Raw genomic sequence first — 57671 nt, forward strand, 5'->3', positions numbered from 1 at the left:
GAAGCATACACAACGATGAGGGAATTATACATCACAGAGGCGTGTATCCTGGCGGGTGTGAACGTGTTCGATCATGACAAACGAGAGGCTTTAAAAAACCTGGCATACGCACAACGCGGCGAAGCGAAACGAGCAAGTGACGAAAATGAGTCATTTTCTGCTATCATCTCCGAACTTTCGCAAGAGCAACGAGCTGACATATCGGCATTTCAAAACCAGTTTAACGCAGATATTGACGCTGTTAGCCAATATCGAAACCAATTGAATCACGGTTTTTTTCAGAAAAATCTCCCTAAGACCCGAGAGACAAAGTTTCGCGATCGACTTTTAGAATTCGTAAGGCATCTTGAGGATTTTAAGAAACCCCGGGAGGGCGGTCATATATGAAGAGGCCGCCGAATATTCAGCTTCCTCTGGTGCAGAAAGAACTGGATTACCTGACGAGCGCTCACATCCGTACTCTCACACCAGTGATTGGTGCGGGCGTGCACTCCCAAAAAGCGGACAGAAGCCATCCGGTGCGCGGGGAGACAGTGCGCGGACATCTGCGGTTCTGGTGGCGCACGGTGTCTCAATCTGGGCCATTAGATCAGTGGATCGATAAATTGCGGGCAGAGGAGGCGCGCAAACGCTCGCTTCCCAAATTGCCGTCCATGGAAGAACTCGATCCGATCGAACGATTGCGCATTCGCGAAGCCACGATTTGGGGGAGTTCAAGCAGGGCCGGATTGCTGGCTGTGCAAGTGCAAAACCGCGAGTGGGAGCATCGTGATGTGCGGCGCAGATCAGCAGGGAACGTCGTTGAGGCCTTGGCGTCGCTGATGGGCGTCTCCGTTAAAGGAGGTGCATCATCGCTCGGTTACGCAGCTTTTTCCCTGCAAGTGAGTCAAAACGATACCCCTGGTGCCTGCTCCGAAGTCGGAATGGGCTCTTTTAACGTGAAGATTGTCTGGAATCCGTGGGCACGGCACTTGTGCGACACGGTCAAAGACCAGGTGGGGCGCGAAGTTCTAGAAGCGCTCTGGAGATGGATTCATTTTGGAGGACTTGGCATGCGTTGGCGGAGAGGTTTTGGGGCGCTGATTTCCGATGATGTCCCGGGTGTTCCGCGTCATTTGGACGAGCTTCGAGATCACCTGCGTTCGCATCCATCCGCAGGTCAGCCTGCCGTATGCGCCGTACTGGTTAAACCGTCGAACCCACATCGGCGGAGAAACACGTCGGAAACGGCTGTGTGGGACGGGTGGGAGGACTGTTTACAGCCGCTGCGGCAATATCGACAACCCAGACAGCCGAAGAATGGGCCAACGCGTAGCTTCACGAAGACGCCGTGGCCCGAGGCCAGCGTCATCCGGGCCATTCATCGCGGCCGAGGCAACCCGAAGAACGGAGCATTACGGTTTCCGCGTGCCGTGCTTGGTCTTCCAGTTATATTCCAATTCAAGGGTGAGTCGACACCGAACGCCGAACTGAGGCTGGACAAAAGTGGGAATCCTTTGTTGGGTCGACTTCCCAGTCCTTTCATCTTGAGACCGGTCCGCATCGGCGACGCCGTCTACCCGATGTGTGTTTGGCTCGAGTCCCCGCTGCCATCGCACCAGGAGCATGGATTTGTTCGAATGTCTTTAAAAGTAGGTTCGATGGCTCCGATCACCGTGCCTGCGACAGCCGCGCTCTCAGCGATGGAAGACCGTTTCAAGGCCCTAGAGGGGGGCGAGGTGCGGTTCGAGAAGACGAGCGACGCCTTGGCCGATTTTCTTCGCCATCTGCGCAAGCAAGGTTTTGAGGTTCTCTATCGTTCCGACGCTACTTGAAGGACGTGGTGTACTTGCAGAAGTATCTGCTTTCCATCGCCCTGGGACCGGTACAGGATTTCGTTCAAGCGGCGCGTCGAACACGGGATCTCTGGTTCGGGTCTTATTTGCTATCCGACGTGTCCAAGTGCGTCGCAGCAAGCCTCGTGGAAGACGGTGCCACGCTGATCTTCCCGCATAAGGAGAGCTTGAGCGGCTCTCAGGCTGTCGCGAATAAAATCCTGGCCGTGTTCGAAGGAGAGTCCGTGGTTCGTGTCCTGGACCGGGCTCATCACGCCGCTACCACGTGGTTACGTGAAACGGCACAAACAGCAGTTCAAGCCTTGCAAAGGGAGCTTTCATCCCGCCGCGATGTGTTCGACGAAGCGCTCTTTTTCCGTCAGGTCGATGACTTTCTCGAATTCTACGCGGCGTGGGTGCCGATGACGGATACATACGATCGCGACCGGCGGCGCGTTGAAGGCATTCTGGCGGCCCGCAAGATGCTTCGGAACTTTGACCCCAACGAAGGGGCGCGAGTGCCGAAATCGAGCTTGGACGGCGTTCGAGAATCGGTCCTGCGCATCTCCACGAACGACGCCTTAATCGAACGTGCACTACGGAGAATGGGCATCCGACCCGGGGAAGCCCTCGACGCGATGGGGCTCATCAAGCGTCTGAGTGGTCAACGGCCATACCCATCGGTCGTGCGCGTCGCTGTAGACAGCTGGATTCAGGCGGGCATGTCCGACGAGCGCTTTCGAGTGCAACTCGGGCGGGTCTCCGAGACATTGGAACGCGTCCTCATAGAGGCACCTGAATTGGACGTGGTGTCATCCGCGAGGGGCCGCGACGGATCCGAGGTCTATGTGCCGGATCATTACGAAAACTTCCCATACGATGGGAAGGCCCTCTTGGAAGGCTTTTTTGAGCAAGAAGAGTTCCGGCAGTTACAGGAGCAGTATCCCGGTCTGGCGGATGAGTTAAAGCGCGTGGTGACTCGGTTGCGAGAGATTCGGGGATGTTCGCCTCAGCCCTATCTCGCCGTGTTGATGGCCGATGGAGATCGGATGGGCGTTCAAATCGACCGAATGACAACTCCCGACGACCATTCGAACTTCAGCTATCGCGTGTCGGAGTTCGCGCGGCGGGCGCAGGACGTGATCGTCCAACACCGTGGGGTTCCGGTCTACGCGGGAGGCGACGACGTGTTCGCGTTTCTGCCCATCGAAACTTGCCTGCGGGCTGCAGACGCACTGCGGAAGCTTTTCGAAGAGAAGGTGGCATCCGCCGTCGCGAGTGACAAGCCTTCTTTGTCTGTTGGGATCGCCATTGGATATTGCCGAGAAGACCTGGGTTATCTTCGCCAACTCGCGCAACAGGCGGAGCATGAGGCCAAGGAGCCGGACCGAAATGGGCTCTGCGTGCTCGTGCAAACGCGTTCGGGCGGCGATCCGATTCGGGTTCGGTGCCGGTGGGACGAAGACCCTGTGCCGCGCATGGAGCGGCTGGCCGCGTGGCATCAGAGGTCGGAGATTGCGCACACCACAGGATATGTCCTTGAGCAGATTGGTCGCCTGTACGGCGGCGCCGCGGACGAGGACATCGTGGCGGGTGAACTGCGGCGAGCACTGTCTCGCCGGACGGTGGCGGGTGAGCGCCGGTTTGCCGACGACGTCATGGACGACATCACCTCACTGTTTCGATCGCGTTTCCTCGCGCGGCAGGCTCTGCAGGATGGAGCGGCAACCGCCGCGCTTCAGGATTGCGCTTCGTGGTTGAAATTTGGTCACTGGTTGGCAAGTCACGCGGAACCTGAGGCGTGGCAGAACGTTGAGATCCGCGCCGGCGAGGAGGTGGACACGTGAGGGCGGGTTGGATCATGTTTGAGCCCTTCGACCGTTTGGTGGTCAGGGACGGACGGCCTTTCGGTGGCGAGAACCGTACGCTTCGCACGCTGTCATGGCCCCTCCCTCCGACGACGGCGGGGGCCGTGCGCACACTGGTGGGTTCTTTGATGTCCAAGGGCGGGCCCGCTTTTACGGACGACCACATTGAGCTCTTGAAACAGATCTCCGTGCAGGGCCCCATGCTTGCAGTCATGCGAGAATCAGGGTTCCCGAACCTCTTCGTTCCCGCCCCGCGGGACGTGTGGATGGCGCGGACGGGCGATGGCATCAAAGTGGGCGCTGTGATTCCCAAGCGAATGGGCTCCGACGCGGGGACGGATCTGAGTCACCTGAGCGCTTTCGCCTGTCCGCCTGGTGCGGATAAGCCCATCTCGCCCCCCGCTTTTTGGTCGCTCGAAGCGTATGTCCGATGGATGACGTTCGATCACGTCCAATCCAATGGGTTCGAGGCATCCACCGCAGATCCAGCATCAGCTCTGGCTTCATACCTTGGCTTCGAAACGGCGGGGCAAGCGAGTGGCGAGCGCTCTCTTCATTTCCGATCCGGCCCAGCGGTGGAGTGGCGCACGCACGTGCAGATGGAAGGCGGACAGCGAAAGACGGGAGGACTGTTCTCTACCTCCGGCCTCCGCTTCCAACATGATGAGCGGATCGCCTGCTGGGTTGAATTGCCGGACGAGGTCGGGGACGTCTTTCAGAGTCGCTCGGATGTTCCAGGCCATCTCGGTGGGGAACGTGGATTGGCGCGCGTGACGTGGCGAGAAGCGAGACAACCTGTGCCGGGCGAATGGCGCAGCAGCTCGGCGCTCGCCGAGCCTTACCGCAGCGGCGACTTGCTTCGCCTGGTGTTCTTGACGCCGTGTCCGTTTGCACGAGGATGGTTGCCCAAGTGGCTCGATGACCGCCTGGAGGGGGAACTGCCGGGCACTCATCTGCGTGTCAGGCTCGAAACGGCCGTGGTGCCTCGATTTGTTCCCGTCTCGGGTTGGAGTCTCGCGGAACCGCGTGGTCCGAAACCCATGCGAAAGTGTGTTCCCGCGGGTAGCGTATATTTCTTTACCGTCTTGAACGAGGACGCCTATCGGCCGATCCGGCCTCTGGATTTATGGTGGTCTTCCGTGGCGGATGATCCGCAGGACGCTCGCGATGGATTCGGCGTTGTCGCCGCAGGACGCTGGGCGTGGGGGGAGGATGTACTGTGACCGTCATTCAGTCGTACTGGGTTTATGCGTATTCGCCCATCCATGTGGGGGCGGGACAAGGCACGGGATTTGTGGACCTACCTGTCGTGCGGGAAAAGGTGACAGGATGGCCGTACCTGCCGGGCACCTCCATCAAAGGTGTCCTTCGCGATGAATGGGAGCGAAAGTGTCGACAAAAGGGTACGCCGGAGCAAGACGGTTTGAGAGAGGTCCAGCGGGTGTTCGGCACGCAGGAGCGGGCGGGCATCGCGACGTTCACGGATGCCCGCCTGGTGTGCCTGCCGGTCGCGAGCATGATTGGAACCTATGCGTATGTGACTTGCCCCCTCATCCTGCAGCGCCTGGCGCGGGACATGGCGCTGACAGGTGTTGAAATTCCCGCGTTGTCACGCGCGGTCGAAACCGATCGGGCGTTGGTTTCAAACAGCTCAAAGCTCGCATTCACGTTTCCGTCGAATCCGGAACCTTCCCTGTACCTTCTGGACTTTTGCCTGAAGTCGGAGAACTGCGACGTTACAACGTCCATCGGCCGACGCATTGCGGAAATCCTATTTGACGACGAGGACTGGCGTCAGACCTTCGTGGATCGCTTCGTCGTCGTCCATGATCAACTGTTTCAATTCTTTTCTGAGCATGGAACGCAGGTGGACGCACACATTCGAATGGGCGACAATGGCACCGTTGCCCAAGGGGCGCTTTGGTACGAGGAGTCCCTGCCGCCGGAGTCCGTGCTCGTTGGACTCGTGTCGGTGGATGACCCGAGGCGCGAGGAAGGGAGCGATTTGGCGAGTCCGTTTCGCGGGCGGGTGGTTACGCAAATAGGTGGCAACGCGACGACGGGCTGCGGGCAGTCCCTACTCATCTTTGGGCCTGAGAGGGCGGTGGACTGAAATGCACAGCGTGCTTGACTCCGATTTGCAACCGCGCGCGGTTCAATGGTTGCAACGTGCTAAGAACCTCGTTCGTGAAGCGGCCGACACTCGTGTGCGTTCCGAATATGCGTCATTGGCGCGTGGATTGCCAGCTTTGCTGCATCAATCCGGTCTCTTTCAGACCATCGCCTACTTGGAAAGTCGATCTCGCCGGGCCTCCAACAATCCCACGGCTCACGGACTCATGCTCGCTCATCTGGCCTCTCTTTTGTCTCCCTTCACTGGAATGAAGGAGCTGAAGACGGATGAGCTTACACAGATGAAACTGCACGAGTATCTCGTCGTATCGCGCCTCTCGCTGGAGGCGGCCTCCTGGTTGAAGCGAATGGTCGAAATCCAGTTTGGCGACGAGGAGGAGCCGCATGCGTGATCGTGACATTCGAGGCCCTCTGGCGCAAGAGAGCATGTGGGAGACGGTAGGGGCCAAGTTGGAGAATCCGGGCCTCGTCTTTCAGCGATTCGGATTCGCCGGCGTGCATGAACCTCAAGGTGATGCCGGGAGTTTGCTGGCCTCGGCATATGAACGAATTCACAAGGCGTTCTACGCTGCACAACAGGGCGATCTCTATCTGCGGGTGTATCAACGGGCCGCGTCGATGCCCAGCATGGGACGTACTCGCCATGTGAGTGGCGAGATCGAGTTTGAAGAACGCGTGGCAGTGGGCCTCGGCCGCGAGTCGGTGTACGAGGTTGGGCTGATGTTCCATCCCGTGTACGGGGTTCCTTATATCCCGGGCAGCACATTGAAGGGGCTTTTGTCTCATTTTGTGCACGACGTCGTCGGTCAACAGGGGCGTCATCCGGAATTTCAGCGAGGCGGGGAAGGCCATCGCTTTCTCTTTGGCACCATTGAACGAGACGACGAGGAACGGAACCGGGGCGCGTTGATCTTCTACGATGCGCTCATCAAGCCCGAGGCGCTCAAATCCCTGCGACTCGAGGTCATGACCATTCATTATCCATCCTATTACCGTGGACTGGACACGCCGCACGGAATGGACGACCCCATCCCAGTCCATTTTCTGAGCCTCGACCGCCCGACGTTTCTCCTCAGGCTCGGAATGGACTGTGAGGAGGAAAAAGCTGAGGAATGGCTCGCCTGGTCGTGGGACCGGCTGTTGGACGCCCTTTCCCTGTGGGGCGTCGGCGGGAAAAAGTCGAGCGGTTACGGGCGGGCGAAGCGAAGACAAGCGGAGTCGGTCGGGAGCGAAACAGAAGAGGCCCTGCCGAGTCGGGGATCTGTTCTGCTCGTGAGGCGGATTCAACCTCCCGATGGGAAACAAGGGATCTGGTTTGAGACAGTGAATCCGCCTCGTTTGTATGGCAACGCAAGCAGTGTGCCTCCGCACCTGGCGCCAGAAATCGGGGGAACGATGGAGTTGATGATCAAGGAATTTTACCCACATATTGATGCGGAAAGGGTTCTATGGGATAAGCCTCCTGCCGCTCGGACTCCGTCGAAAGGAGCAGATCGATCCAAGGGACGACCAGGACCTCGGCGGTAGACCTCATCGAATTCGGAGGGCTTTGAGGTGACGCACATGACATCCATCGGCGCGAAAGGTGAAGCTCCCCACATCCTGCTCGCCCCCGATTCCTTCAAGGGCTCGCTCACCGCGCGCGAGGTGGCTGAGGCGATGGCCGAGGGCGTGAGCCGGGCGTATCCATCCGCCCAGTTGACGCTTGTCCCCATCGCCGACGGCGGCGAGGGTACACTCGATGCGATCGCGACCTCTACCAACGCGCGTTGGTTATCGGCGGTCGTCACGACCGCGAGCGGCCAACCTAAGCAAGGCCGTTTCCTTGCCCTCCCCGATGGCACCGCCGTCGTCGAGTGCGCGGAGGCCGTCGGCCTGCCGGAGGCCCTCCGTTCGGGCGTCGACGTCTGGCACCGCAAGACCGCTGGCGTCGGCGAGATGATCCGGCACGCGCTCGAGACGGGGCATCGCCGCATCGCGGTGGCGCTCGGGGGATCCGCCACGAACGGCGCGGGCGTCGGCATGCTCGCGGCGCTCGGCGTGCGATTCCTCGATGATGCGGACCAGGACGTGCCCCCGGTGCCGGCGGAGTTTCACCGCGTGGTGCGCGTCGACGTGTCTGGCCTCGATGAGCGCCTCCGCGGCGCCGAGATGCTCGCCGTGTGCGACGTGGACAACCCGCTCGCGGGCGAAAACGGGGCCACCACCGTCTTCGGGCCGCAGAAGGGCGTCTCGACCCACGACGTGAGCCACTTGGACGCTGCCCTGACGCACATCGCGGCATTGTGCGAGGCGGCCTTTGGCCGCAAAGCGGCAGACCTGCCCGGCGCAGGCGCCGCAGGCGGCCTTGGCTTCGCGCTCTACCTTCTAGGCGCCACGCGCGTGTCCGGCATTGATTTCGTGCTCGACGCCGTCGGGTTCGATCACGCCCTCGAACGTGCCGCGCTCGTCCTGACGGGCGAGGGACGCACGGATGCTCAGTCGGCCCGCGGCAAGGCGGTGGCTGGCGTCGCCCGGCGCGCAAAGGCCCGCGGCGTGCCGGTGTTCTGTATCTCCGGGGCCATCGGCCCGGGCGCCGAGCAGATGTACGAGCACGGCGTATCCGCCATGTTCTCCATCGCGCCAGGGCCCATCTCGCTGGACGAGGCCGTGGCGAACGCCACGTCGCTTCTCGCATCGGCAACGGAGAACGCCGTTCGCGCGTGGCTCGCTGGCCGCGCTGGAAAGCCGTAGGTCCGCGCGAGCCGGAAGGGGGCGAATCCTCCGTCGCCGACCGTAAGCGGTGCGCCTCGCGCCGCGGGTCTCGCGCGTGTCTGTGTTGCCAACCGGCCTGCACCATGGCCGCTTTGGCACCTGCCGTGATTCGAACCGCATCTGCCGCGTTCATGCTACAATGGCTTTGTGGGCGATCTCGCCCTCATTCTTTCACATCTTCTAACACACAAGTATACAAGAGCTGGCACAGGCTCGTGGCGGTTGCGCGCCGTGCGCACCGCTTGGCGCGCTAGTCGAGCCTGTCGGCGAGGAGGGGCGAGATGGCGGAGCGAGAACCGAGCGACTTACGCGTCTTGACATTTGGAGAACCGCTGGTGGTCTGCGTACCGAATGGCGCCGGGAGACTGCACCAGGTGCGCCGCTTTCACACGGGTTGTGCCGGCGCGGAGCTGAACACCGCGGTCGGCCTCGCGCGATTGGAGGTCCCCGTCGCGTATCTGGCGAAGGTGGGCGATGATCCGTTTGGCGAACAGATCCGCCGTGCGCTGCGCGAGGAGGGCGTCGATGACCGACTCGTCACGGCCTCCCATCGGTGCCCAACGGGGATCTACTTCAAGCAGTGGGCAGGGCTCGACGGGCGGACCGAGGTGTTCTACTATCGCAGCCAGTCCGCCATGGCCGAGGAAGGGTTCGCGACGTATCCAGCCGAGGAATGGCTCGCATCGGGCGACATCAGTTGGGTGCACGGGACGGGCATCACCTGGATAATTGGCGAAGCGGCCCGCGCGGCGAGCGACGCGCTCGTGGAGGCGGCGGGGCGATGTGGTGCAACGTTTTCGTTTGACATCAACGTGCGCCTCAAGCTCGCGCCCGAAGACGCGTGGCGGGCACTGCTGGCGGAGGTCGCGCCGAAGGTCACGTGGCTCTTTTTAGGCGACACGGAGGCGGAGATGCTGCTTGGCACGGCACGCGCTCAGGAGGTCTGGGCGTCCATCCGGGACCTGGGCTTTGCTGGTGAAGGCGTGATCGTCAAGCGGGGCGCGGAAGGGGCGGAGTGGCTGTCGGAGGGCGGCGTACTCCACGTGCCGGCGTGGCCCGTCTCGAACGTGGTGGACACGGTCGGCGCGGGGGATGGTTTCAACGCGGGATTCATTGCGGGGCGGATGAAGGGCTGGACCACCGAGGAGGCGCTTCGGCTGGCGGCGCTCGTCGGCGCGTGCGCCGTGACCGCCGAAGGGGATTATGACGGCTACCCGACGTGGCGCGAGGCCATGTCGTATCTCGAGGGCCAGGGAGGCGTGGAGCGATGAACGTGGTATCGATGCTCGAAGAGGAGAAAATTGTGGCGGTCCTGCGGCGTCTGCCGTCAGACACGTTTCTCGACGTGGTGCGTGCGCTCGTCGACGGCGGGGTGCGGGCCATCGAGGTGACCATGGACGCGCCGGACGGCGCGGACCTCATCCGGCGGACACGCGAGGCATTAGGCGATCGCGTCCTGCTTGGCGCAGGCACCGTGTTCACGCGCGAGCAGATGCAGGCGGCAAAGGAGGCGGGCGCGTCCTTCTTCGTGTCCCCGCACCTCGATCCCGACCTGATGAAAGCCGCTAAGGAATGGGGCGTCCCAATGGTGCCAGGCGTGCTCACGCCGACGGAGGTCGCCGCGGCGCTTCGGCACGGCGCGCAGGCGGTGAAGATCTTCCCTGGCAGCCTCGTCGGCCCGGGCTATCTGCGCGATCTCCGCGGTCCGTTCAAGGATCTTAAGGCCATGGTGACGGGCGGCGTGGGCGAGGACAACGCGCGCGCCTTCCTCGACGCGGGCGCGGTGGCCGTGGGCGTCGGCAGCTCGCTCTTCCCGAAGGCGGATCTCGAGGCCCGCGACTACGCGTCCATCTCGAAGCGGGCGGAGCGCCTGGTCCGCCTCGTGCGCGGCTGAGGGGAGGATCAGCGGATGCAACTTTCCTTTCGCTGGTACGGACCGGACGATCCCGTCACGCTCGAAAAGATCCGGCAGATTCCAGGGTGCGTCGGCATCGTCTCCGCCCTCTACCACGTGCCGCCAGGCGAAGTGTGGCCCGAAGACGAGATCCGCGAGCTCGTGCGTCGGGTGGAGTCACACGGCTTTCGCCTGACCGTCATCGAGAGCGTGCCGGTGCACGAGGACATCAAGCTCGGGCGCCCGGCGCGCGACAGGTACATCGAGGCGTATCAACAGACGCTCAGGCGGCTCGCGAAGGCCGGGATCGACACGGTCTGCTACAACTTCATGCCGCTCTTCGACTGGATGCGCACCTCGCTCGCCTATCCGCTGCCGGACGGATCGAACTCGCTCGCGTATTTCCACGACGAGGTGGACGAAGCGGCGCTCCTCTCCGGGCGGGTGAAGCTGCCGGTCTGGAACATCGACGAGGACGGCGAGAAACTGCGCCGGCTGCGGGACGAGTACAGGGAGCGGGGCGACGAGGGACTCTGGGACAGCCTCGCCTATTTCCTGCGCGCCGTCGCGCCCGTCGCGGAAGAGGTAGGCATTCGCCTGGCCATTCATCCGGACGATCCGCCCTGGCCCGTCATCGGCATCCCTCGCATCATCGGCCGGCACGCGTCGTTTGTGCGCATGTTCGAGATGTGCGATTCGCCCGCAAACGGCGTGTGCTTCTGCTCGGGTTCGCTTGGCGCGAGCGCCGAGAACGATCTGCCCGCCATCCTGCGCGATCTCGGCGAGCGAAATCGGCTTCACTTCGTCCACCTGCGAAACGTACAGCGTGTCGGCGAGAAATCATTTTACGAGTCCGGCCACCTGTCACGGGACGGATCGGTCGACATGGCGGAACTCGTGGCCATCCTCGCGCGGCTCGACTACCAGGGCCCGGCGAGGCCGGATCACGGCCGGATGATCTGGGGCGAGACGGGCATCCCCGGCTACGGCTTGTACGATCGCGCGCTCGGCCTCACGTATCTGAACGGCCTCTGGGAGGCGTCCCGGGCGTTCGTCGAGAACAGGGTCTGACGCGGCTATCTGCGCCGCCCCGCTTTACACCGCCGGTATAATGGAAGGCGGGTGTTGATCTGGGCACGAGGTGCTCAAGGATTCGGAGGGGCGCATGGACAAGGCATGGCTCGACGGCCTGGCGGAGGTCGTGCAGGAGGCAGGCCGCCTGGTGGAGGACATCGCCAGGCAGGGCTTTGACACGCAATTCAAGCATCCGGAAGAGAGGCGGGATCCGGTCACCACGGCCGATCTCGCCTGTGACGCGTTTCTGAAAGAGCGGCTCCTCGCGCTGCTTCCCGAGGCCGGTTGGCTGTCCGAGGAGACGAAGGATCGGCCGGATCGCCTGGAGAAAAGCTGGGTGTGGATTGTCGATCCCATCGACGGCACGCGGGAGTTCGTCCGCCGCATTCCCGAGTACGCCGTCTCGGTGGCGCTCGCGCGGGACGGCGAGCCGGTGGCGGGTGCGGTGGTGAATCCCGCGACGGGGGATCTGTTTCTCGGCGCGGTGGGCCTCGGCGCATGGCGGAATGGAACGCCCATGGCCTGTTCCCGCATCCGCGGGGAGCGCCTCACCATTCTCGGCAGCCGGTCGGAGATGAATCGCGGCGAGTTCGAGCCGTTTGCCGGCGTTCTCGACGTCCGGGCGGTGGGCTCCATCGCGTACAAGCTCGCGCTTGTCGCGGCGGGCGAGGCGGATGGCACGTTCAGCCTCGGCCCGAAACACGAGTGGGATATCGCGGCAGGCGTCGCGCTCGTCCTGGCGGCAGGCGGCCGGGTGCACGACGGCGCCGGGCGACCGTTTCGCTTCAACCAGCCGCACACGCTCACCCGCGGCATCGTGGCGGCCACGCGCGAGGCGTACGGCGATCTCGCCCTGCTACTTGAGCGGCACGCACCACGGCGCGCCTAGCCGTGAAGGTGCAGGCGCGCGGCGAGGATGCCGAGGTCTTCGTGCAGCGCGGTGCAGGTCTCGTCGAGGCCCGCCTGCGATGGCAGCCACGCGTAAGCGAGGGGCGTGGGGACGGAGCTCGCGACATAGCCGACCGGGTACGCCTCGACCGCCATGCCGACGCGCCGAAAGTCCATGACGGCGCGCGCCATCTGCACCGCCGATGCGACGAGAATGGGGCGCAAGCGGTGGAGCCTGCGCAGGATGACGGCCGTGTGTTCGGCGTTCTCCTCGGTCGTCCGGCTCGTGGCGTCCACGTACAGGTCGCGCTGTGGCACGCCGAGTGCGGCGAGATCGCGCGGCGATGAGCGCAAACGCGTAGGATTTCCCGTTTGCGCGGATGAGGGGCCCGCCGGAGAGGACGATGGGCAGGTGCAGCTCGCGGTACAGGGCCGCCGCGGCGAGGACGCGCTCGCCCGAGTCGCCGTACAGGGTGCCGGTGTCAAGGGCGGGATCGGCGAAATCCGGCGTGGCCGCGGAAAAGCCCGCGCCGAGCACCACGATGGTGTCACCCGTGGGGCGCGCGGGCGGCGCGTAAGCGCGTTCGAGAGGGATGAGCAGCCAATTGCCGACGGCTTGGGTGCACGCGGCGGCGAAGGCCAGCGATACCGCGGCGAACGCGATGGCGAAGCCGCGGCGATGGCGGGCGAGTAGAATGGCCAAGACAAGCGTGAGGGTGGCAAAGAGGCCCGGCGGCAAGGCGAGGCTCTCCGCCAGTTTGACGGCCCACAGCATGGGAGGTATCAGTCCTCGTCGTCCTCAAACAGCTTCAGGTATTCGCCGTATCCCTCTTTTTCGAGGTCCTGTTTCGGAATGAAGCGGAGCGCCGCCGAGTTGATACAGTAGCGCAGACCGCCCTTGTCGATGGGGCCGTCGGGAAACACGTGCCCCAGGTGCGCGTCCGCTTCGCGGCTGCGGACCTCCGTGCGGATCATGCCGTGGCTGAAATCGGGTTGTTCCACCACCACGTCTTGTGCAATCGGTTTCGTAAAGCTGGGCCAGCCGCAGCCGGAGTCGAACTTGTCGCGCGACGAGAAGAGCGGCTTACCGGACACGACGTCGACGTAGAGACCTTCCTCGTGGTGGTTCCAGTACTCGTTGCGGAACGGCGGCTCCGTCGCGTTCTCCTGGGTCACGGCGTACTGGAGCGGCGTCAGGCGCTTGCGCAGCTCCTCTTTGGTCCACTTGCGCTGGGATTCGCTCATGGCCGTCCCTCCCGGAAATCGAGCGAGGCGATCGCGCCTTTGCCGATCCGACGCGATCGCCAAAGGTTCAATGATGGCCGTGGGACTCGTCTTTGCCGAGCTCTTCGAGCATCGCGGAGACGATGCGGAGATTCTTCTGTACCACCGGTTCCTTGAGCAGCTTCAGCAGGCTGAACACGCTGTAGGTGGTGGTGTCGTGCTCCGCGCGCTCCTTGGCCACCTTGTACGCGTCGAGCACCTTCTTCGCAGGGCCCACGGCCGGCTCGACCATCTGTTTGGCGAGCTTGCCGAATCCCTCAAGCGAGTCGCCGTCCGTGACGATGTCCTCCACGGCTTGGGACACGCGGCTGACGAGGTAGACCAACTTCGCGAGCTGGGGCAAGTGCTCGACGACGGTGGCGAGGCTTTCGAGCGTGCGCTCGTCGGCTGTCAGCGCCTCCACCAGCTTGGCGATCTGCGGCAAGCGTTCGAGCACGTTGTTCAACGACCGTTGAACGGACGGATCCAGCAGAATGTCCGACACATCCAGCGTCTCTTGCATCTGTTGCGTCTCACTCACGACGGATGAGCCTCCTTGCGCCTTGCACCGTAGAACTGCGTGCTTGGTTGTGATTGTCTGGGACTCTCGATTCCACTGCTCAGTATAGTGGACGCGAGGCCCGATGTCTAATAGAGGATGAAACGAAGAACATGAGGTCCGCATAGGCACATGGCCTCGCAATGGGAGTGAATGGATTCGTGTCTATAGGAGGTCGCGGAAGCCGAGAGCCTGAAGCGTGGCTGCTCGGCGCAGGGTTTGCGGAGCACGATACCCCATTCGTTCAGACGGTGCATCAGGGGCTCGACTGCTATCTCTTTCGCCTGCAGCTCGACGGCCACGCCGTCGTGACGACATCCGGCGCGTCCATGGTGGTCAGCGCAGGAGATCTGCTCCTCTTTCCGGCAGGGGAACCGTATGAACTGCGCATCGAGCCGGATGAGGGGGATCGGCCGGGCGAGCACCTGTCGACCGATCTATACCTGTTCTGCAATGGCCCGTGGGTCGACCGATGGTGGAACGAGCGGGCGCGAAAACGTCACCTTCGCCTGGCTCTGCACGAAAACTGCGTGTATCTTTGGCGCCAGCTCATCGAAGAATACCGCCGGCCGGGCAAGCCGGACGAGGAACTCTGCGACTACTTGCTCCGAGCGCTGTGCCTCACGTTCGACAAATACGGCTACGATCCGAAGCGCGCCACGCCCGTCCCCATCGCGGCGGAGCGCATTCGAGCCTACATCGAGCGGCACGCGGCGGAAGACCTGTCGCTCTCGAACATCGCCGACGCGGTCGGGCTCTCCATCTCGCGCGTCGTGCACATTTTCAAAGAGGCGTACGGCCAGACCGTCGTCCAATATTTGCAGAATGTTCGACTGCAGATGGCGTGCGACCGCATGCGCTTCAGCAACCTGAACCTGGAAGAGATCGCCGACCGATGCGGCTTTCACTCGTACTCCTATTTCTACCGCGTCTTTCGCCAGAAATACGGCATCTCGCCGCGGGAATTTCGGCAGCGAGCGACGTGATGGAACATGAGTCCCGCCGTTTGAAATGGCAACGACGTGTTGGTTCTGGTCTTCACGAGCGGTGTTTGCCAATCAGCCACATTCGGAAAAAGATGACCAGATTCGTCATCCCGTTTCGCGGCCGACTGTGATTCAATGTCTGGCGTGCGACTGATCCGGCTCCGGCCGCGAAAAGGGGAGAGACCTGACTTGGCTGGCGTGTACCGACGATTATCTCGCTTTTATCGGCCGTACCTGTCGCTCCTTTGGGTGAGCCTCGGCTTCCTCGTCTTGACGGCCCTCTTGCAACTCGCGTATCCGTATCTCCTAAAGGCCATTGTGAATCGCGTGATCCTCGGGCATCGTGAGGAGCTGTTGCTCCCGCTTGCCGGGGCTATCCTCCTCGCGTCCCTCGCCAAGGGCATCTGCAACTTCACGCAGGCGTACCTGGCGCAGGTGTTCGGCGCGCGCACGGCTTTCGATCTGCGCAACGAGCTGTACCGAAAACTCAACCACCTGCCGTTTCGATTTTACGACGAGATCCACACAGGCGACCTGATGTCTCGCCTCACGGCCGATCTCGACGCCTTCCGCATGTTTTTTGCGTTTGGCATCAACAACCTCCTGAACTTATTCTTTACGATCGTGTTCAGCATCGGCATGATGCTCACGCTCGATGTTCGGCTGGCTCTTCTTCTTTCCATCGTCATTCCCGTGCTCGCAGCGACGGCCATCCGCTTCGACAAGAAGATTGGCCCCGTCTTTATGGCCATCCGCCAAACGCTGGGTCGGCTCAATTCAGGCGTCCAGGAGAGCCTCATGGGCGTTCGCACCGTGAAGTCGTTCGCGCGCGAGGCGCACGAGATCGACAAATTCCGGGATCGCAATCAGGCGTATTATGACGCCAACATCCGCGCGACCAGGCTGTGGCGCACCTTCTTTCCCGCCATCGAACTGACGGGGAATCTCGGCGTGGTGCTCATTCTCCTCGTCGGCGGGTGGCTCGTGATGTCGGGCCACATGAATCTCGGCGATCTCGTCGCCTTTCTCTCGCTCATCTGGTACATGATCTGGCCCATGTCGCAGCTCGGCTTCTTCCTGAACAACTGGACCCAAGCCACCGCCGCCGGCGCCCGCCTCCTCGAGATTCTCGAGCAGGAGGACGATCTCGACGCTTCTCTTGAGGAAGTGGACCGCCCGATGGACGGACTCGTCGAGTTTCGCGGCGTGAGCGTCAAACTGGGTGGCGAATACGTGCTGCGCGATGTCACGTTCACCGCGCGGCCCGGCCAGACCCTCGCGATTGTCGGACTCACGGGAAGCGGCAAGTCCACGCTCGTCTCGCTGATTCCTCGCTTCCGGGACGTCGACGAAGGCGCGGTCCTCGTCGACGGCGTCGACGTGCGCCATTGGAAGCGGGAGTCCCTGCGGCGACAGATGGGCTTCGTCTTTCAGGAGGCGTTCCTCTTCTCCACGACGCTTTTTGCCAACATCGCCTACGGCCGCCCCGACGCGGACGTGGACCGGGTGCAAGAGGCAAGCGAAGTGGCGGACGCGGCCGAGTTCATCGAACGGCTTCCTGACCGGTATCTCACGCTCGTGGGCGAGCGGGGGCTCGGCCTGTCCGGCGGCCAGCGCCAGCGCGCTTCCATCGCCCGCGCGCTCGTGCCCGAGCCTCGTATCCTCATCTTGGACGACGCCACGAGCGCCGTCGACATGGAGACGGAGGAAGTGATTCAGAAGCGTCTCGCCGCACGAATGGGGCGCGCCACGACGTTTCTCATCGCCCAGCGACTGAACGCCGTGAAAGACGCAGACGAGATCCTCGTGCTCGACGGCGGCCGGATCGTCGAGCGGGGCCGACACCAGGAACTGCTCGATCTCGGCGGCCTGTACCGCCAGATCTACGACATGCAGTTCAGGGATCTCGAGGCTTTGCGCCAGTTCGCGAGTGCTTGCAAGGCGGAAGGAGAGCGTTGAGATGGCAAGAGTGCGGGAAGTCCAGGGTAACGCCGAGGCGCTCCTTCGCGCGCCGTTTATCTACCGAGACGACGAGGCGCTCGAGAAAAAGCTGCAGCTGTCGCTCATTCTGCGGCTCGCCTCCTACATGCGGCCCTATCCGAAGCTGATTGGGTTCGCGCTCCTCGCGACGGGCGGCAATCTCGTCGTGACGCTGCTCGCGCCGTATCTGGTGGGGCGAGCGGTCGACGCGCTCGTCGGCAATCGCCAGTCCCACCTGCTGTTCGAGTACGCGGCGGCGCTCGTCGCGCTCTATCTCCTCAACTTCGCCGCGTCATTCTGCCGGATCGATCTCACCAACCGACTCGGGCAACGCGTCATTCAGCGCCTGCGCGATGAGCTGTTCGTCCACGTGCAGGGGCTCTCGTCCGACTTTTTCGACGCGCGCCCCGCGGGCTCCATCCTGGTCCGCATCCTGAACGACGTGAACTCGCTCCAGGATCTGTTCACGAACGGCGTCATCAATTCGATCACGAACGTGTTCACGTTGATAGGCATCATCGCCATCATGTTCTCGCTCAATTGGCGGCTCGCGACGGTCGCGCTGGTCGTCGTGCCGTTCATGTTCGTCCTGTCGCTGCGCTTGACCGTGCAAATTCGACGCGCCTGGCAACAGGTCCGGCTGCGCCTGAGCCGCCTGAACGCGCACCTGGCGGAAGCCATTCAGGGCATGCGGGTCACGGAGGCGTACGTCCGCGCAGATGAAAATCAGACCTTCTTCGAGCAAATGAACCGCGATTACATGCGGACTTTTCTGAGAGCGCAGCGGTTCAGCATCCCGTTTGGCCCGCTGGTGGACCTCACCGGCGCCCTCGGATCGGCGCTTCTGTTCTGGTACGGCGTTCATCTCGTGCACACGGGCGTGGTTACCGTCGGGCTTCTCGTCGCGTTCGCGAACTACTTGGGCAGCTTTTGGACGCCCATCAGTCAGCTCGGGCAGCTGTACAACCAGGTGCTCGTCGCAATGGCGTCGTCGGAGCGCATTTTTCAATACCTCGACACCCGGCCGACGGTGACGGACCGCGGCGTCGTGCGCGAGTTACCGCCTGTCCGGGGGCACGTGGAATTCTGTCACGTCACCTTCGCCTACCAGCCCGCGCGCCCAGCCATTGAGGACGTCTCGTTCGTGGCGCGTCCGGGGGAGACCATCGCGCTCGTGGGCCACACCGGCGCTGGGAAATCTACGGTCGTCAATCTGCTCGCCCGCTTCTACGATCCGACCTCGGGCGAGATCCGCATCGACGGACATGATCTCCGCTCCGTTTCACTCGACAGCCTTCGTCGGCAGATGGGCATGGTGCTACAGGAGACGTTCCTCTTCTCGGGCACGCTCATGGACAACATCCGCTACGGCCGGCCGAATGCGACGGACGAGGAGTGCATCGCGGCGGCCAAGGCCGTGTACGCGGATGAGTTCATCCGCCGCCTCCCGGACGGTTACTTCACCGAGGTGCAGGAGCGCGGGACCCGGTTGTCCCAGGGGCAGCGCCAGCTCATCTCGTTTGCGCGCGCCATCCTCGCCGATCCCAGGATCCTCATTCTCGACGAGGCCACGGCGAGCATTGACACATACACGGAGCACCTCATTCAGCGGGCGCTCAAAGTTCTCCTGCAAGGGCGTACTTCGTTCGTCGTCGCGCACCGGCTGTCCACCATTCGCGAGGCGGATCAGATTCTCGTGTTTGACGGCGGTCGCATCGTCGAGCGCGGCCGGCACGACGATCTCATGCGCCGCCGCGGCGACTACTACAAGCTCGTGCAGGCGCAGTATCGAAGCATGATGGAAGGGTGACGTCGGGCTGCACGGAGCGTAGAAGGTCAATTGGGACTGACAGATTCTACGCCATGAATGGAGATTTTCACAATGATGAAGTTGGAAAGCTCCTACGCATACTTGATGAAGTCGTTTTCCTGCGCGGAACTTTCGCATGTTCCGCGCACATTTTTTCTTTATGTGGTTCATCCGTTGCTGTATCCTTGAATCAAGGATGCAAGGAGGTCGTCTAAACATGACGAGATCGGCGTATGCTGTCAGTGTGCAAGGAAGGGGGCGCACGGCAGTGGAAAAGTACGTGCGGATCACAGGTAAGCGGCAAGTGACGATTCCGAAGGACTTTTTTGAGCAACTCGACATGGGGACCATTCTGCGTGCCTACATCGAGGATGGTAGGTTGGTTTTGGAACCGGTGCGAGCCGAAGACCCGATCGACTTTTCGCAGGAAATCATCAACGATCTGGCTGATGAGGGTCTGACCGGCGAGGAACTCAAAAGAGAGTTTGCGCGCCGTCGCGAGGGAATGCTTGCTGCCATCAAGGAACTCGTTGCAGAAGCCCGGAGGGAGGCGCGGGATGGCTCGGAGCCAGACGGAGACGCCTTCATGGAAGAGTTGATCAACCGCGATGAGTGAATACCGGTACAAGTTATCGTCCAGAGCGAAGCAAGTGTTGAAGAAAATCAATGATAAGAAGCTTCTTCGCAAGTACCGGCAGACGATGCGGAACATCTGCGAATCTCCTTACCAGGGAGGCCATAAAGTCGGGGATTTGAGCGGGCTTTTTACGGTCGGGTTTCGGTACGTGGACGGCGAACATCGAATTGCTTACACGGTCGTTGAAGACGAGGGCACAGAGCCTTTTGTTCTTATTTTGCTCGTTGGGACGAGCCAAACTTTCTACGAGGAATTGAAGCGGATATGGACGGGGCAGTAGTCGTGGCCGGGGGCATGGCGGTTTCCAGCTTTTGTAGTGCTCTGCTCGAATCGAGTTTGACAGCACCATGGGTATGGAAGCGGATTGTAGGGGCATGTTTGTACCACATGCACTTCAGCCCCGCGTGGCTGCGAGGCGAATGAGAGACCGATTCGCCTTGTGGCATGTTGTATGGTCTACACAGCCAATGTCATGTGCTGGCACCGGCGCTTGTGCACCACCGCATGACGGTCTAACACAGTGGGGGCCCCTACGTGAACTTGACACGCACAGCCGTACAGCCTTGCTTTTCTTTGACTGATTGAACATTGTATACTGTCGTTGGCCCGGCGAGACAGGCCGGGCTTTATGCATTCATGACGGACTCATCCATCCGCTTCGAGACAGATTGCGGGGGGCGAATGATGCAGAATCAGGCACAGGCCAGCGAGCGCTTGTCTCCCTTTTTGACCCTGTCGCGCGAGGAGTGGAGCCGACTGCGCGACTCCACGCCGCTCCTTCTCTCCGAGGGCGATCTCGCCCAGCTTCACGGCTTGAACGAGCGCGTGTCACTGGAGGAGGTCGAGGAGGTCTATCTGCCCCTCTCCAGGCTCCTCAACCTGTATGTGGCCGCGACCCAGAGCCTGTACGAGGCCACGCATGCGTTTTTGGGCCATCAGTCGCGCAAGGTGCCCTATATCATCGGCATCGCGGGCAGCGTCGCCGTCGGCAAGAGCACGACTGCACGCATCATCCAGGCGCTTTTGTCGCGCTGGCCCAACCATCCGACGGTCGATCTCGTCACCACCGACGGCTTTCTCTATCCGAACGCCGAACTCGAGCGTCGAGGCTTGATGCAAAGAAAGGGCTTTCCAGAGAGCTACGACACGCGGCGCTTGATTCGATTTCTGGCGGACATCAAATCCGGAAAACCGCGCGCCGAGGCGCCCGTTTACTCGCACATTGAATATGACATTGTGCGCGGAGAGCGCATCGTGGTGGAGCAGCCCGACATCCTGATTCTCGAGGGGTTGAACGTGCTTCAGACGCGCACGTCTTCGAGCGGGCGCCCGATGACCATTTTTGTCTCCGACTTCTTTGACTTCTCCATCTACGTGGATGCCCCTGAAGATCTCATCCGCGGCTGGTATGTCGATCGGTTTTTGAAGCTTCGCGAGACCGCATTCCGAGATCCGAAGTCCTACTTCCGGCGTTACGCGGATTTGTCCGATGATGAAGCCGTGGCAACGGCGCTGCGCATCTGGGAGGAGATCAACGCGAAGAACTTGCGCGAGAACATTGCGCCGACGAAGTCCCGGGCGGATCTCATTCTGGGGAAGGGCGCGCAACACCGCGTACAGGAGGTCCATCTGCGCAAGATATGAACGGGCCGGGACGCATTGCGCCTGCGCTGCAAACGCGCTACACTGAAAGCGATGGGACGGTATGAGGATCCTACGGGACGGAAAATGTCCCTTTCGTTCCGAGGGATCTTCCCCGACGATAGGCGTTGTGGCGACACGACCGACCAGTGACGATGAGGAGAAGTGGCATGGAGTGGACGGTGTGGGCCGCGGTTGAACGGGTCGCGCCTGAGTTGGTGAGGGCCATGGAACACCGCGTGCGGGTGATGCAGCGCATTGACGCGCACGCGCCCATCGGCCGACGAGCCCTCGCGCAAGCCATGGGTCAGTCGGAGCGGACGCTTCGCACCGAACTGGAGTATCTCAAGCAACTCGGACTGGTGGCGGCGTCCTCGTCCGGCGTGTCCCTGACGCCGGAGGGCAAAGCACTTTTGGGTGAGCTCGAGCCGCTCGTAGCCGAAATCGCGGGGCGTTCCGATTTGGCTTGGCGGGTCTCGTCGTTCCTGCGCATTCCCCGCGTCATCGTGGTGGAAGGCGATGCGGACGAGGACACCTGGGTGACGGATCGCATCGGCCAGGCTGGCAGCGATGTACTCTCCGATGTCCTGCAAGACGGGGACATCATCGCCGTGACGGGCGGTACCACGGTCGCCGCCGTCGCAAAGTCGATGAGCGCAAAGCCTCTTCGGCAGCGGATCACGGTGGTGCCCGCCAGAGGCACGGTCGGCGAGATCGTCGCGTACCAGGCCAACACCATTGCGTCCGAGCTCGCGGCGAAACTCGGCGGATCGTCCGTTCTCCTGCAGATCTCCGACAGCCTGTCGCAGAAGGCGCTCGAACAGCTTTTGGACGATCCGTACATTCAGGAGCGCCTGCCCATCATTCGCCAGGCGACCGTGGTGGTGCACGGCGTCGGGGACGCTCTGGCGATGGCGCGGCGTCGCCACGCGACGGAGGAGGAGATCCGACTTCTTCAGGCGCGCGAGGCGAAAGCAGAGGCCTTCGGGCACTACTTCAATGCGCAGGGTGAAGTCGTCTACGCGATGCGGACCATCGGGCTCCGGCTCGATGACGTGGCGCGCGCGAGGGTCGTGATCGCGGTGGCCGGCGGACAGAGAAAAGCCCAGGCCATCGCCAGTGTGGCAAACGCCTATCGAATTGACGTGTTGGTGACGGATGAAGGCGCAGCGCGCCGCATCTTGCAGCTCGAAACTCCAGCAGGCAAGGAGAGGGTCGAACATGGCAGTGAAGGTTGGCATTAACGGCTTCGGCCGCATTGGCCGCAACGTGTTTCGTGCGGCGCTTCATAATCCGAACATCGATATCGTGGCGGTGAACGACCTCACCAACGCGGAGACGCTCGCCGCACTCCTCAAGTACGACTCCGTGCATGGCATCCTGCCCGAGGAAGTGCGGGCAGAAGGCAACGATCTCGTCGTCGCGGACAAGACGGTGAAGGTGTTCGCGGAGCGGGATCCGGGCGCGATTCCGTGGGCCGAGATCGGCGTGGACATTGTGATTGAGTCGACGGGGCTGTTCACGGACCGCGAGAAGGCCGAGGTGCACATCACGAAGGGCGGCGCGAAGAAGGTCATCATTTCGGCGCCCGCTAAGAACGAGGACATCACCATCGTGATGGGCGTCAACCACGAGATGTACGATCCAGCCAAGCATCACGTGGTCTCGAACGCGTCCTGCACCACCAACTGCCTTGCGCCAGTCGCGAAGGTGATTGACGACGAGTTCGGCATCGTGAAGGGCCTCATGACGACGGTGCACTCGTACACGAACGACCAGCGCATCCTTGACCTGCCGCACAGCGATCTGCGTCGTGCCCGCGCCGCCGCGCTCAGCATCATCCCGACCACGACCGGCGCCGCGAAGGCCGTCGGCCTGGTGCTGCCCCACCTGAAGGGCCGCCTGAACGGCATGGCGATGCGCGTGCCGACGCCAAACGTCTCACTGGTCGACTTCGTCGCGCAGACGAAGAAGCCTGTGACCGTCGAAGAGGTGAACGCCGCGCTGAAGCGCGCCGCGGAGGGCCCGCTCAAGGGCATCCTCGCGTACAACGAGCTTCCGCTCGTCTCGAAGGATTACAACGGCGACGCGCATTCCTCCACGGTCGATGGCCTGTCCACGATGATCATCGACGACATGGTGAAGGTCATCGCGTGGTACGACAACGAATGGGGTTACTCGAACCGCGTGGTCGATCTCGCCGGCTATATCGCGTCGAAGATGTGACGTTTACGAAGCAGGAGCCCGCGCCCACCGTGCCCGATGGCATCGGCGGCGCGGGTTTTTTGCTTACATTTGGCCTTTGGGACGGATCTCAGGCGGGAGGAATTCCGACGCGCCTGACCGAACTGGATAAGGAGATGAAGGTGGTCGAGATGGGAGGCGCAGAGGATGGAGCGCGCGGTGAGCCTCGAAGACCGCCTGTGGATGGTCGGCAAGATGTTCGCGATGGTCGAGCGGTACTTCGCTCACTGGGAGGATTCCTACATCCAGCCCGATGCGTGGGACAATCGCTATTCGACCTATCTTCAGGAGGCCACACGGTTTCCCACACGTCGAGACTTTGAGCGAATGATGCAGCGGCTGGTCGCGCAGCTGGGCAATCGCCACACGTGGTTCCGAGACACCTTGACGGTCCGTGAGGGCTTGGGTCTGCGCCTGCGCAGACTTCGGGAAAGTTGGTATGTTGTCGAAAGCGCACACGAAGCAGTACGGCCGGGGGCGGCCGTCGTGACGTTGAACGAGCGGACGCCAGCAGAGTGGATGGATGAGGCGAGTCCTTATATGCGGAGCCAGGACGAGCGCTTGCGCGAAGAGGAGTGGCAACGGGTCATTCCGACCTTGGTGGACGGGAATTCGTGGGCCCTCGAATTGGACGACGGCCTGCGCCGGTGCGCCGTCATGATCCCTCGAATGTTCCCTGATTCGCGCAAGGAGATGCCGGAAGGGCGGTGGCTCGTGCCGGATCGCGTCGCATACCTTCGCGTGCCAAGCTTTGCAGATCCCGCATACGAAGAGGCTGCCGTGGCGTGGGTGACGCGCGTGTCGAACGCAGACGCCCTCGTGGTGGACGTCCGGGGCAATACGGGAGGTGCGACGCCCACAAAGCTCCTTCGGGTCTTGATGGAGAGGTCATGGCCGTGGTGGACGGAGTTTGCCGCTGATGTGGGCTTTCTGTGGCGGCGTTCCACAGGTGCGGGTGAGTTCTCCATTCGGCCGGACGGCAGCGGTGCCGTGTGGCGACCGCCGTATGGGCAACCGGAGGAACCTGTGTTCCGAGGGCGATTGGCAGTCTTGGTGGATCGCGCGACCGCGTCTGCGGCCGAGGACTTCGTGATGCCGCTCCTCGTGACGAAACGCGCCATCGTGATGGGGGAAACGACGTCCGGGTCGACTGGGCAACCGGTTATCTGTCAGCGCGCCGGCTTCAGCATGGGCGTCGGCGCCATTCGCGCATCGCTTCCCGACGGACGTGCGTTCGAAAACGTTGGTCTCCGGCCCCGTGTGTCTGTGGATATCTCGCCCGAGGACCTGTCTTCGGGGCGCGATCCGGCATTGGAGCTGGCCCTCGAACTTCTTGCGAGCGACGATTGACGATCTGGTGAGGAGGACGACGTTGAGGTTCGTATCGTGGAACGTGAATGGGCTTCGCGCCTGCGTGAACAAGGGCGCATTTCTTCCGTATTTCGAGTCCGTCGATGCCGACGTGTTTTGCGTTCAGGAGACGAAACTGCAGGCGGGACAGATTCAGCTTCCCATCGGAGAGGCATATCAGCAATTTTGGAACTATGCAGAGCGAAAAGGCTACTCCGGCACGGCCGTGTTCACGCGCATACCGCCGCTCGACGTTCGCTACGGGTTTGGCGACGGGATCGATCCAGAAGGCCGGATCATCACGCTCGAATTTCCCTCGTTTTACGTGGTGACCGTGTACACGCCGAACGCGAAGCGGGATCTGTCGCGCCTGCCATATCGCCTGGAATGGGAGGACGCGTTTCGCGCCTATCTCTGTGCGCTGGATCGAGAGAAACCCGTGATCGCGTGCGGGGATCTCAACGTGGCGCATCAGGAGATCGACATCAAAAACGCGAAATCGAATCGCGGAAACTCGGGGTTCACGGACGAGGAGCGGGGGAAGATGACCGAACTTCTCGGCGCGGGCTTTGTAGACACCTTTCGCGCGCTGCACCCGGACGTGACGGACAAGTACACGTGGTGGTCCAACATGCCACGCGTCAGGGAGCGGAACATCGGATGGCGGATCGACTATTTCCTCGTCAGTGACCGCCTGCGGGAACGCATCCTCGGCGCTCGCATCGACGATCACGTCCTCGGGAGCGATCACTGTCCGGTGGTGTTGGAGGTGGAGCTGTGACCTCGCCGTGTCGTTGCGTCGCGACGGGGAGGTGAGGGGACATTCCCTCACCTCACAATCGTCTGCTCCCGGCTCGGTCCGACGCTCACGTACCGGATGGGAACGCCGACCTGTTCCTCAATCAAGCTCACATATCGCCGCGCGGCTTCGGGAAGATCGTCAAACGCCCTGCAGTCACCGATATCCTCGCGCCAACCGGGAACCGATTCGTATATCGGCTTGACCTGTTCCATCTCGTAGGCAGCCGGAGGCCATTCGAGGCGTTGGCCGCCCAACTCATACGCGACGGCGACGCGGATCTCGTCAAGGCCGGAGAGGACGTCCAGCTTCATGAGCGCAAGTTCCGTGTACCCATTGATCCACGCGCCATAGCGCAGAGCCGGGAGATCGAGCCAGCCACAGCCGCGCGGCCGCCCCGTGGTGGCGCCGTATTCGTGGCCGCGATCGCGCAGGAAGGCGCCAAAGTCGTCGTGCAATTCCGTCGGGAACGGACCTTCGCCGACGGCCGTGGTGTACGCCTTCGTGATGCCCGTGATGCGCTCAAGCTTGGTGGGGGGCACGCCGGCGCCGCTGCACACGGCCCCCGCGATGGGATTCGAGGACGTCACGAATGGGTACACGCCCCAGTCGAGATCGCGCATGATGCCGAGCTGTCCCTCGAAAAGCACGTGCTTGTTCGATTGCGCGGCCTCATAGAAGAGCGGCGTCGTATCCGTGATGTACGGGAGAAGCGCATCGCGCGACGCGGCGATGGGTTGCCACACGTCTTCCCACGTCCCGTAGCGCTCGAGGCCTGGCAGACGCCGGCACTTTGCCTCAAAGGCTGAGCGCACGCGCTCCTTCAGGCGGTCGAGATGGCGCATTTCGCCCATTTGAATGCCGAATCGCCCCACTTTGTCCTGGTACGCGGGGCCGATTCCCTGCAACGTCGTGCCGACTTTTCTCGATCTCGCCTCTTCTTCCCACATGTCCTGCCAAATGTGATATGGCAGCACCATGTGCGCTCGGTCCGAGATGACAAGTCGTCTCGTGTCGATCCCGGCTTCCGCGAGTGCCGCGAGTTCCTCGACCAGTTTCGGCGGATTCACCACCACCCCTGCGCCGAGCACGCACAGCGTGTGCGCGTGAAAGATGCCCGACGGAACCAGGTGGAGCGCAAACTTGCCGAACGAATTCACGATGGTGTGGCCTGCGTTGCCGCCTCCCTGGTAGCGGACGACGATGTCCGCTTCCTCGGCCAGGTAATCGACCATTTTTCCCTTGCCTTCGTCGCCGTATTGGGCGCCCACAACTGCATGAAACATCGCGCGTTCCCTCCTCCAACACAACATCAGTGTACGACGCGCCTTTCTATGTGTAAAATGAATGATACGTATTCTTTTCATTCTCAACTCGTATGGAGTGGTGGAGATGTTCGAGGCTCTGCGAGCGTTGGTCACGGTTGTGTCGCTCGGCAGCGTGTCCGAGGCGGCCCGTGCGCTCCATGTGACGCAGCCGACGGTGACGCGCCAGATTCAGCAACTGGAGCGCCACTTCGGACAGGCCCTTTTCGACAGGAGCGGCAAGCGACTTGCGCTGACGCCCGCAGGCGAGCGCGTACACGCGTACGCGCTTGAGGTGCTGCGCAAGCAGGAGGAGTTGGCGGAGTCGCTGCTCGAGATGTCGAATCCCGAGGCGGGTCTGGTGCGCATCGGGGCGGGGCTTTCTCCCACGCTGTATCGCTTGCCGACCATGGTCGCTCGGTACGCTTCCATGCACCCGCGCGTGAGGTTCCAGGTGGTGACGGGATCGTCCAAGGTGACGCTCGAGCGCCTTGGCGCGCGAGCCGTCGATCTCGCCATTGTGACGACGCCTCCCGAAGACGAGGCGGGCCTGGAACAAATCGCGCTGTGGCGCGACGAACTCGTCGCGGTCGCCCCGTCGTATCACGCGCTCGCGGGCAAGCGCGCGACGATGGCGGAGTTGGCGCAGCACCCGCTGGTGGTGATGCACGGTGAGTCGGGACTGCGGCGGCAGATCGACGAGCTGCTGCACCGCGCAGGGGTGGAGCGGCCAGCCCCGCCGGTGATGGAGACGGACAGCCTGGAGGCCATGAACCGGTTCGTGCAGGCGGGCCTCGGCCTCGCGGTCGTGCCCTGGCCAGCGGTCGAGGACGATGTGACCCAAGGGCGGTTGAAACTCGTCCATATCGTGGGCTGCGATCTCGGCCAGCGCACCGTGACGCTCATCTGGCGCAGGGAGTCGCACATTCCTGCGGCTGCGCGGGCGTTCATCGATTGGCTGGCTTCCTTGAAAGCGGCGGCGTCGAGCGAATTGCGGTAAGATGAGGGCGGTGATCGAGCGATGCGGGTCCTGATTGTCGAGGACGAACCGGGGCTGGTGGAATTCCTCCGCTTGGAGTTGGAACTGTCCGGGGTCGAGGTGGACGTGGCGATGGACGCCGAAACCGCCATCGAGCGGGCGAGGTCCCAGGAGTACGATTTATTGCTCGTCGACATCGTCCTGCCGGGCATGAGCGGGGTGGATCTCTGTCGCGAGGTTCGCACGTTTTCAAGCGTTCCCATCATCATGATCACGGCGCGCGGGGCTGTGACGGATCGCGTGGGTGGTCTTGATGCGGGTGCGGATGACTACCTGGTCAAACCGTTTGCCATCGAAGAGCTTTGGGCCCGCATGCGAGCGGTCAGGCGACGATACGAAGCGAGCGGCGCTCCGTTTCGCTTTGGCGAGGCGACGGTCCACCTGGACGCTCACCGCGTGGTGTATCGCGGGCGGGAGGTGGATCTCACCGCGCGGGAATATGACCTGTTGCTGTACCTGCTTCGCAATGTGAACCGCACCTGTTCGCGGCAGGAGCTGCTGGAGCGCGTTTGGGGATTTCAGGCACCGGGTGATACCAACGTGGTGGACGTGTACATCGGCTATCTGCGTCAGAAGTTGGATCCTGAGCGGCGATACATCAGGACCGTGCGCGGGCAGGGATACCGGCTCGAGGTCGAGGATTCATGAGATGGCTGAACCGTTCCCGGCGTCGAAGCATCGAAGGCACGCTTCTCATTTGGAGCACCGCGTGGTGCGCCGTGGTTCTGCTCGTCTTCACAACGCTGTTCATGGTCTCGTACCAGGCCACGAGCCTGATTGGCCAAAAGCGCGTCATGGAGCTCGAGATGGCCACCCTGCTTGGCCAGGGCGCGGATCGGCTGGCGGAAGAGGCGGTGACCACCACCTGGGATCGGTATGCCGCTGCCACCGATTCGGTCATTCGTCTCACCGACGCAGAGGGCAATGTGTTGTTTCAGATCATGGGACCAGTGTTCACCGGGACCGTGGTCGACGAGATCGCGTCGCGCGTGCCCATGCCAGCGCAGGGACAGGACTTCACGAAGCCGCACTGGAGTTATCCGTACGCGTGGCGGGACGAAAACGGATATCACCGGGTGCTGGCGCTCACCGAAGGCGTGCGCTTCGAAAACGGGAGCTTTGGGCAACTCTCCATTTTTACCCTGCTGGATCCACTGCGCCAGGCGGCGCTGCATATGCTCACGGTATTCTTCGTGTTGGACGCGGCCGTGATCGCGCTGTTTGGCGTGGGGATGCGCCTTCTCATCGAGCGAGGATTTCGCCCCCTCGCGCGCCTGATGGCGGGCATTCAGCAGGTGGAGTGGCGCAGGGCGGGGAGACTGTCGTTTTCCGACTTGCCGCCGGAACTCATGTCGCTTCAGGAGTCGGTCAACCAGATGTTGGATCGGATCGACGTGGCGATGGACGAACAGCGCCGCTTCGTGGCGGACGCGTCGCATGAGCTGCGCACCCCGCTCGCCATCATTGCGGGCCACGCCAATCTCCTCAGGCGATGGGGGCGGGATAACCCGCGCGTCTGGGAGCCTGCGGTCCGCAACATCGTGCTCGAGGTCGGGCGCCTGCAGCGGCTGGTGGATGAGCTTCTGGCGCTCTCGAACCTGGACCAGGTGGACGAGCTCCCCGTGGGTGGCGGGATGGGGCAGGCCGAGATGGACGAGATGTTCGCTCGCCTGCGTGACGACGCGCTCATGCTGCGGCCGGACCTGGAGATGGAGGTGAGCGTTCATCTGACGAGCGGGGGACGCGTGGCGATTCAGCCGGATCGGCTGCGCCAAGTTTTGGTGGGGCTCGTGGACAACGCGATGCGCCACACGCCTCAGGGCGGCTGGATTCGGCTCATGGCGCGGGAGGAGTCCACCACGGCGCGCATCACGATTTCCGACAACGGAGACGGGATACCAGAGGACGTGTTGCCTCACATATTTGAACGTTTCTACCGGGGAGAGGCCGCCCGCCGCGAAGGGCAGGGCGCTGGGCTTGGGCTCGCCATCTCCAAGCAGGTTGTGGAGCGCTATGGGGGACAGATTTACGTGCGCAGCGCCGTCGGCAAGGGCACGACGGTCGTGATGGTGTTGCCGCTCGTTGGGCGACGGCGCATTTCGGAGGGATGAGGACGATGATCGCATGGGATCCGCTATGGCCGCGGGAAGTGGAGGTGTTGGTGGAAGAGGTGCTCGCCTCTCCGCTCGACAATATTCTGCACGATGACGAGATCGGACAGCAGGTGGCGCACAGGGACAGAATACCGGTGCTGCGCGTGTGGCGCCACCTGCCTGTGACGGGGCTTGTGGTGAGCCGGCGGGACGTGGGGGGGCAGGCCGGTCAGCAGGCGGTGGCGCGCATGGCGTCGGAGGGGTGGCCGCTCTTCGTGCGCTCGACCGGCGGCACCGCCGTGCCGCACGGGGAAGGGATGCTGAATCTGTCCCTCATCTTCCCGCGCCAAGCCGAGGGCGCGACGACAGACAGGTACTATCGCATCCTATGTCAGCCGCTCGTCGAATGGCTGCGGGCGCTCGGGCTCGCCGCCGAGATGACCGACGTGCCTGGAGCCTACTGCGACGGAAATTACAATGTCGCCATCGGTGGCCGCAAGGTCGTAGGCACGGCGCAGGCCTGGCGCGGGGGCTTGGCCGGCATGTCGTCGCGCCACCCTGGCTACGTGCTCGCGCACGGCTGCATCAGCATCTCGCCCGATCTCGACGCTGCCATCGCCGCCATTCAGCGCTTCTACCGCTACGCCGAGCGCGACGACGTGCGCGTTGAGCGAGACAAGGCGACGACCCTGGCCGAGGCGTCGGGCGAACCTTGGACGAGCGCCGAGGCAAAGGATTCGCTGGTCGAATTTCTCCTCCACCGCCTGCCGGAGGTGGGCGTCACGCCTCGCTTCTCGCCGTGACGTCGCCCTCCTCCGATCCGGCCGGACGCTTCGCCGCGAGCGGCAATTCCACGCGGACCGTCGTCCCCCTGCCAATGCCCTCGCTGGCGATGGAAATCCGGCCGCCGTGCGCCTCCACGATCCATTTGGCGATGGACAATCCAAGCCCCGTTCCCTTCGCCTCTCCATGGCGCGATCGCGCCGTGTCCACCGTGTAAAACCGATCGAAGACGCGCTCCAAGTGTTCCTTGGCGATGCCAATCCCCGTGTCGCGGACCGACAGCATCGCCTGATTTCGGTTGCGAATCGCGGCAATCTCGACCTTGCCGCCTTCATCCGTGAACTTCATCGCATTGTCGATGAGGATCACCAAAAGCTGATGCAGCCGGTCGCGATCGCCCAACACGACGAGGGGTTCCTCCGCGCGCACGGCAAGTTCAATGCCGCGCATGTCTGCGACGGTCTCGTACAGATCGTGGATGCGGTCGAGCAGTTCGTTCAGAGCAACCGGGCGGCGCTCCACCGGCATGCGCTCGGAGTCCGACCGCGCGAGCGTCAGCAGGTCCTGGACCAGTTTTCCGAGTCTGCGCGCCTCGCCGTGGGCGTTGTTCAGCCACTCCAGGTTGTCCTCGACCGTTTGGTCCGTGTGCTCCATCACGATGCCAAGGTTCGACTGGATGACCGCCAGAGGCGTGCGCAGTTCGTGCGAGGCGTCCGCCACAAACTCGAGCTGGCGTTGAAAGGCGCGGCGGATGGGCTGGAGCATGCGCTCGGACAGGATGAAACCCACGAGTGTCGCGCCGCAGACGCCGAACAGCCCCACGATGACAATGACGGAGCGCAGATCGCTCATCGCTCGCACAGTCTGCGTGTCGTCGAGGATGGTGGCGACGTAGGCGGGCCCGCCGGTGCCCTCGGCGATGGGCAGGTCAAAGACGCGGTAATGCTCGCCCTGGTAGGTGAAGTTGAAGAATGTCGGGCGATCCGTCGGCCGATTCAGGCGGTTTTCCAGCGCGTTCGCCAGGTCCGGATCTGCGATGGACGTATACGTGCTGTTATCCACGAGGACGAAGTTGATCTCGGGAGATCCGGTGGAGGCGAAGCTCGGGATGCCTGTCAGGACCGCTGTGTTGGCCACGCGGTAGGCGGCCTGGCGCAGGTTGAAATCGATGCTTCGCATCACGAAGCCGCGAATGATCCCGTAGAGCGCGAGCGACGTAATGCTGTAAAGGACCACCAACAGAATCACCGTCAGCAGCGTCAGACGGAGGCTCAGCCGCTTAAACAAGCCGCACGTCCCTTCTCATGCCTTGCGGCCCGTCGCTGGGTCTGGGTGAAACATGTATCCCACGCCCCGCACGGTGGCGATGTACGACGGGAGATCGGGCTCGTCGATCTTTTTCCGCAAGAAGTGCACGTAGTTTTCCACCGCGTTGCCGATCACGTCCGCATCGGGGCCCCAGACGCGATCGAGAATGACCTCTTTGGACAGCACCTTGTTGGGATTGCGCATGAACAGCTCAAGCAACTGGAACTCCTTGGCCGTCAGCGCCAGGGGTTCCCCGTTGCGCGTCACGGTTCGAGTGTTAAGATCGAGTCGAAACGGGCCCGCCTCGATGGCGTCGCCGCCAGCCAGTTGGCCTGTGCGGCGCGAGAGCGCCCGCACGCGCGCCAGAAGCTCCTTGTTGTCGAACGGCTTGACGAGGTAATCGTCGGCGCCGGCGTCGAGGCCCGTCACGCGGTCTTCGACCGTGTCCTTGGCCGTGAGGAGCAGCACGGGCGTTTGAAGGCCCGCCTTGCGCATGGCGCGCAGGATGTCGAGGCCGTTCATCTTCGGCAGCATGATGTCGAGGATGGCGATGTCGTAGCTGTCGGTGAGGGCGAGATCGCACCCAGTCTCGCCGTCGTGGGCGATGTCGACCGCATATTGGTGTTCCTTGAGAAGCTGTTTCAGTGCGGACGCGAGCCGCACCTCGTCTTCGACGAGCAAAATGCGCATCGGCTAACCTCCCGCATGGTTCGGTACATCGGACTGGACCAGTTTTATTGTACACTGTAGGATTGAACGCCGCTTGAAGCGCGCGGTGCAGTTCTGCAGGGGAATGAGGGGTTGTCCGAATGTTTGCGCTTTCGTAAGATTTCTTGCCGCATTTCCTGCATGAAGTGCCGTGCCGCAGGCTAAGAGAATTCTTACTTTCCTACGAAAGTCGGAGAAAGCGGCGAAAGTTCGCGATTCTCGTCGCGAGCCGGTGGAAAAACGTGACGCGCGTGCCTGTCGCGCTCCTTTACACCGGCGATGGCCGTCGATACAATTTGCGCTATACTAGGCACGGTGCGTGCATGGTATCTGCGATTTCGGACGCACGACGAGAACCGAATGCCCTGATGTTACGTTGTCATACACAGTTCCGAAATCGAAGACCGATTCGACATTCTTCGACAGATGGGAGGGGCAAGACGTGGCCGAACCGCTCCTCGCGATTCGCGACTTGAAAACGTACTTCGTGAGCAAGCAGGCGACCGTCAAGGCCGTCGACGGGATCGACATCGACGTCAATCGGGGGCAGGTCGTCTGCATCGTGGGCGAGTCGGGCTGCGGCAAGAGCATGACGTCGCTGTCCATCATGCGGCTCGTGCCTCGGCCGTACGGGAAGATTGTCGGCGGTCAAATTTTGTTTGACGGCCGAGATCTCCTGCAGCTGAACGACCGCGAAATGGCGGATTTGCGCGGTAGCGATATCGCGATGATCTTCCAGGAGCCAATGACGGCGCTGAACCCCGTGCTGAGTATCGGTACGCAAATTTCGGAAGTTTTGGTTCGCCACCGCGGCGTGCCGAAGCGGGAGGCGCTGGATCGCGCCGTGGAGATGCTCAAGTTCGTGGGCGTCCCGCGCGCGGAGCAGATTTTGCGCGAGTACCCACACCAGCTGTCCGGCGGCATGCGGCAGCGCGTGATGATCGCCATGGCGATGATCTGCGAGCCGAAGCTGCTCATCGCGGACGAGCCCACCACCGCGCTCGACGTGACCATCCAGGCCCAGGTGCTCGATCTCATGAAGAAGATGCGGCGTGAGACGAACACTTCCATCATCCTCATCACACACGACCTCGGCGTCGTGGCCGACATGGCCGATCACGTCGTGGTGATGTACGCGGGCCAGGTGGTCGAGTCGGTCGACGCGGACACGCTCTTCTCGGAGCCCAAGCACCCCTACACCCGCGCGCTGATGGAGTCCATCCCCTCGTTGGAGGAGGACAAGGACGTGCTCTACTCCATCCCGGGCACGGTGCCGAGCGCGGCGAACTTCCCGAAGGGTTGCCGATTCGCCGAGCGCTGCCCCATCGCGAAGCCGTCCTGCTTCGAGAAGATGCCCGAGTTGCGCGAAGTGGCCCCAGGTCACTTGGTTCGCTGCGATCTCGTCTGAGGGAAAGGAGGGAGCGCATGAGCGAGTACGTGCTCGAAGTCCAGGATCTGAAAAAGTACTTTCCGATCAAGTCCGGCGTGATGAAGCGAACGGTCGGCCATGTCCGCGCTGTGGACGGCGTTTCGTTTCAGGTGAAGCCGGGCGAGACGCTCGGCATCGTCGGCGAGTCCGGCTGCGGCAAGTCGACCACCGGCCGAATGATCATGCGGTTGACCGCGCCGACCTCCGGAAAGATCATCCTGGACGGACAAGACATCACCCATGCCAAGGGCGCGGAACTTCGGGCAAGTCGGCGCAAATCGCAGATGGTGTTTCAGGATCCGTACGCCTCGCTGAACCCGCGCATGTCGGTGGGCGAGAGCATCGCGGAGCCGCTGATTGTGAACAAGGTGCTGTCCAGGTCAGAGGCGTTTGAGCGCGCCGGCGAACTGTTGAAGACCGTCGGCCTGCGCGCGGGTGACATTAACCGGTACCCGCACGAGTTTTCGGGTGGTCAGCGTCAGCGCATCGGTATCGCGCGCGCGCTCGCGTTGAACCCGAAGCTCATCGTCGCGGACGAGGCCGTCTCGGCTCTCGACGTGTCGATTCAATCGCAGATCCTGAATCTGCTGATGGACCTGAAGCACCAGTTTAACCTGTCGTATCTGTTCATCTCACACAACCTGGCCGTCGTGCGCCACATCAGCGATCGCGTCGGCGTGATGTACCTGGGGCACCTGGTCGAGATCGGCCCAAAGCAGTCGCTGTATCACGATCCGCTTCACCCGTACACCCAGGCGCTCCTGTCCGCAGCGCCTGAGCCAAGCCGGACGAAGCGGCGCGAGCGGATCATTCTGCAGGGCGATGTGCCGAGTCCGGCCAATCCACCGTCTGGATGCCCGTTCCATACGCGCTGTCCGCGGGTGATGGACGTGTGTCGTCAGACGATGCCCAAGCCGGTTCAAGTGCACCCGGATCACTGGGTTGCCTGTCATCTGCACGGCTGAAGTGCGCGCTGGCTTCCCTTGTGCATGAACTTCTCCCGGTTTCGAGACCCTACTGTCAGGGTTCGTCGAAGGGGGAAGCGACATGAAGGGGAAAGCGCAGGTGCTCTCGGGCGGATTGGCGGCCGCGCTGGCGCTCGGTGCGGTGGCTGGCTGCGGTGGCGGAAGCCCGCAAAACGCGGCGGGGACGGGTGGTACCGGTGGGCAAACGGGCGGCACCTTGATTTACGCCTTGCCACCGGCGACCAACATCACCTGGTATTTGCCCATCACGAATGCGGGCAACGCGAGTCTGTACAATGCGCAGCTCTACACACAACTGTATCCCGGCGTGATCTATATCGACCATCGGTACCAGATCGATTATGCCGACAGTTTCGCGCAGAGCATCACGTACAATCAGGCGGGCACGGTGTACACCATCTCGCTGAAGAAGAACTGGAAGTGGTCGGACGGCCACCCAGTGACCGCGGATGACGTCGTCTGGGATTATCAACTGATTCAGGCGACTGACGCAAAGGACGCGCCTCCGCCGTGGCCCAATTACAACGCGGGTGCAGGCGGCGTGCCGGACAACGTCCAGAGCGTCGTGGCGAAGGATCCTTACACGGTCGTGATCACGCTGAAGAAGCCGGTGAACCAGCAATGGTTCATCTACAACGGTATCGGGCAACTGACGGCTTTGCCGAAGCACGCTTGGAACAAGTACCCGAACGACATACGCCAGGAGATCATCTACCTGGCGAAGCAAGCGACGAACCCTGCGTTTTTCACTGTGGTCGACGGGCCGTTCAAGCTGCAGAGCGCAAAGAGCAGTCAGTCGTGGACGCTCGTGCCCAACCCGATGTTCGGCGGGCACAAGAGCACGCTCGACAAGTTGATCTTCCAGTATGAAGCGACCAACGATGCGGAGTTCGCGGCGCTAAAGACCGGTGCGGTGAACCTGGGATATCTGGATTTGTCGCAGTACGCATCGCGTCAGTCGCTCGCGTCGTCCGGTTACACCATCACGCCGGCGTACAACTTCGGGTACAACTTTATCGAGCTCAACCAACAGCAGGGTTCGCCCATGTACGCGGCGTTCAGCGATGTGAAGGTGAGGCAGGCGCTCGAGTACGCGATCGATCAGAACGCCATCAACCAGGACATCTATCACGGGTTTGCGCCGCCGCAGTACGGGCCGATTCCGACGACGCCAAGAACCATCTTTTTCGACCCGAATCTCGCGAAGCCGCTGTTCCCGTTCGACCTGGCGAAGGCGCGGCAGTTGCTCGAGTCGGACGGGTGGAAGATGCAAAACGGCGTCATGACGAAAAACGGCGTGCAGTTGAAGTTCCAAGTTCTGTACCCGACCGGTACGCAGTCAACCACGCAGATGATGGAACTCATTCAGCAGGATTGGAAGCAGATTGGCGTACAGATTTCGCTGAAGCCAATGCCGCTGTCCGAGATCTTCGGTGTCATTCAGGACACGTCCAATCCTGGCAAGTGGGCGGCCGCAGCGGGCACGGGCATCACGTATGGCGGATCGTATCCGTCCGGCGAGCAGTTGTTTGAGCCTGGCGGGCTTGACGGCTTCGGCTATAACGATCCGGTACTCGACAAGCTGATCGCGGCGACCACATCGCCCGCGCCGTCGCAGCAGGCGTCGCTCAAGGAATTCTTCGCGTACGAAGAATACTGCGCGAAGCAAGTGCCGGTGTTGTGGACGAACGGCGTCGCCAGCTTCACCGCCGTCGCGCCGAACGTGCACAACGCGACCGAGCAATACCTGAATCCGACAACCGGTTATCCGCTCCTTAACTATATCTGGATGTCCAAGTGATGCACAACACGGGGCGGCTGGGAGCTCAGCCGCCCGGCAGAAGGGAGGGAAAGGCGTGGTCACAGAGACGCAAGTGGCGAATTCCGCAGGCGAGCCGCGCGTGCAGGCCACCAAGTGGCGCACGTGGAAGCGATTCTGGCGGTATCCGCTGAGTTCAATTGGCGTGATCGGCATGGTGCTGTTGTTTGCCTTCTGCTTCTTGGGGCCCATGCTGTATCACGTCAACCCGACACAGGGGGATTTCACCGCCTTGTTGCAGCCGCCGAGTGCCAAGCATCCGCTGGGCACGGATGACGCGGGTCACGACGTGCTCGCGCGCATGATGGTGGGCGGCCAGGCGTCGCTCGAAGTGGGCTTCTTGTCCGCGTTTGTGGCGATGGCCTTCGGAACGCTGTACGGCATGGTGAGCGCGCTCGCGGGTGGCTGGGTGGACATCATTCTGATGCGTATCGTGGACATCCTGCTGTCCATTCCGAGCATCTTCATCCTGCTGTTCCTGAACGCAACGTTCAAGCCGAACGTGGGTCTCATGATCTTCGTCCTCGCTGCGACAAGCTGGCTCGGCGTGAGCCGTATTGTCCGCGGTGAAGTGTTGAAGATCAAAAATGAGACGTACGTCGAGGCGGCGCTCTTGGCGGGCGTGCGCACGTGGCGACTCATGACGAAATACCTGGTTCCAAACTTTATTGGAACGGTGCTGGTGACCACGACCTTCGCAGTCGCGGACTCCATTCTCTCGATTGCGGGTCTATCATTCCTCGGACTAGGGTTGCCGCCCCCGGCGCCGAACTGGGGCGCTGATCTGTCGGCTGCGATGAACTACATCTTCCAGAACGCGTGGTGGCTCATCTATCCGCCGGGCATTCTGATTCTGTGCTCGCAGCTGTTTGTGAACTTCATCGGTGATGGCCTGCGCCATGCGCTGGAAACGCGCACCGATTGATGGCGCAAATGAACCATGGAAGTGGGGTGAGCCCGAGTGCTGAGCTACATTGTGCGCCGCATCCTGCAGGCCATTCCGTCGCTTATTGGAATTTCGATCATCACGTTCGTCCTGCTTCACATCGTGCCGGGCAACCCGGTCCGCATTCTGCTCGGCCAGCACTACACGCCGCAGCGAGCCGCGGCTCTGGCGCAGTCGCTCGGCTTGAACAAACCGCTGTACATGCAGTATCTGATCTGGCTGTGGAATATCCTCCATGGCAACCTCGGATACTCGTATAACTACACGGAGCCGGTGACGTATCTCATTGGGCACGCGCTGCCGAACACGCTGTCGCTCGTATTGATTGCGACCATTTTTGCGCAGTTGTTCGCAATGCTCATCGGCACGATTCAGGCGTACTTCGAGAACACCATCGCCGATCACATCATCACCGTGCTCAACTACTTCTTCTACTCGATGCCGTCGTTCTGGTTGGGCATCCTGATGGTGATGTTTTTCTCCATCCAGTTGCACTGGTTCCCATCCGGTGGTGTCGTCAACCCGCAGGATCCAAACCCGGGCTTCTGGGATTGGCTGCATCACCTGGTTCTGCCCGCCGCGACATTGACGTTGGTCACCTTGGCTGGCTACTCGCGCTACATGCGTTCATCCGTGCGCGAGACGCTGCTCATGGACTACGTCCGAACGGCACGAGCCAAAGGGTTGCGCGAGTCGCAGGTGCTGTGGCGTCACGTCCTGCGCAACTCGGTGTTGCCGCAGATCACGCTCTTCGGTTTGTCGTTCCCGGCTCTGTTCGCGGGTGCGCTGTTCATCGAACAGATTTTCAACTATCCCGGCATGGGCCTCTTGTATTGGAACGCTGTTGGCACGCTGGATTATCCCGTGCTGCTCGGCGTGACGATGTTCCTCGGTGCGTTGACCATCATCGGCAACCTGCTCGCGGACATCCTCTACAGCTTGGTTGATCCGAGGATCAGCCTCGAGTCGATGTCGTAAAAAGCCTGGCGCAGAGGGCGGTCCCCCGCTCCTGCGCCTTTTCTCTCAGGCGTCGCCCCTTATTCTTAGAGAATTCTTAGATTGATGCACCTTGCGCTTAAATGCGGGAAACGCAAGACGCAGCGCGGGATTTGGGGTCTGGGACTCATTGGATGCTTTCTTTTTCCAACTCACACGGCCTTTACAAGGTGCTTGAATGCTCGTAGGATGAGCTTATCAGAAAAACGCATTTCACATAAAGAGTCTGCGAATTCGAACGTTGGTCTCGCAGACAGCATAGGGGGGTTAACATGGGACTTTACGAGAAACGCAGGTGGTCAACACGGCTTGGTGCGGCTGCCGTGACCGTGGCGCTGGGCGCCGGTGTCATTGCGGGATGCGGAACACAGCAGAATACCACCAACTCGACCACCAACAGCACGCAGACCACGACGCAGCAACCGCAAAAGGGCGGCACACTGGTGGTGGCGCTCCCGCCCGCAACCAACATCAACTGGTATCTGCCGATCACAAACTCGGCCAATGCGAGCCTTTACAACGCTGACCTCCAGATTCTGCTTTATCCATCGCTAATTTACATTGGAAGTGATTACTCCATTGATTGGAAAAATAGCCTCGCCAGCAGCATTGATTACAACGCAACAGGTACGGAGTACACCATTCACCTGAAGAAGAACTGGGTGTGGTCGGATGGCAAACCTGTGACGGCGCAGGATGTCGTCTGGGACTACGACTTGGTCAAGGCGACGGACGAGTCGAACGTGCCGCCTTGGCCGAACTACGCGGCCGGCTCTGGCGGCGTGCCGGCGAACGTCAAGAGCGTCGTCGCGCTCGACAACTACACCGTCCAGGTCACGCTGAAGAAACCGGTGAACCAGCAGTGGTTCATCTACAACGGCATTGGCCAGCTCACGGCTTTGCCCGAGCACGCATGGAACAAGTACCCCAACAACATGGCGCAGGAGATCGCGTACCTTGGTAAGGAAGCCACCAATCCGAGCTTCTTCACCGTGGTGGATGGCCCCTTCAAGCTCGTGAGCGCGAAGCAGAGCCAGGCTTGGGTGCTTGTTCCCAACCAGACGTTCGCGGGGCACAAGAGCACGCTGGATAAGCTGATCTTCCAGTACGAAGGCTCGAGCGACGCGGAGTTTGCCGCGCTTCGCAGTGGCGCTGTGAATTTGGGATATCTCGACCCGGCGCAGTGGGCGTCTCGCGGCAGCCTGCTAAAGATGGGCTACAAGATTGTGCCCGCCTACAACTTCGGCTACGACTTTATCGAGCTGAATTTGCAGAAGGGTTCGCCGCTCTACAGCGCGTTCAATGACCTGAAGGTCCGCGAGGCGCTCGAGTACGCGATGAACCAAAACGAAATTGACCAGGCCATCTATCACGGATTCGCGCCGCCGCTTTACGGGCCGATTCCAGCACAACCAAAGACCGTGTTCTACGATTCTTCTCTCAATAATCTCTTCGCCTACAACCCGGCGAAGGCCAAGCAGCTGCTCGAGTCGGACGGGTGGAAGATGGAGAACGGCGTCATGACGAAGGACGGCCAGAAGCTCCAGTTCACCATGATGGTTGCGTCTGGTTCCGAGTCGACACTGCAGGAGGCCGAACTGGTGCAGCAGGACTGGAAGCAGATTGGTGTGGATGTGACCCTGCAACAGATTTCGTTTAACGAAGAAGAGGGCATCATGAGCGACGCCAAGAACCCAGGCAAGTGGGCCGCGGCAGCTGGCACCGGCATCACGTATGGCGGATCGTATCCGTCCGGCGAGCAGTTGTTTGAGCCAGGCGGCTTGGACAACTTCGGGTACAACGACCCGACGGCCGACCAGCTGATTGCGAAGACCACCGAGCCCGTGTCCTCGCAGGCCGAGAACACGAAGAACTTCTTTGCGTACGAGGACTACATCGCGAAACAGCTGCCCGTCTTGTGGCAGAACGTCCCGGCTGGCATCACGGTCATCGCACCGGATGTGCACAATGCGACCACGCAGGTGCTGAATCCGACAACTGGCTATGGGCTCCTCAACTACATCTGGATGTCCTCCAGCAAGTGAAGCCCCTCACTCGGGCAAGCCGCTTCCGGCTTGCCCGAGTTCGTTCGTGTTCGCTCCTAGTCGAAGCTCCGGAGGAATTTCGGACCGCGCGGAAAACCTCCGACCTCGCACGGACTGGTAGCGAAGGACAATCACCTCTGGCGTATTCCCATCCACCCCGTGTCGAGAAGGCCCGCCTGCAGCGAGATGCACGCGCTTGGCTTCCGCCGGTGCGAGGTGCAGCCCTGACACGCGCCGTCCCTCCACCACAGGTGCAATCGGCACGCGCTCTTTCCCTCTCATTCCCCAAAGCTTCACATCCAATGCCGGACCCGTGCCGTAGTTCCGCAGTTCGGCGACCAATTCGCCGTCCAGACGTTCGAAATCGTCGATCACGACCATCGGCACGTACCCGATCTGCGTATCGCGCCGAATCTGGTACCACGACGTGAGGGCGATGGCGAGCGTGCCGATGGACGAGAGCACGCTGCAAGCCTCCATGAGGTCGAGATCCATCACGCCGAGCACGACGTTTCCCCCTCCCTGAGGTATGTCTGACGCGGTTTGGAGGACACTGTACACAGGACGCAGGGAGGAGGTCCCACATGCACGGGTCGTTCGCATCCATCGTGCCATTCATCGTCATTATCCCCGTGGCGCTCTTGACGAAACAGGTGATTTTGGGACTCGCGCTCGGGCTGTTCGTCGGTTGTTACATCGAACATCCTCGCCCTTTGGCCGGCCTTGAGTCCGCCATTACCTACATCGGGCGCGAAGTTGGGCTGTCGGGCAACATGAGCCTTGTTCTTTTCCTCTATCTGTTTGGTTCGTTTGTCGGGCTCCTGCGCGTCTCCGGCGGCGTGAAGGGGTTCAGCCGCTGGATGGAGGCGCGGATTCATTCACCTCGCGGAGCCTTTGTGTTCACCTGGTTGTCGAGCCTCTTCACCTTTATGGCGCCCGACTTCCGCATTCTGACGGTCGCGCCCATCGTGAGCCGCGTCTTCGAACGTTTCCGCATCGCAAAGGAACAGGTTGCGTTCACCATCGACGTCACGGCGACGCCGCTCTGCGCCGTGGTCCCCATCGGGACGGCTTTTGTGGCCTATATGGTCGGACTCATGCACACATCAGCGCACCACGCCGGGGCGGCGTCTCCGTACGCGCTGTTTCTCGCCACCATCCCCTACAACTTCTTAGCCTGGGCGATGCTCTTGATGGGGGCGTTTCTCACGTTTTTCCGCTTCTCGGCTCATGTGCGAACTGCGACGCCGTCCGCTGCGCGCACACCCCGGCGCGTGGATGGCGAGCAGGGCAGAGGGCTTCCGCGGCTTGTGCACGAGCGCCGAGGAGCGTTCGCGCTTGAAGCGGGGGCCATGAGTTTCCCGCAGGATGCCGCAGTTCAGCGCGGCATGCGCCGCCGGGAGGCTTCTGATGAGGAGGTGCCCGATCCCGTCGAAGCGCTCGCCAAACGCGCGCACCCATCGGCCCTGAACCTTGTCTTCCCGCTGGCGGTGCTCTTGGCGAGCACGCTTGCGTTCACCGTCATCTCCGGCTACGCGCCGGGCCGGACGCTTGTTCAGGCGTTCGTCCAGGCCAACGCGGCGAAGGCGATGCTGGAGGCGCTCATCCTGACGGTCGTCGTCATGGCCATCCTCTACGCTGTGCGCGGCACTCCGCTGAACCGGATCATGGTCGGCTTTCTCCAGGGCGGCAACGAGATGATGCCCGTCATCGTCCTGTTGGCGCTCATCTGGGCGGTTTCCGCTGTGGCGTCCGATCTCGGCTTTGCGCAGTTCTGTCAGCGGGAGATTGTCCAATACGTGCCAAGATCGTTCATCATTCCGGCGCTTTTCATCTTTGGCTGCCTGATTTCGTACGTCCTGGGCAGCTCGTTCGGCACGTGGGCCATCCTGATGCCGCTCGCGTTCTCGCTTGCCCAGGGTGGCGCGGGGAGCCTCGCCATCGCGGCGGGGGCCGTGTTTGCGAGCGGCACGTTTGGCGGATTCGTCTCACCCTTGAGCGACAACACGGTCGCCATGGCCACCGTGATGAAAGTTTCCGTCATGGACTACGCCAACTACAAATTGAAGACGGCGCTCATCCCCGTGGCGGCATGTGCTGTAGGTTATTTTTTGCTCGGCGCGATGGCGCGCTGACGGACGGCGTGCCGACGAATGGTCGTTTTCACTCCCGTGAAGAGGCGGCATCCTTCTCTTGCTGGGGACGAATGGCTGCGGTATCGTAATAGGGCTGACGTCCGAAGTGGAGGAAGGTGATGTCCCATGCGCCCGCAATCGCTTCTGAAGTCGTACCTGTGGGAGCATCGCGTCGGCTATGTCGGCTCGACAATTGCCATTCTCGTGTCTGAATGGATTTTTGTTCAATTCCCAAATGTGCTCGGCCGCTTCACCGATGCATTGAGCGTCCATCGGTTGAGCGGCCGAGGCGTTTTCTTGTATGCGCTGCTCCTCATGGCGATTGGCACGCTGTACGTGTTCTTCTACGGAATTGGCCAGTCGCAGAACGGCCGCGCGGCCCGGGGATTCGAGTACTTGCTCCGAACGAAGCTGTTTGCGCACTGGGAGACCATGGACGTAGATTATTTCCGCCAGCGCAGCGTGGGGGACCTTCTGAGCCATGCCATGAACGACGTGCAGCAGGTCCGCGAGGCCCTCTCCGGCGGGCTGAACATTCTCACCAATGCCGTCTTTCTTCTCATCGCGACGCTCGTGATGACCTTCACCACCGTGAGCTTTAAGCTCACCGTGTTCAGCATGATTCCACTTTTATGCATCCCCTTTTTCGTCGTGTGGATTGGTCCCCAGGTGCGCGCGTCCTCGCGCCAGGTGCAGGAGGCCCTTTCGTCCATGTCCGAACTGGCGGAGGAGAGCTTCACCGCCATTCGGCTGGTGAAGGCGACGGCCAACGAGCCCATTGAAGTTGGGCGATTTGCCGATCGCGTCGATCACATCGCGGCTGAACAGATGTCGCTCGTACGCAAGCAGGCTGCGTTCCAGTCCATCATTCCCACAGCGAGTTCGGTCGCGTTTGGCATCGCGCTCCTGTACGGCGGCTGGCTCACCATTCGGCACGAGATTCCCATCGGCTCGTTCGTCGCCTTCACGCTTTATTTGGGTCAGCTTGTGGTGCCGCTTCAGCAGATTGGCCAGGTCATCAACTCGTATCAGCGCGCGTCCGCGTCGATGGCCCGTCTGGATCTTCTGCTTCAAGAACGGCCATCCGTGGCGGATCCGCCGCATCCCGTGCGCCTCGCCAAGGTCGAAGGCGCGATCGACATCCACCTCGATGCCTTCGCGTATCCCGATGGAAAACGCCCTGTGCTCCGAGATATCCACCTCAGTGTACGTCCCGGGCAGACCCTCGGCATCGTGGGGCGCACAGGATCCGGCAAGACGACGCTCGTCAGCCTTTTGCCCCGCATTTACGATCCGCCCGCGGGGGCCATCCGGATCGACGGCGTCGATGTCCGCGACCTGTCGCTTGAACAACTGCGGAAGGCCATTGCCTTTGTGCCGCAGGACGGGTTTTTGTTCTCGACGACGCTTCGGGAGAACATCGCCTTCGGGCGCCCGGATGCGACGGACGAAGACGTCGCGGCCGCGGCTCGGGCGGCTTGCCTCGAGGGCGACGTGGACCGTTTCCCTGATGGATACGACACCATCGTAGGCGAGCGCGGCGTGACGCTTTCGGGCGGACAGCGGCAGCGGACGGCCATCGCGCGCGCCTGGCTGAAGGACGCGCCCATCCTCATTCTGGATGACAGCCTGTCCGCGGTGGACATGGAGACCGAGAAACGGATTCTCGCCTCGTTCCGCGCCATGCGGCGCAGGCGCACGGTGTTGATCATCGCGCACAGGCTGTCTGCCGTGCGCGACGCTGACTGGATCGTCGTCATGGACGAAGGGCGGATCGCCGAACAGGGAACGCACGACCATCTCATTCAGAAAGGCGGCATTTACGCGGAGATGTACCGGTTGCAGGCGAGGGAGGAGGAGGTCTCGTGAAGGGAGAACGCCCATCTTCGTCGCCCGGCGTGAAGTCGCTCGCGCGGCTGTTGCCCTTTGCCCGCCCGTATGCGTGGCAGTTCGTGGGCGTCATTGCACTCGTCATCGTGTTTAACGCATCGAGCGTGATGCAGCCGTATCTCGTGAAAATCGCCATCGACCAGGATATCTCGAGCCACCATCCGAATCCGCGCGGGCTTCTGGACATCGCGGCGCTGTACATCGGCGTCGTCGTCGCGGGCGTCGCGGCGAACTACCTGCAGATCACACTCCTGCAGAGGGCTGGGCAGAGCGTCATCCGGAGCATCCGCGTCGGGCTCTTTCAACACATTGAGCGCCAGTCCATGCGCTTTTTCGACCGCCGCGCCGACGGCGCGCTCGTCGCGAACGTGTCGAACGACACCGAGACGGTGAACCAGTTCTTCACCAACTTCTTTCTGAGCATGATTCGAGACGGCTTGTCCATCATCATGATCCTCATCGCCATGTTTCGCCTGGACGTGCGCATGGGCCTGTTTTCGCTGGTGCTCGTGCCCATCATCTTCGCCGTCGCCGCGGGATTTCGTGGCGCGCTGCGCCGCCGCTACCAGCGCACGCGCACGCTGCTCGCGAGCATGGTGGCGTTTCTCGCTGAGAACCTCGCCGGCATGCGGATCACGCAGCTCTTCCGTCAGGAGGCGCGCCAGGCGCAGAAGTTTCGCGATCTCGCCGGGCAACATCGGGACGCCAACATCCGAGAGTACTTCACGTCGGTCTGGTTCAACCGAACCTTTGAGATGCTCGGCAACCTGTCCGTGGCGGCCGTGGTCTACATCGGCGGCGCGGCGGTCCTCGGCGGCTCCATTCCGTTCGGCACGTTGTACGCGTTCATCCGTTACATTCAGCAGTTCTTTCAGCCCATCAACGCCATGACTCAGCAGTGGAACACCCTTCAGTCGGCCATGGTGGCCGCCGAGCGGATTGGCCAGATCCTCGAAATTGAGCCTGATGTGGTGAATCCTGAGCGCCCGATCTCTCTCCCCGCCGATGCGCGCGGCCGCGTGGAGTTTCGCCGCGTCACGTTCGGTTACGACCCGCGCCATCCCGTCCTGCGTGACATTTCGTTTGTCGCAGAGCCTGGATGGTTCGTCGGAATTGTCGGCCCGACGGGGGCCGGAAAGAGTTCGCTGATGAGCCTCCTGCTTCGTTTCTACGATCCCGACGAAGGCGACGTGCTGTTGGACGGGGTGCCGATACCATCGCTTGCGCAGGACGCGCTGCACCGGTTCGTCGGGATCGTGCAGCAGGAGGTGCATCTGTTCACGGGCACCATTCGCGACAACATCCGCATGTTCCGCTCGGACATCTCGGACGCTCGCGTGGAGGAGGCCGCGCGCGCGGTGGGGGCGGATCGCGTCATCGCGAAGCTGCCGGATGGCTACGACACGTTCATCTACGGTCGGGGCGCCAACCTCTCGATGGGTGAGCGACAGCTCATCGCGTTTGCCCGGATTGTCGCGCTCGATCCGCGCGTGCTCATTCTCGACGAGGCCACCGCCAACCTCGACAGTCAGACGGAGCAGTGGGTCCAGCAGGGACTCAGGGCGGCGAGCCAGGGACGCACCACGCTGGTCATCGCCCATCGCCTCGCGACCATTCGCCATGCGGATCAGATCCTGGTGCTCGATCACGGCCGGATCGTCGAGCGCGGACGCCACGACGAGCTGGTCCGGCTCGGGGGACTCTACGCGAGGCTCCACGCGGAGAGCGGCGTGGAATCCCGCCTGTTCTCCTGACGGCACGAACGTTCCGGCCCGTGGCGCAGACGCGCACCCACCTGTGCTATGATGGTAAGGACGCTTTGGCAAGGAACGTGCAACCTTCCGGCGGGAGGAATCGCGGTGACGCCCCGTACACAGTTCACGCTAGGAGATATCTTCCGCATTTCTTTATCCGCTTACCGTCAGCGGTTTCGGTCGCTGATGGGGATTTCACTTGTCTTTTTGCTTCCGTTTGACATCATCAACGCCTACGTACAGCTGAGATACGTCGGAGATTCGCCGACCAACTGGTTGGCAAAGGTCCAAACCGCCCATTCCTTGAGTGAAGTCATCGCGGCCATCCCGCCCGTGTACACCACCTGGATGCCGTTTGTGATCCTGCTGTATTCCTTCGGCGTGCTTCCGCTCATGGCTGTCGCGACGAGTCGCGTCACCGTCGGCATGGTGGTGCATGGCTTCGATGTGCCTGTGCAAGAGGCTGGCAATGACGCGTTCCGCAAGTGGCCGATGTCGTTCGCCACGCTGTTCATGGCGTACGGTTTGTACGGCGTGGCCGTAATCGTCGCCAGCTGGGTCATTGGTCTGTGCGCGGGTGTGGCGGCAAGTGCTTCGCAGGTGCTCGGCGTCATCGTCGCAGTCATCGGGCTCCTGGCAGCGTTGGTGGGTTCCGTATGGTACTGGGTCAGGATGGCATTTGTCCCGTACGTCATCGCCGAGGAAAAGCGCGGCTACTTCACGGCGCTGCGCCGGTCGTTTGAGATCACCAGGGGAGAGACGTGGCGGCTTGTGGGCTTCTTTGTTGCGCTCTCGCTCATCCTCTCGGCCGCGGATGGATTTCTTCTCATTGTGGGCAGCATCTTCGCGGTCATCCCTGGCCTCGGCGCGGTGGTCGCCGTGCTGGCCTCGCTCATCGTGGTGCCGTTCAGCTTTGTGGCGGTTGCCGTGATGTACATCGATCTCCGTATGCGGAAGGCGTGAGGACGTTTGACTCGTGTTGCATCCTGGCTTCGGCTGGACGCGGTCATTCTTCTTGGTTGGCTTCTCTATTTTGCCTATTCGGCTGCGACGCCTCTCTCGGATCCCGACACGCCCTGGCATCTCGCCACGGGGGCCTGGATCCTCGCGCATCATCACGTGCCGACGCACGATCCGTTTTCGTGGTCGATGCGTGGACAACCCTGGGTGACGCAGGAGTGGCTGTTCGAGGTCGTGCTCGCGTGGTGCGCGCATCACTTCGGTTTTCCTGGCGTGTACGGAATTCTGGTGGGGCTTCAGACGCTGACGGTGTGGTTCGTGTATCGTCTGTGCTTGCGGCTGTCCCGAGGCAACGCCGTGTTTTCGGCCATCGGCGCAGCGCTCGCCGTCGCGGCTGGCATGCCGTTCTGTGTGGTGCGCCCGCAGCTTGTCTCTTATACCATGTTTGCCCTGTTTCTGCTGCTGCTTGAGCGCGTTCGGAGGGGAAGCATTGGTTGCGCTTTCCTTTTGATTCCCCTGACGCTCATCTGGGCTAATGCGCACGCCAGCGTATCGATCGGCATTGCGATGATCCTGTTTGAAGTGCTGGTCTCCTTCCTGCCGACCATTGGCCGGTTTCAAGGACAACCGCTGCCGATGCGGACCCGAGGTCTCCTCGTCGCCATCGCCGCCGCGTGCGTGGGCGTCGGGCTCTTGAATCCCAACGGCATTCACGAATTCACCTATGCGTTGCTCTCCAACAATGCGCTCATGGTGAATTCCATCAATGAATGGCACTCGCCGAATTTTCACAGCCCATACTACAAGTACGGGGTCATCCCATTCCTCGTAATCATTGCGCTCGTCGCCATCGCGCGCAGCCGAAAGTTGCCGTGGAAATACGTGCTCTATTTCTTCGCCTGTTTCGCGCTGACGCTCGTGTATCAGAGGTTCATGCCGTACCTGGCAATTGCCGCTGCGCCGCTCATTGCCTTACTGAGCTTCGACTGGCTGCGCGTGCTGCTGAGACCGAAGCGCCTGCTTCGTTTCGTCTGGCTGGCGGCCATGATCGGCGAGATCGCCGACTTCGCCCTGCGCATGCCAAGCATTGAGGGGCCGGTTTCCGCGCACATGAACCCGAACGCGTATCCGGTCGCGGCCGTGGACTATCTGAAGTCTCACCACATCCCGGGGCCGCTCTTCAACGCGTACGACTTCGGGGGCTATCTCATCTATCGAGGCGTGCCGACGTTCGTGGACGGGCGAACGGATATCTATCTGCGATCCGGCGTCTTCGCGAACTACATGGATCTTCAGAATTTGGCGCCCGATGCACCCGCGCTGCTGCAGCAGTACCATTTTCAGTCCGCCATCCTGCCGCCTGGATACAGCCTGACGACGTATCTGGAAAACAATCCGAACTGGACACTCGTCTATTCAGATAACGTGGCAGACATTTTTGTCCGCAACGCATCGACCACGGGTTGAGGAGGTCTAGGCATGGCAACCATCGTGTGCCCAGCATGTCATGAACCGGCGCGCCGGATCGCCCTTCGCACCGTCAAGGCTTTGCTCACGGGCGCTGCACTTCGCCGGCTTGTGCCGAAGGATGAGTTTCACTTCTGCGCATCCCCCGACTGCGACGTCGTGTATTTCGCGCCGGATCAGGTCTTTCGTGTCGCCGATGTCAGGGAACGCGTGTTTCAAAAGGACACAGCGAGTGAAGCGCCCGTGTGTTATTGCTTCGATTGGACGCGCGAGTCGCTGGTTGCCGCTCTTCACCGCGGCGCGCGTCCGGACGAGGACATTCAAGAGCACGTGCGTCTGCGCCGTTGTGCGTGCGATCTTCGCAATCCACAAGGCGCCTGCTGCCTCGGCAACGTGAGAGCTGTCCTCGCTGACGCGCGCCAACGTTCGTAGACCTTGGCGAAAACTGGTCTTGCCGGCTCACACCCAGCGGGATTGATATCCAGGGTAGAACAGGCTCAGGATTTGGGTGAACGGGGGCTTGGCCACTTTCGCCCAGTACTCCGTGCCCCACTGGGACATGATGTACGTTCCAATGTATGAGTAGCCCGGCCGCCCTTCGGAACCCTGCCGATACTGGAGCGGCTTGATGAATCCGTCCGAAGGGACGTACACCATGTTCCAAGTCTGCTGGATGGCCAAATCCGTCTGATAGTGGCCGCTCAGATACTTGAACGTCTGATAGTGGCCGCTCAGATACTTGAACGTCTGATAGTTGGTCGTGTTGTCCACGTCGAAGGTCCACCCGTTTTCCGTGCGCGGATGCAGCGTCCAGTACCACGCAAACATCTTCACCGCGATAGCACCGGCCTTCAGCGCTTCCTCGTTCCAACTGGGAATCCACTCGTTCGGTAACACATCTTCGCAATACTCCTCAAAACCCAGCGTCTGCACGTACAGAATGGGCGCCGTCGGGTTGTTGTACGCCCGAATGGCCACGCGGATGACCGAAGGGTACGGCGTATTGAAGATCGTCTGCGCGCGCACGGGTGGCGCGATCGACCAGCCGCTGACGAGCGCCGCTCCGGCGAGCGCGAGGCCAATGCGTCGAAGCCAATTCATGCGCCATCACCTCGAAGATGCGGATGCTTGCTGAGGGCTCCAGGGCGAATAGCTCGGTTCACCGGGAATGGGGCCCTGGCGCTTCAGGTGAAGTTCGGACGCATAGCGGTTGATGTAGCCCGCGAGATCGTAGGAACTGAAGTTGCCCAAGGAGACGCTCGGCGCGTTGCGCCCGTTCGGCTGGATGGGCTGCAGGATCACCGGCTGAATGGTGTGCTCGGTAATTGGGACGATGAACACGGCCTGTTCGTTATACCCGTCAGCCACGACAATGGCGTTGACGACGCCCTTCGCGTCGTAGCGCTCGTTCCATTTGGCCTTGTACATGGGCACGTGGGCGATGTAGAGGCCCTGCGTGTCGGTGAGCCCGGTTGACACGACTTTTCCTTCATGATTGATGACGATGACCCTCGCGCCTGCAACCCTTGTCGAGTTGGACGATCCGACCCGGAATTCGATCTCGCCGTGGTCGCTCGCCTGAACCGCGACGGCTCGCGAAAGGACGGGCACAAACGTGGACAAAACGAGCGCGAGCAGTCCGATGTAGTGAAGAACCCGTTTTCTCATGCGCGTTCTCCCTCCTTATGAGTTTGGTTGCCACCCGTATGGAGGGTGCCCGAAATTTGGGCGAATATGAGGTTCCGCCTGTAGCGATTTTGTCGAATAGAGGTAACGATTTCTCGTTGCGTCGAACGCAGATTCGCTATAGCATGTTCACGTGGTAGTGCTTTATCTCGATGAAGCTGTAAAAGACGAGAAAGGGGTTCGTGCACTTGAGCGTTGATCGAGCATTGGGGGAGGAAAAGGCGCGCCGCAGTTACCTCGTCTCCTCGCGTGAGGTGGGACTGCGCCGCGATCTGCGTTCGCGCCATCTGTCGATGATCGCCATCGGCGGCGCCATCGGCACGGGCGTGTTTGTCGCCAGCGGATCGTCCATCTCCACCGCCGGGCCGGGTGGCGCGCTGCTCGCGTACATCATTGTCGGCATCATGGTGTACTTCGTCATGACGAGCCTGGGCGAGATGGCGACCTTCATGCCGATTGCCGGATCGTTCGAGCAATACGCCACGCGATTTGTCGATCCGGCGCTCGGCTTCGCCCTGGGGTGGAACTACTGGTATACGTGGACGGTGACGCTCCCGGCGGAGCTTGCGGCTGGCGCGATGGTCATGAGGTACTGGTTTCCGCATGTGCCTGCCGTTGCGTGGAGCGCCATCTTCCTGGGGCTCTTGTTTCTCCTCAACGTGGTGAGCGTGAAGGGCTACGGTGAGGGAGAATACTGGTTCGCAGGCATCAAGGTCATCACCATCGTCGCCTTTATTCTCGTGGGGCTCGCGATGATCTTCGGTATTCTCGGCGGGCATCCGGTCGGCTGGCACGTGTTCATGACAGGAGGCACGCCTTTTCACGGCGGATGGATCGGCTTTCTGAGCACGGTGATGGTCGCCGGCTTCGCGTTCCAGGGCACGGAGCTCGTCGGCCTCGCGGCGGGCGAGAGCGATCACCCGGAGCGCAATGTGCCGCGCGCCATCCGCACGGTGTTCTGGCGGATCCTGCTCTTCTATGTGTTGGCCATTCTGATTATCGGGATGCTCATCCCGTACACGGATCCGAATCTGCTCAACGCGAGCGTGAACAACGTGGCCATCAGCCCGTTCACCCTCGTGTTTCGCCGCGCCGGCTTCGCGTTTGCCGCTGGCGTCATGAATGCGGTCATTCTGACCGCGGTGCTTTCGGCGGGCAACTCCTCATTGTACGCGTCGAGCCGGATGCTGTGGGCCCTCGCCTGCGAGGGAAAGGCGCCGAAGGTGTTTACGAAAGTCAACCGCCACGGCGTTCCCATGAACGCGCTCTATGTCAACACCGCCATCGGCTTTGTGGCGTTTTTGTCGTCCATCGTCGGAAATGGCGCGATTTACACGTGGATGTTGAATGCTGCAAGCCTCACGGGCTTTCTCGCGTGGCTCGGCATCGCCGTCAGCCATTATCGCTTCCGCAAGGCATACGTGGCGCAGGGCCGCTCGCTCGACGATCTCGTCTACCGCGCCAAGTGGTACCCGTTTGGTCCCCTGTTTGCCGCGGTGTTGTGCGCCGTCGTGATCATCGGCCAGGATACGAGCGTCTTCACGGGCGGCAAGATCGACTGGATGGGTGTCGTGGCGACTTACATCGGCATTCCGCTGTTCCTCGTCCTTTGGCTCGGCTACAAGTGGATCAAGAGGACGAAGGTCATTCCGTTGAACGAGGTTCGGTTCGAGGAGTGATCTGCGAACGGAAAAGGCGGCCAGTTCGGCCGCCTTTTCTCATGCGCGATTCGACTGAATCTTTTCTTCGATTCGCTCGGTCTGCTTTTTCATGTACCGGTTGAAAGCCATGATGCCGAAGCAGAAGAGAAGAATGAGCGCGATTTTGGCCATCATCTTCTTTGCACCTCGAATGACAGAATCCATCGATAAACGGACTTGCTACAATCAGTCTAACCAAATTGCCTTGAATTAAACTTTGGATGGCGCCCGCCTCAGCTTGGTTCAACAGATGGACGTCCGGGATGTGGGTGGCGTTCATGGGGATCGGTGCACGAGACTAGGCACTTGTGGCATAGGCTTCAGTGATACTCGTCACGAAGGAGGCCCTTCCCATGGAAATCCACCGCGTCGAGCCCGGTGAGACGCCCGCTGACATCGCGTCGAAGTACGGGGTGTCCCTCCGGGACCTGCTCCGATACAACGAACTCGCTTCGAAGGACGTGATCGCGCCGGGGATTGCGCTCATTCTTCCCAAAGGCCCGCCGGTTCGCGTCATTCGCCACGTCGTCAAAGCGGGGGACACGTTGAACCGTCTGGCGCACCGCTACGGCGTACCTTCTGCGGTCATCGCCAACTGGAATCCGGGGCTGCCTGCGGACGGGCCGTTGCCAGTGGGCTTCACGGTGAACATCCCCGGCACCAGGTCGGATCGACGCACCATCGAGTTGAACGCGTACCTCGTCCCTGAGGGGAACGAGAACGACCAAGCCCTCTTGCAGGACGTGTCCGATCTCACCTACGTCTGCGCATTCAGCTATCGGGTGCAACCCACGGGCGATCTCGACGCGCCCAAGGACCGTTCCATGCTCGACGCCGCCGCCAAGTTCCAGATTGCACCGATGGCGACCCTCACGAATTTCAACGGAAATCGATTCAACCCGGATCTTGCGCACGCCATCCTTCACTCGACCGCGCTCGCGAATCGCGTGGTGGATCAAATCGTGCGCGTCTGCGAAGAAAAGGGCTATCGCGGCGTGAACGTGGATTTCGAGCACATGCCCCCGGGCGATCGCGCCGCCTACACCGCGTTCATTCGCACACTCGGCAAAGTGCTGCGGCCCCGAGGGCTGAGCCTCTCGCTGGCGCTCGGTCCCAAGACCTCGGATGAAGCGGGCGCGCCGTGGATGGGCGCGTTCGACTATGCGGCACTTGGTGACGAAGCGGACTTTGTCATGCTCATGACCTACGAGTGGGGGTGGGTCGGCGGTCCGCCCATGCCAGTGGCCCCCGTGGATCGCGTGGCCTCGGTCCTGGAGTATGCCACGGGCACCATCGATCCCAAGAAAATCCTGATGGGCATGACGCTCTACGGCTACGACTGGCCCCTGCCGTACATGAAGGGGAAGACGAGGGCCGCGAGCATCGCGAACAACGATGCACAGAACCTTGCAATTGCAGAACGTGTGCCGGTGGAATGGGATTTGAAGGCCGCTTCGCCGCACTTCGCGTACGAAACCGCGGGGACCAAGCACGAGGTATGGTATGACGACGCGCTGAGCGCAGCCGTCAAGCTGGCGCTTGTTGACGCGTACGGTCTTCGTGGGGTATCGCTCTGGGTGCTTGGCAACGAGTTTCCTCAGCTCTGGTATCTGCTGAAGGATGGGTATAAGCTGGAGAAGAAGTGAGTTCCATCGCGGAACAGGAGAGAGTCGAGTGTCGCTTTCACGGTTGTATCAGGGATGCGAGGCGCTGTGGCGGGATGTAAAGTACGCCGTGATGGCGCGAAACTACGCGCGTGTGCGGGAACTGTCGGCGTTGCTCCACCAAGCGCGCGGCGACGAGCAGGCGCTTCGCACGTGGCTCTACCGGCTCAAGTGTGTGGAACAGGAGCCCGTCACATTGCCCGCGCTTCGTAATACAGCCTATCATCTGCTCGGCTACTGGAAGGACCGATTGCCGCCCGACGAGCGGCAGAGGCTCGCGCAGAGGGCGTTTGACCATCCGGCGGGTGTGATCGCGGAACTCGGCGATCGCGTCCGCCGCGAGGGGCCGACGTATCTGGCCACGTCCTACGCGTTTCGCGACGAAGCTTGGAATGAGGCTGAGTTTCGCCATCAAGGCGGTTTGTATCGGATTATCGTCGATGCGGAGGAAGCGTTGGCGGCGGGAGATCCAACGAAGCTCGCCGTTCGTATTGAATCGTTAGGGGATGCGTCTGACCGAGCGACGTGACGTTTGGACAAGCTCGGGCGTGGGCTGTGGAGGTGAAGGCGTGAACCTGACCTTATTTACGGATTACGCCTTGCGCGTGCTGATTTACGCTGCCAATCAGCCGGCGGGCAAGCTCGTGCAGGTCGACGAGATCGCGCGCGTATATGGCATTTCGCGCAATCACTTGACGAAGGCAGTGCATCGGCTGGGGCAAGTTGGGTACTTGGAAACCGTGCGCGGTCGCGGAGGTGGCATGCGCCTGGCGATGCCAGCGAGCGACATTCGCATTGGCGATGTCGTCCGCGCGATGGAGGACGACTTCGCCGTGGTCGGGTGTTTTGCGAACGACCAGTGCGTGCTGCTGCCTGCCTGCAGGCTGAGGCGCGCGCTCGGCGAAGCGGTGGACGCCTTTCTGGATACCCTGAACCAATACACGCTTGCGGATATCGCGACGAGCGCAGCATCGGTGTTTCGCGCGACTTAGGTCGACAGGATTTTGCGAGGGTGCGTGGAAAATAATACACCAGAGCTAGGGTGCGTTGTGCAGGACCCCGCTTGTATCCGCCTTCGCGACGTGGTACAGTATGTTTAGTAATCCGATGATTGAAGTTGGAGAATGGGAGAGATGAGCATGTCCGAAGTGCAGACGCTGCCTCGCCTCAACGAGCCCGCCCCGGATTTCGAGGCCAACACCACGCATGGGAAGATCAAACTGAGCGACCTGCGCGGAAAATGGGTGGTGTTGTTCTCCCATCCGGCGGACTTCACGCCCGTCTGCTCGACGGAGTTCGGCGCTTTCGCTCGCCGGTACGAGGAATTTGAGAAGCGGAACGTCCAACTGATTGGACTCTCCATCGACAGCGTGCAGTCGCACTTGGCATGGGTGCACGACTTGGAGAAGGCGTTCGGCGTCAAGATCCCGTTCCCGGTCATTGCCGATCTCGACATGAAGGTTGCGAATCTCTACGGGATGATTCACCCGGCCGCAAACAACACATCGACGGTGCGCACCGTGTTTTTCATCGACGACAAAGGCATTCTCCGCGCCATGATTTACTATCCGATGAACGTCGGCCGAAACATCTCGGAGATTCTGCGGGTCATCGACGCGCTTCAAACGGCTGATCAAAACGGCGTGTCCTGCCCGGCAGACTGGCAACCGGGAGATCCCGTTGTGGTGCCCGCCCCCGCAACGCTCGACGCCATTGAGAGCGAAGAGGAGGCAGCGGCCAAAGGGTTGGATTACAAGACCTGGTACCTGCGCATGAAGAAGGTCTGATTCGGAAGGTACACGGGGAAGGGCCGCACGGACGCAGTGTGCGTCGGTGTGGCCCTTCTACTTGCGGGGCGTGTTTACCGCTTCAATCGCCTCGCGCGCCTCGCGGCTCCGTCAAGGTCTCAGCCGCGTCGGACAAGCCGTGGCCCCACGAATCGTACAGCTCCCACGGCCACGGCCAGTGCGATCACGATGCCCGACGCGATGGGCACCATACTTGGCACACCGCCAGCCGTGAATTGCACCCAGATGTAGACCGGCAGGCTGTACGGGTGGTACGCCATCAGCATCGTGGCGCCAAACTCGCCGAGTGCGCGCGCGAACGTCAGCGCTACGCCGGCCAGGATAGAGCCCGCCGACAGCGGAACATACAGGCGCCAGAAGGTCGTCCATCCGTCCGCGCCCTCGAGGCGAAACGCCTCGTGCAGATCCTTTGGGACCTCCGCGAATCCGGCGCGAGACGTGAACACCAGAAACGGACTGGTGACGTACAGCTGCGCGAGCACGATCCCGGCCATCGACAGCGTGAGGGGAAAATTGTGTGCCGCGGCGAATCCTCCAAGGGCGGTGTACGGTCCAAACACATCCATCAGGGCGACGCCGCCGACGATGGGCGGCAGCACGAGCGGCAACAGCAGCAACGTCTCCAGGAGCCACTTGCCAGGGAATCGAAATCGAATCAACAGATAAGCCGCCGGCACGCCGAGGGCGACAGAGAGCGCCGTCGAGATGGAGGCGCTGACGAGCGACGTGACAGCGGCCTGCAGCAATTCGGGCTCTTTCCACGCCTCCATCACCGCACCGGGGGGCGCGCCCAGCGCCAGGCGAACCATTGGCCACAGCCCATATGCCACGGAGACGGCCCCCAGAGCGTACAGGGCTGGCGTTCTCAGGCCCCTCAACATGGGCTCACGAACGCTCCGCGATGGACCGGAGGCTCGCCGGAACGCTCTGCAGATCTCCGTACAACCGGATGGGCGTCGGATTGAACCCGTCCTGCAACAGGATCTGGTGGCCTTGCCCCACGGTCATGTAGCGCACGAACGCGGCAGCCTGCACAGGGTGCGGCGCGTGAGTCAGCACCGTAATCGTGAACAGGATGGGCGCGCCCTTGATGGTCTTGCCGCCGCCAGCAGGCGTCCACGAGACCTTTGCGTAATCCTTGGCGAGAGCCGGATCGCCCAAGTTGATGGCGCTTGGCAGCGCGATGTATGGCATATGCCACTCAATCGCCTCATGTTTGTAGGCGATCACGGCGTCCATCTGACCGCTCGTGAGTTGGGCGATAAGATCTTCCTCAGGAAACACCTGTGCCGGATTTTCATCACTGCCAAGGATAGCCTTTTCGAGGCCGGGCTGGTGGTAGTAGGACTCCGCCAGCTTCAGCATGAGAATCGTGCTCACGCCTTTGGGATCGAGCTTGGGATCGGTCCGACCAAAGCGAACGCCGGGCATCTCAAGCACCTTGTACCATGGCACTT

Annotated in this window: 54 protein-coding genes and 1 pseudogene (1 of these 55 running past the window's edge); 44 read left to right on the forward strand and 11 right to left on the reverse strand. The window is 61.7% G+C overall.

All coding sequences use genetic code 11. The features are described 5' to 3' along the window. The 12 genes and pseudogenes from AMA01_RS00005 to AMA01_RS00060 all read left to right on the forward strand — a co-directional run. Window positions 1-387, forward strand: a pseudogene (locus AMA01_RS00005) (TM1812 family CRISPR-associated protein); the annotation flags it as partial. Then, window positions 384-1814 (forward strand): type III-B CRISPR module RAMP protein Cmr1, encoded by a 1431-nt coding sequence (gene cmr1 / locus AMA01_RS00010; RefSeq protein WP_067845424.1) that lies wholly within the window; start codon window positions 384-386, stop codon window positions 1812-1814. The pseudogene AMA01_RS00005 and the gene cmr1, both read left to right, overlap by 4 nt. 8 nt (window positions 1815-1822) lie before the next feature. Beyond that, entirely contained in the window at window positions 1823-3661 is a 1839-nt protein-coding gene (cas10, locus tag AMA01_RS00015; protein ID WP_231862753.1) for a type III-B CRISPR-associated protein Cas10/Cmr2, read from the forward strand. Beyond that, window positions 3658-4905 carry a type III-B CRISPR module-associated Cmr3 family protein gene (locus AMA01_RS00020; RefSeq protein WP_067845429.1) on the forward strand — a complete coding sequence of 416 codons (1248 nt, stop codon included), beginning with the start codon at window positions 3658-3660 and terminating at the stop codon, window positions 4903-4905. Before cas10 ends, AMA01_RS00020 begins: the two co-directional genes overlap by 4 nt. Further along, window positions 4902-5795 carry a type III-B CRISPR module RAMP protein Cmr4 gene (cmr4, locus tag AMA01_RS00025; protein WP_067845432.1) on the forward strand — a complete coding sequence of 298 codons (894 nt, stop codon included), beginning with the start codon at window positions 4902-4904 and terminating at the stop codon, window positions 5793-5795. The genes AMA01_RS00020 and cmr4 overlap by 4 nt, the downstream gene beginning before the upstream one ends. Window position 5796: 1 nt before the next feature. Then, window positions 5797-6207, forward strand: coding sequence for a type III-B CRISPR module-associated protein Cmr5 (gene cmr5, locus AMA01_RS00030; protein WP_230088332.1), 411 nt, complete (start codon window positions 5797-5799; stop codon window positions 6205-6207). Further along, the gene (gene cmr6 / locus AMA01_RS00035) at window positions 6200-7342 is read left to right on the forward strand and encodes a type III-B CRISPR module RAMP protein Cmr6 (protein ID WP_067845435.1); all 1143 of its coding nucleotides are present in this window, start codon (window positions 6200-6202) and stop codon (window positions 7340-7342) included. The genes cmr5 and cmr6 overlap by 8 nt, the downstream gene beginning before the upstream one ends. A gap of 36 nt (window positions 7343-7378) precedes the next feature. After that, window positions 7379-8548, forward strand: a complete 1170-nt coding sequence (locus AMA01_RS00040) for a glycerate kinase (protein ID WP_067846062.1) — start codon at window positions 7379-7381, stop codon at window positions 8546-8548. Between the two features lie 302 nt (window positions 8549-8850). Continuing rightward, on the forward strand, window positions 8851-9840 hold the full coding sequence (locus AMA01_RS00045; RefSeq protein ID WP_067845438.1) for a sugar kinase: 990 nt from the start codon (window positions 8851-8853) through the stop codon (window positions 9838-9840). Further along, complete coding sequence (locus tag AMA01_RS00050) at window positions 9837-10463, forward strand: bifunctional 4-hydroxy-2-oxoglutarate aldolase/2-dehydro-3-deoxy-phosphogluconate aldolase (RefSeq protein WP_067845441.1); 627 nt, start codon at window positions 9837-9839, stop codon at window positions 10461-10463. The genes AMA01_RS00045 and AMA01_RS00050 overlap by 4 nt, the downstream gene beginning before the upstream one ends. A 15-nt stretch (window positions 10464-10478) precedes the next feature. Further along, on the forward strand, window positions 10479-11534 hold the full coding sequence (locus AMA01_RS00055; RefSeq protein ID WP_067845444.1) for a mannonate dehydratase: 1056 nt from the start codon (window positions 10479-10481) through the stop codon (window positions 11532-11534). Between the two features lie 94 nt (window positions 11535-11628). After that, window positions 11629-12426, forward strand: coding sequence for a 3'(2'),5'-bisphosphate nucleotidase CysQ (locus tag AMA01_RS00060; protein WP_067846065.1), 798 nt, complete (start codon window positions 11629-11631; stop codon window positions 12424-12426). Here AMA01_RS00060 and AMA01_RS13980 read toward each other — a convergent pair. Next, a complete protein-coding gene (locus AMA01_RS13980) occupies window positions 12423-12779 on the reverse strand; it encodes a YdcF family protein (RefSeq protein ID WP_231862754.1) in 357 nt (118 codons plus the stop codon). The two genes, AMA01_RS00060 and AMA01_RS13980, sit on opposite strands and share 4 nt — an antisense overlap. Before the next feature lie 58 nt (window positions 12780-12837). On the opposite strand from AMA01_RS13980, the gene AMA01_RS13985 reads away from it, so the two are divergent. Next, window positions 12838-13119, forward strand: coding sequence for a hypothetical protein (locus tag AMA01_RS13985; RefSeq protein ID WP_231862755.1), 282 nt, complete (start codon window positions 12838-12840; stop codon window positions 13117-13119). 89 nt (window positions 13120-13208) lie between these two features. Here AMA01_RS13985 and msrB read toward each other — a convergent pair whose 3' ends face one another. Continuing rightward, window positions 13209-13670 (reverse strand): peptide-methionine (R)-S-oxide reductase MsrB, encoded by a 462-nt coding sequence (msrB, locus tag AMA01_RS00070; protein ID WP_067845446.1) that lies wholly within the window; start codon window positions 13668-13670, stop codon window positions 13209-13211. Between the two features lie 67 nt (window positions 13671-13737). After that, entirely contained in the window at window positions 13738-14229 is a 492-nt protein-coding gene (locus AMA01_RS00075; protein ID WP_067845449.1) for a DUF1641 domain-containing protein, read from the reverse strand. A 179-nt stretch (window positions 14230-14408) separates the two neighbouring features. On the opposite strand from AMA01_RS00075, the gene AMA01_RS00080 reads away from it, so the two are divergent. The 10 genes from AMA01_RS00080 (at window position 14409) to AMA01_RS00125 (ending at window position 25676) form a co-directional block, all read left to right on the forward strand. Beyond that, on the forward strand, window positions 14409-15233 hold the full coding sequence (locus AMA01_RS00080) for a helix-turn-helix transcriptional regulator (protein ID WP_067846068.1): 825 nt from the start codon (window positions 14409-14411) through the stop codon (window positions 15231-15233). A 198-nt stretch (window positions 15234-15431) separates the two neighbouring features. After that, window positions 15432-17192, forward strand: a complete 1761-nt coding sequence (locus AMA01_RS00085; protein ID WP_231862765.1) for an ABC transporter ATP-binding protein — start codon at window positions 15432-15434, stop codon at window positions 17190-17192. Window position 17193: 1 nt separating this feature from the next. Then, entirely contained in the window at window positions 17194-19023 is a 1830-nt protein-coding gene (locus tag AMA01_RS00090; protein ID WP_067845461.1) for an ABC transporter ATP-binding protein, read from the forward strand. Window positions 19024-19291: 268 nt separating this feature from the next. Further along, window positions 19292-19639, forward strand: coding sequence for an AbrB/MazE/SpoVT family DNA-binding domain-containing protein (locus AMA01_RS00095; protein ID WP_156468390.1), 348 nt, complete (start codon window positions 19292-19294; stop codon window positions 19637-19639). Continuing rightward, window positions 19632-19940 (forward strand): type II toxin-antitoxin system RelE/ParE family toxin, encoded by a 309-nt coding sequence (locus tag AMA01_RS14225; RefSeq protein ID WP_067845472.1) that lies wholly within the window; start codon window positions 19632-19634, stop codon window positions 19938-19940. Before AMA01_RS00095 ends, AMA01_RS14225 begins: the two co-directional genes overlap by 8 nt. Window positions 19941-20344: 404 nt before the next feature. Next, the gene (gene coaA / locus AMA01_RS00105) at window positions 20345-21304 is read left to right on the forward strand and encodes a type I pantothenate kinase (RefSeq protein ID WP_067845478.1); all 960 of its coding nucleotides are present in this window, start codon (window positions 20345-20347) and stop codon (window positions 21302-21304) included. 167 nt (window positions 21305-21471) lie between these two features. After that, window positions 21472-22545 carry a sugar-binding transcriptional regulator gene (locus AMA01_RS00110; protein ID WP_067845481.1) on the forward strand — a complete coding sequence of 358 codons (1074 nt, stop codon included), beginning with the start codon at window positions 21472-21474 and terminating at the stop codon, window positions 22543-22545. Further along, on the forward strand, window positions 22523-23527 hold the full coding sequence (gene gap / locus AMA01_RS00115) for a type I glyceraldehyde-3-phosphate dehydrogenase (protein ID WP_067845484.1): 1005 nt from the start codon (window positions 22523-22525) through the stop codon (window positions 23525-23527). Before AMA01_RS00110 ends, gap begins: the two co-directional genes overlap by 23 nt. Window positions 23528-23692: 165 nt before the next feature. Then, the gene (locus tag AMA01_RS00120; RefSeq protein WP_067845487.1) at window positions 23693-24895 is read left to right on the forward strand and encodes a S41 family peptidase; all 1203 of its coding nucleotides are present in this window, start codon (window positions 23693-23695) and stop codon (window positions 24893-24895) included. 22 nt (window positions 24896-24917) lie between these two features. Further along, the gene (locus AMA01_RS00125; protein ID WP_067845491.1) at window positions 24918-25676 is read left to right on the forward strand and encodes an exodeoxyribonuclease III; all 759 of its coding nucleotides are present in this window, start codon (window positions 24918-24920) and stop codon (window positions 25674-25676) included. A gap of 47 nt (window positions 25677-25723) precedes the next feature. On the opposite strand, the gene AMA01_RS00130 is transcribed toward AMA01_RS00125, so the two are convergent. Beyond that, a complete protein-coding gene (locus tag AMA01_RS00130; RefSeq protein ID WP_067845496.1) occupies window positions 25724-26980 on the reverse strand; it encodes an adenylosuccinate synthase in 1257 nt (418 codons plus the stop codon). Between the two features lie 106 nt (window positions 26981-27086). On the opposite strand from AMA01_RS00130, the gene AMA01_RS00135 reads away from it, so the two are divergent. Genes AMA01_RS00135 through AMA01_RS00150 form a run of 4 tightly spaced genes read left to right on the forward strand, consistent with a single transcriptional unit; the run spans window position 27087 to window position 30933 of the window. Then, window positions 27087-27998 carry a LysR family transcriptional regulator gene (locus AMA01_RS00135; protein ID WP_067845499.1) on the forward strand — a complete coding sequence of 304 codons (912 nt, stop codon included), beginning with the start codon at window positions 27087-27089 and terminating at the stop codon, window positions 27996-27998. A gap of 21 nt (window positions 27999-28019) precedes the next feature. Next, window positions 28020-28685, forward strand: coding sequence for a response regulator transcription factor (locus AMA01_RS00140; protein ID WP_067845505.1), 666 nt, complete (start codon window positions 28020-28022; stop codon window positions 28683-28685). Further along, window positions 28682-30148, forward strand: a complete 1467-nt coding sequence (locus AMA01_RS00145; RefSeq protein ID WP_067845506.1) for a sensor histidine kinase — start codon at window positions 28682-28684, stop codon at window positions 30146-30148. The genes AMA01_RS00140 and AMA01_RS00145 overlap by 4 nt, the downstream gene beginning before the upstream one ends. Before the next feature lie 5 nt (window positions 30149-30153). Further along, complete coding sequence (locus AMA01_RS00150; RefSeq protein WP_067845509.1) at window positions 30154-30933, forward strand: lipoate--protein ligase family protein; 780 nt, start codon at window positions 30154-30156, stop codon at window positions 30931-30933. Here the strand turns inward: AMA01_RS00150 and AMA01_RS00155 are convergent. Together AMA01_RS00155 and AMA01_RS00160 are read right to left on the reverse strand one after the other, a co-directional pair. Then, the gene (locus tag AMA01_RS00155) at window positions 30911-32200 is read right to left on the reverse strand and encodes a sensor histidine kinase (RefSeq protein ID WP_067845513.1); all 1290 of its coding nucleotides are present in this window, start codon (window positions 32198-32200) and stop codon (window positions 30911-30913) included. The two genes, AMA01_RS00150 and AMA01_RS00155, sit on opposite strands and share 23 nt — an antisense overlap. Window positions 32201-32215: 15 nt before the next feature. Beyond that, on the reverse strand, window positions 32216-32911 hold the full coding sequence (locus AMA01_RS00160) for a response regulator transcription factor (protein WP_067845524.1): 696 nt from the start codon (window positions 32909-32911) through the stop codon (window positions 32216-32218). A gap of 460 nt (window positions 32912-33371) precedes the next feature. On the opposite strand from AMA01_RS00160, the gene AMA01_RS00165 reads away from it, so the two are divergent. The 6 genes from AMA01_RS00165 to AMA01_RS00190 all read left to right on the forward strand — a co-directional run bounded on the left by AMA01_RS00165 (window position 33372) and on the right by AMA01_RS00190 (window position 41150). Next, window positions 33372-34337, forward strand: coding sequence for an ABC transporter ATP-binding protein (locus AMA01_RS00165; RefSeq protein ID WP_067845526.1), 966 nt, complete (start codon window positions 33372-33374; stop codon window positions 34335-34337). A gap of 17 nt (window positions 34338-34354) precedes the next feature. After that, window positions 34355-35323: an ABC transporter ATP-binding protein gene (locus AMA01_RS00170; RefSeq protein WP_067845529.1), complete on the forward strand. Its 969-nt coding sequence runs from the start codon at window positions 34355-34357 to the stop codon at window positions 35321-35323. A gap of 82 nt (window positions 35324-35405) precedes the next feature. Beyond that, window positions 35406-37145, forward strand: coding sequence for a peptide ABC transporter substrate-binding protein (locus AMA01_RS00175; protein WP_067845532.1), 1740 nt, complete (start codon window positions 35406-35408; stop codon window positions 37143-37145). A gap of 55 nt (window positions 37146-37200) precedes the next feature. Further along, window positions 37201-38088: an ABC transporter permease gene (locus AMA01_RS00180; protein ID WP_067845535.1), complete on the forward strand. Its 888-nt coding sequence runs from the start codon at window positions 37201-37203 to the stop codon at window positions 38086-38088. Window positions 38089-38124: 36 nt separating this feature from the next. Next, window positions 38125-39087: an ABC transporter permease gene (locus tag AMA01_RS00185; protein ID WP_067845541.1), complete on the forward strand. Its 963-nt coding sequence runs from the start codon at window positions 38125-38127 to the stop codon at window positions 39085-39087. A gap of 290 nt (window positions 39088-39377) precedes the next feature. After that, window positions 39378-41150, forward strand: a complete 1773-nt coding sequence (locus tag AMA01_RS00190) for a peptide ABC transporter substrate-binding protein (RefSeq protein ID WP_067845545.1) — start codon at window positions 39378-39380, stop codon at window positions 41148-41150. Between the two features lie 6 nt (window positions 41151-41156). On the opposite strand, the gene AMA01_RS00195 is transcribed toward AMA01_RS00190, so the two are convergent. Then, a complete protein-coding gene (locus AMA01_RS00195; RefSeq protein ID WP_067845549.1) occupies window positions 41157-41657 on the reverse strand; it encodes a hypothetical protein in 501 nt (166 codons plus the stop codon). A gap of 77 nt (window positions 41658-41734) precedes the next feature. Here AMA01_RS00195 and AMA01_RS00200 point away from each other — a divergent pair, with 77 nt between their 5' ends. The 6 genes from AMA01_RS00200 (at window position 41735) to AMA01_RS00225 (ending at window position 49788) form a co-directional block, all read left to right on the forward strand. Beyond that, window positions 41735-43285, forward strand: a complete 1551-nt coding sequence (locus AMA01_RS00200) for a Na+/H+ antiporter NhaC family protein (RefSeq protein ID WP_067845553.1) — start codon at window positions 41735-41737, stop codon at window positions 43283-43285. 126 nt (window positions 43286-43411) lie between these two features. Beyond that, complete coding sequence (locus AMA01_RS00205; protein ID WP_067845556.1) at window positions 43412-45154, forward strand: ABC transporter ATP-binding protein; 1743 nt, start codon at window positions 43412-43414, stop codon at window positions 45152-45154. Then, window positions 45151-46929, forward strand: coding sequence for an ABC transporter ATP-binding protein (locus AMA01_RS00210; RefSeq protein ID WP_067845559.1), 1779 nt, complete (start codon window positions 45151-45153; stop codon window positions 46927-46929). Before AMA01_RS00205 ends, AMA01_RS00210 begins: the two co-directional genes overlap by 4 nt. A 105-nt stretch (window positions 46930-47034) precedes the next feature. Next, window positions 47035-47892: a hypothetical protein gene (locus AMA01_RS00215; RefSeq protein WP_067845564.1), complete on the forward strand. Its 858-nt coding sequence runs from the start codon at window positions 47035-47037 to the stop codon at window positions 47890-47892. 6 nt (window positions 47893-47898) lie between these two features. Beyond that, window positions 47899-49356, forward strand: coding sequence for a hypothetical protein (locus AMA01_RS00220; RefSeq protein WP_067845567.1), 1458 nt, complete (start codon window positions 47899-47901; stop codon window positions 49354-49356). 12 nt (window positions 49357-49368) lie between these two features. After that, the gene (locus AMA01_RS00225; protein ID WP_067845569.1) at window positions 49369-49788 is read left to right on the forward strand and encodes a putative iron-sulfur cluster-binding metallochaperone; all 420 of its coding nucleotides are present in this window, start codon (window positions 49369-49371) and stop codon (window positions 49786-49788) included. Window positions 49789-49815: 27 nt separating this feature from the next. On the opposite strand, the gene AMA01_RS00230 is transcribed toward AMA01_RS00225, so the two are convergent. Together AMA01_RS00230 and AMA01_RS00235 are read right to left on the reverse strand one after the other, a co-directional pair. After that, the gene (locus AMA01_RS00230) at window positions 49816-50457 is read right to left on the reverse strand and encodes a SpoIID/LytB domain-containing protein (RefSeq protein ID WP_067845571.1); all 642 of its coding nucleotides are present in this window, start codon (window positions 50455-50457) and stop codon (window positions 49816-49818) included. 6 nt (window positions 50458-50463) lie between these two features. Beyond that, complete coding sequence (locus AMA01_RS00235; RefSeq protein WP_067845573.1) at window positions 50464-51024, reverse strand: hypothetical protein; 561 nt, start codon at window positions 51022-51024, stop codon at window positions 50464-50466. Window positions 51025-51230: 206 nt separating this feature from the next. On the opposite strand from AMA01_RS00235, the gene AMA01_RS00240 reads away from it, so the two are divergent. The 5 genes from AMA01_RS00240 to AMA01_RS00260 all read left to right on the forward strand — a co-directional run bounded on the left by AMA01_RS00240 (window position 51231) and on the right by AMA01_RS00260 (window position 56193). Beyond that, entirely contained in the window at window positions 51231-52721 is a 1491-nt protein-coding gene (locus tag AMA01_RS00240) for an amino acid permease (protein WP_269447879.1), read from the forward strand. Between the two features lie 374 nt (window positions 52722-53095). Beyond that, a complete protein-coding gene (locus tag AMA01_RS00245; RefSeq protein ID WP_067845575.1) occupies window positions 53096-54388 on the forward strand; it encodes a glycosyl hydrolase family 18 protein in 1293 nt (430 codons plus the stop codon). A gap of 28 nt (window positions 54389-54416) precedes the next feature. After that, window positions 54417-54935 (forward strand): DUF1722 domain-containing protein, encoded by a 519-nt coding sequence (locus AMA01_RS00250; RefSeq protein WP_067845578.1) that lies wholly within the window; start codon window positions 54417-54419, stop codon window positions 54933-54935. 40 nt (window positions 54936-54975) lie between these two features. Beyond that, window positions 54976-55398 (forward strand): Rrf2 family transcriptional regulator, encoded by a 423-nt coding sequence (locus AMA01_RS00255; RefSeq protein ID WP_067845580.1) that lies wholly within the window; start codon window positions 54976-54978, stop codon window positions 55396-55398. A gap of 141 nt (window positions 55399-55539) precedes the next feature. Beyond that, window positions 55540-56193: a peroxiredoxin gene (locus tag AMA01_RS00260; RefSeq protein WP_197459960.1), complete on the forward strand. Its 654-nt coding sequence runs from the start codon at window positions 55540-55542 to the stop codon at window positions 56191-56193. 119 nt (window positions 56194-56312) lie between these two features. On the opposite strand, the gene AMA01_RS00265 is transcribed toward AMA01_RS00260, so the two are convergent. Further along, a complete protein-coding gene (locus AMA01_RS00265; RefSeq protein ID WP_231862756.1) occupies window positions 56313-57044 on the reverse strand; it encodes an ABC transporter permease subunit in 732 nt (243 codons plus the stop codon). A 55-nt stretch (window positions 57045-57099) separates the two neighbouring features. Next, window positions 57100-57671: the 3' portion of an extracellular solute-binding protein gene (locus AMA01_RS00270; RefSeq protein ID WP_067845584.1), read on the reverse strand. Its footprint extends 466 nt past the window's final position; only the last 572 of its 1038 coding nucleotides appear in the window; the start codon falls outside the window, past its right edge; it ends in the stop codon at window positions 57100-57102.

This window comes from Alicyclobacillus mali NBRC 102425 (assembly GCF_001570745.1).
GTDB classification, from domain to species: Bacteria; Bacillota; Bacilli; order Alicyclobacillales; family Alicyclobacillaceae; genus Alicyclobacillus; species Alicyclobacillus mali.

Coding starts and splice junctions, on each gene's coding strand:
- cmr1 (WP_067845424.1), top strand. CDS start 384: ATGAAGAGGCCGCCGAATATTCAGCTTCCTCTGGTGCAGAAAGAACTG.
- cmr5 (WP_230088332.1), top strand. CDS start 5,797: ATGCACAGCGTGCTTGACTCCGATTTGCAACCGCGCGCGGTTCAATGG.
- cmr6 (WP_067845435.1), top strand. CDS start 6,200: ATGCGTGATCGTGACATTCGAGGCCCTCTGGCGCAAGAGAGCATGTGG.
- AMA01_RS00040 (WP_067846062.1), top strand. CDS start 7,379: ATGACATCCATCGGCGCGAAAGGTGAAGCTCCCCACATCCTGCTCGCC.
- AMA01_RS00045 (WP_067845438.1), top strand. CDS start 8,851: ATGGCGGAGCGAGAACCGAGCGACTTACGCGTCTTGACATTTGGAGAA.
- AMA01_RS00050 (WP_067845441.1), top strand. CDS start 9,837: ATGAACGTGGTATCGATGCTCGAAGAGGAGAAAATTGTGGCGGTCCTG.
- AMA01_RS00055 (WP_067845444.1), top strand. CDS start 10,479: ATGCAACTTTCCTTTCGCTGGTACGGACCGGACGATCCCGTCACGCTC.
- AMA01_RS00060 (WP_067846065.1), top strand. CDS start 11,629: ATGGACAAGGCATGGCTCGACGGCCTGGCGGAGGTCGTGCAGGAGGCA.
- msrB (WP_067845446.1), bottom strand. CDS start 13,670: ATGAGCGAATCCCAGCGCAAGTGGACCAAAGAGGAGCTGCGCAAGCGC.
- AMA01_RS00090 (WP_067845461.1), top strand. CDS start 17,194: ATGGCAAGAGTGCGGGAAGTCCAGGGTAACGCCGAGGCGCTCCTTCGC.
- AMA01_RS14225 (WP_067845472.1), top strand. CDS start 19,632: ATGAGTGAATACCGGTACAAGTTATCGTCCAGAGCGAAGCAAGTGTTG.
- coaA (WP_067845478.1), top strand. CDS start 20,345: ATGCAGAATCAGGCACAGGCCAGCGAGCGCTTGTCTCCCTTTTTGACC.
- AMA01_RS00110 (WP_067845481.1), top strand. CDS start 21,472: ATGGAGTGGACGGTGTGGGCCGCGGTTGAACGGGTCGCGCCTGAGTTG.
- gap (WP_067845484.1), top strand. CDS start 22,523: ATGGCAGTGAAGGTTGGCATTAACGGCTTCGGCCGCATTGGCCGCAAC.
- AMA01_RS00120 (WP_067845487.1), top strand. CDS start 23,693: ATGGAGCGCGCGGTGAGCCTCGAAGACCGCCTGTGGATGGTCGGCAAG.
- AMA01_RS00130 (WP_067845496.1), bottom strand. CDS start 26,980: ATGTTTCATGCAGTTGTGGGCGCCCAATACGGCGACGAAGGCAAGGGA.
- AMA01_RS00135 (WP_067845499.1), top strand. CDS start 27,087: ATGTTCGAGGCTCTGCGAGCGTTGGTCACGGTTGTGTCGCTCGGCAGC.
- AMA01_RS00140 (WP_067845505.1), top strand. CDS start 28,020: ATGCGGGTCCTGATTGTCGAGGACGAACCGGGGCTGGTGGAATTCCTC.
- AMA01_RS00145 (WP_067845506.1), top strand. CDS start 28,682: ATGAGATGGCTGAACCGTTCCCGGCGTCGAAGCATCGAAGGCACGCTT.
- AMA01_RS00150 (WP_067845509.1), top strand. CDS start 30,154: ATGATCGCATGGGATCCGCTATGGCCGCGGGAAGTGGAGGTGTTGGTG.
- AMA01_RS00160 (WP_067845524.1), bottom strand. CDS start 32,911: ATGCGCATTTTGCTCGTCGAAGACGAGGTGCGGCTCGCGTCCGCACTG.
- AMA01_RS00170 (WP_067845529.1), top strand. CDS start 34,355: ATGAGCGAGTACGTGCTCGAAGTCCAGGATCTGAAAAAGTACTTTCCG.
- AMA01_RS00175 (WP_067845532.1), top strand. CDS start 35,406: ATGAAGGGGAAAGCGCAGGTGCTCTCGGGCGGATTGGCGGCCGCGCTG.
- AMA01_RS00190 (WP_067845545.1), top strand. CDS start 39,378: ATGGGACTTTACGAGAAACGCAGGTGGTCAACACGGCTTGGTGCGGCT.
- AMA01_RS00200 (WP_067845553.1), top strand. CDS start 41,735: ATGCACGGGTCGTTCGCATCCATCGTGCCATTCATCGTCATTATCCCC.
- AMA01_RS00205 (WP_067845556.1), top strand. CDS start 43,412: ATGCGCCCGCAATCGCTTCTGAAGTCGTACCTGTGGGAGCATCGCGTC.
- AMA01_RS00225 (WP_067845569.1), top strand. CDS start 49,369: ATGGCAACCATCGTGTGCCCAGCATGTCATGAACCGGCGCGCCGGATC.
- AMA01_RS00230 (WP_067845571.1), bottom strand. CDS start 50,457: ATGAATTGGCTTCGACGCATTGGCCTCGCGCTCGCCGGAGCGGCGCTC.
- AMA01_RS00235 (WP_067845573.1), bottom strand. CDS start 51,024: ATGAGAAAACGGGTTCTTCACTACATCGGACTGCTCGCGCTCGTTTTG.
- AMA01_RS00245 (WP_067845575.1), top strand. CDS start 53,096: ATGGAAATCCACCGCGTCGAGCCCGGTGAGACGCCCGCTGACATCGCG.
- AMA01_RS00260 (WP_197459960.1), top strand. CDS start 55,540: ATGAGCATGTCCGAAGTGCAGACGCTGCCTCGCCTCAACGAGCCCGCC.